39 protein-coding genes, 2 tRNA genes and 1 other RNA gene are annotated in these 41299 nt (G+C 73.3%); 20 read left to right on the top strand and 22 right to left on the bottom strand.

Annotation, left to right across the window (positions count from 1 at the left end; all coding sequences use genetic code 11):
- The first annotated feature begins 190 nt into the window (after positions 1 to 190).
- Positions 191 to 2164, top strand: a complete 1974-nt coding sequence (locus AC07AL_RS10220) for a S9 family peptidase (protein WP_478317303.1) — start codon at positions 191 to 193, stop codon at positions 2162 to 2164.
- On the top strand, positions 2161 to 2712 hold the full coding sequence (locus AC07AL_RS10215) for a hypothetical protein (RefSeq protein ID WP_478317302.1): 552 nt from the start codon (positions 2161 to 2163) through the stop codon (positions 2710 to 2712). Before AC07AL_RS10220 ends, AC07AL_RS10215 begins: the two co-directional genes overlap by 4 nt.
- Before the next feature lie 86 nt (positions 2713 to 2798).
- Here AC07AL_RS10215 and AC07AL_RS10210 read toward each other — a convergent pair whose 3' ends face one another.
- The 10 genes from AC07AL_RS10210 to ffs form a co-directional block, all read right to left on the bottom strand.
- Entirely contained in the window at positions 2799 to 3590 is a 792-nt protein-coding gene (locus AC07AL_RS10210) for an SURF1 family protein (RefSeq protein ID WP_363579720.1), read from the bottom strand.
- A gap of 178 nt (positions 3591 to 3768) precedes the next feature.
- Positions 3769 to 4956: a hypothetical protein gene (locus AC07AL_RS10205; protein WP_478317301.1), complete on the bottom strand. Its 1188-nt coding sequence runs from the start codon at positions 4954 to 4956 to the stop codon at positions 3769 to 3771.
- Positions 4949 to 5494: a SigE family RNA polymerase sigma factor gene (locus tag AC07AL_RS10200; protein WP_363579722.1), complete on the bottom strand. Its 546-nt coding sequence runs from the start codon at positions 5492 to 5494 to the stop codon at positions 4949 to 4951. Before AC07AL_RS10200 ends, AC07AL_RS10205 begins: the two co-directional genes overlap by 8 nt.
- A 392-nt stretch (positions 5495 to 5886) precedes the next feature.
- Positions 5887 to 6966: an aspartate-semialdehyde dehydrogenase gene (locus AC07AL_RS10195; protein WP_363579723.1), complete on the bottom strand. Its 1080-nt coding sequence runs from the start codon at positions 6964 to 6966 to the stop codon at positions 5887 to 5889.
- The gene (locus AC07AL_RS10190) at positions 6963 to 8243 is read right to left on the bottom strand and encodes an aspartate kinase (protein WP_063348651.1); all 1281 of its coding nucleotides are present in this window, start codon (positions 8241 to 8243) and stop codon (positions 6963 to 6965) included. Before AC07AL_RS10190 ends, AC07AL_RS10195 begins: the two co-directional genes overlap by 4 nt.
- 425 nt (positions 8244 to 8668) lie before the next feature.
- Positions 8669 to 9418, bottom strand: coding sequence for a DUF5063 domain-containing protein (locus AC07AL_RS10185; protein ID WP_363579724.1), 750 nt, complete (start codon positions 9416 to 9418; stop codon positions 8669 to 8671).
- Positions 9411 to 10010 carry a recombination mediator RecR gene (gene recR / locus AC07AL_RS10180; protein WP_363579725.1) on the bottom strand — a complete coding sequence of 200 codons (600 nt, stop codon included), beginning with the start codon at positions 10008 to 10010 and terminating at the stop codon, positions 9411 to 9413. The genes AC07AL_RS10185 and recR overlap by 8 nt, the downstream gene beginning before the upstream one ends.
- Before the next feature lie 181 nt (positions 10011 to 10191).
- Entirely contained in the window at positions 10192 to 10530 is a 339-nt protein-coding gene (locus AC07AL_RS10175; protein WP_063348649.1) for a YbaB/EbfC family nucleoid-associated protein, read from the bottom strand.
- A gap of 121 nt (positions 10531 to 10651) precedes the next feature.
- Positions 10652 to 12832, bottom strand: coding sequence for a DNA polymerase III subunit gamma and tau (locus AC07AL_RS10170; protein ID WP_400986146.1), 2181 nt, complete (start codon positions 12830 to 12832; stop codon positions 10652 to 10654).
- Between the two features lie 88 nt (positions 12833 to 12920).
- Positions 12921 to 13017, bottom strand: an RNA gene (ffs, locus tag AC07AL_RS10165) — signal recognition particle sRNA small type.
- Positions 13018 to 13124: 107 nt separating this feature from the next.
- On the opposite strand from ffs, the gene AC07AL_RS10160 reads away from it, so the two are divergent.
- Positions 13125 to 13209 (top strand) — tRNA-Ser (locus AC07AL_RS10160).
- A 92-nt stretch (positions 13210 to 13301) separates the two neighbouring features.
- Here AC07AL_RS10160 and AC07AL_RS10155 read toward each other — a convergent pair.
- Positions 13302 to 14381, bottom strand: a complete 1080-nt coding sequence (locus tag AC07AL_RS10155) for a TerD family protein (protein ID WP_478317300.1) — start codon at positions 14379 to 14381, stop codon at positions 13302 to 13304.
- Positions 14382 to 15344: 963 nt separating this feature from the next.
- Between AC07AL_RS10155 and AC07AL_RS10150 the strand changes: the two genes are divergently transcribed.
- On the top strand, positions 15345 to 15836 hold the full coding sequence (locus tag AC07AL_RS10150) for a hypothetical protein (protein ID WP_363579742.1): 492 nt from the start codon (positions 15345 to 15347) through the stop codon (positions 15834 to 15836).
- 49 nt (positions 15837 to 15885) lie between these two features.
- On the opposite strand, the gene AC07AL_RS10145 is transcribed toward AC07AL_RS10150, so the two are convergent.
- A complete protein-coding gene (locus AC07AL_RS10145; RefSeq protein ID WP_478317299.1) occupies positions 15886 to 16845 on the bottom strand; it encodes an aldo/keto reductase in 960 nt (319 codons plus the stop codon).
- Between the two features lie 165 nt (positions 16846 to 17010).
- Here AC07AL_RS10145 and AC07AL_RS10140 point away from each other — a divergent pair, with 165 nt between their 5' ends.
- The gene (locus AC07AL_RS10140; protein WP_363579744.1) at positions 17011 to 17427 is read left to right on the top strand and encodes a VOC family protein; all 417 of its coding nucleotides are present in this window, start codon (positions 17011 to 17013) and stop codon (positions 17425 to 17427) included.
- A 1-nt stretch (position 17428) separates the two neighbouring features.
- Here AC07AL_RS10140 and AC07AL_RS10135 read toward each other — a convergent pair whose 3' ends face one another.
- Both AC07AL_RS10135 and AC07AL_RS10130 read right to left on the bottom strand, forming a co-directional pair.
- On the bottom strand, positions 17429 to 18136 hold the full coding sequence (locus AC07AL_RS10135) for a helix-turn-helix domain-containing protein (protein ID WP_363579745.1): 708 nt from the start codon (positions 18134 to 18136) through the stop codon (positions 17429 to 17431).
- Between the two features lie 109 nt (positions 18137 to 18245).
- On the bottom strand, positions 18246 to 19769 hold the full coding sequence (locus AC07AL_RS10130; protein ID WP_400989045.1) for an MFS transporter: 1524 nt from the start codon (positions 19767 to 19769) through the stop codon (positions 18246 to 18248).
- A 215-nt stretch (positions 19770 to 19984) separates the two neighbouring features.
- Between AC07AL_RS10130 and AC07AL_RS10125 the strand changes: the two genes are divergently transcribed.
- The gene (locus AC07AL_RS10125; RefSeq protein WP_478317298.1) at positions 19985 to 20737 is read left to right on the top strand and encodes a TetR/AcrR family transcriptional regulator; all 753 of its coding nucleotides are present in this window, start codon (positions 19985 to 19987) and stop codon (positions 20735 to 20737) included.
- 7 nt (positions 20738 to 20744) lie between these two features.
- On the opposite strand, the gene AC07AL_RS10120 is transcribed toward AC07AL_RS10125, so the two are convergent.
- Both AC07AL_RS10120 and AC07AL_RS10115 read right to left on the bottom strand, forming a co-directional pair.
- Positions 20745 to 21518 carry an isocitrate lyase/PEP mutase family protein gene (locus AC07AL_RS10120; protein ID WP_478317297.1) on the bottom strand — a complete coding sequence of 258 codons (774 nt, stop codon included), beginning with the start codon at positions 21516 to 21518 and terminating at the stop codon, positions 20745 to 20747.
- Positions 21515 to 21676: a hypothetical protein gene (locus AC07AL_RS10115; protein ID WP_400843079.1), complete on the bottom strand. Its 162-nt coding sequence runs from the start codon at positions 21674 to 21676 to the stop codon at positions 21515 to 21517. Before AC07AL_RS10115 ends, AC07AL_RS10120 begins: the two co-directional genes overlap by 4 nt.
- 177 nt (positions 21677 to 21853) lie before the next feature.
- Between AC07AL_RS10115 and AC07AL_RS10110 the strand changes: the two genes are divergently transcribed.
- Positions 21854 to 22540 carry an ArsR/SmtB family transcription factor gene (locus AC07AL_RS10110; RefSeq protein ID WP_363627836.1) on the top strand — a complete coding sequence of 229 codons (687 nt, stop codon included), beginning with the start codon at positions 21854 to 21856 and terminating at the stop codon, positions 22538 to 22540.
- A 171-nt stretch (positions 22541 to 22711) separates the two neighbouring features.
- Here the strand turns inward: AC07AL_RS10110 and AC07AL_RS10105 are convergent, their stop codons facing one another.
- Together AC07AL_RS10105 and AC07AL_RS10100 are read right to left on the bottom strand one after the other, a co-directional pair.
- Positions 22712 to 23509: a VOC family protein gene (locus AC07AL_RS10105; protein WP_478317296.1), complete on the bottom strand. Its 798-nt coding sequence runs from the start codon at positions 23507 to 23509 to the stop codon at positions 22712 to 22714.
- 140 nt (positions 23510 to 23649) lie between these two features.
- Positions 23650 to 26052 (bottom strand): terpene synthase family protein, encoded by a 2403-nt coding sequence (locus AC07AL_RS10100; protein ID WP_478317295.1) that lies wholly within the window; start codon positions 26050 to 26052, stop codon positions 23650 to 23652.
- 345 nt (positions 26053 to 26397) lie between these two features.
- Between AC07AL_RS10100 and AC07AL_RS10095 the strand changes: the two genes are divergently transcribed.
- A complete protein-coding gene (locus AC07AL_RS10095) occupies positions 26398 to 27033 on the top strand; it encodes an HhH-GPD-type base excision DNA repair protein (protein ID WP_350876398.1) in 636 nt (211 codons plus the stop codon).
- 133 nt (positions 27034 to 27166) lie between these two features.
- Here AC07AL_RS10095 and AC07AL_RS10090 read toward each other — a convergent pair whose 3' ends face one another.
- Entirely contained in the window at positions 27167 to 28687 is a 1521-nt protein-coding gene (locus AC07AL_RS10090; protein ID WP_400989053.1) for an MFS transporter, read from the bottom strand.
- A gap of 132 nt (positions 28688 to 28819) precedes the next feature.
- On the opposite strand from AC07AL_RS10090, the gene AC07AL_RS10085 reads away from it, so the two are divergent.
- Positions 28820 to 29785 (top strand): helix-turn-helix transcriptional regulator, encoded by a 966-nt coding sequence (locus tag AC07AL_RS10085; RefSeq protein ID WP_478317329.1) that lies wholly within the window; start codon positions 28820 to 28822, stop codon positions 29783 to 29785.
- Between the two features lie 542 nt (positions 29786 to 30327).
- Here the strand turns inward: AC07AL_RS10085 and AC07AL_RS10080 are convergent.
- Positions 30328 to 30846: a YbhB/YbcL family Raf kinase inhibitor-like protein gene (locus AC07AL_RS10080; RefSeq protein ID WP_363579754.1), complete on the bottom strand. Its 519-nt coding sequence runs from the start codon at positions 30844 to 30846 to the stop codon at positions 30328 to 30330.
- A gap of 264 nt (positions 30847 to 31110) precedes the next feature.
- Between AC07AL_RS10080 and AC07AL_RS10075 the strand changes: the two genes are divergently transcribed.
- Complete coding sequence (locus tag AC07AL_RS10075; RefSeq protein WP_363579755.1) at positions 31111 to 32277, top strand: hypothetical protein; 1167 nt, start codon at positions 31111 to 31113, stop codon at positions 32275 to 32277.
- Positions 32278 to 32308: 31 nt separating this feature from the next.
- Here the strand turns inward: AC07AL_RS10075 and AC07AL_RS10070 are convergent, their stop codons facing one another.
- Positions 32309 to 33874 carry a helicase HerA-like domain-containing protein gene (locus tag AC07AL_RS10070; protein WP_363619500.1) on the bottom strand — a complete coding sequence of 522 codons (1566 nt, stop codon included), beginning with the start codon at positions 33872 to 33874 and terminating at the stop codon, positions 32309 to 32311.
- A 202-nt stretch (positions 33875 to 34076) separates the two neighbouring features.
- Between AC07AL_RS10070 and AC07AL_RS10065 the strand changes: the two genes are divergently transcribed.
- A complete protein-coding gene (locus AC07AL_RS10065) occupies positions 34077 to 34373 on the top strand; it encodes a type II toxin-antitoxin system VapB family antitoxin (RefSeq protein WP_063348635.1) in 297 nt (98 codons plus the stop codon).
- 253 nt (positions 34374 to 34626) lie between these two features.
- Entirely contained in the window at positions 34627 to 35307 is a 681-nt protein-coding gene (locus AC07AL_RS10060; protein ID WP_363579930.1) for a LytR C-terminal domain-containing protein, read from the top strand.
- A 77-nt stretch (positions 35308 to 35384) separates the two neighbouring features.
- Here AC07AL_RS10060 and upp read toward each other — a convergent pair whose 3' ends face one another.
- Complete coding sequence (upp, locus tag AC07AL_RS10055) at positions 35385 to 36020, bottom strand: uracil phosphoribosyltransferase (protein WP_350876411.1); 636 nt, start codon at positions 36018 to 36020, stop codon at positions 35385 to 35387.
- A gap of 164 nt (positions 36021 to 36184) precedes the next feature.
- On the opposite strand from upp, the gene AC07AL_RS10050 reads away from it, so the two are divergent.
- The 8 genes from AC07AL_RS10050 to AC07AL_RS10015 all read left to right on the top strand — a co-directional run bounded on the left by AC07AL_RS10050 (position 36185) and on the right by AC07AL_RS10015 (position 41182).
- Positions 36185 to 36421 (top strand): hypothetical protein, encoded by a 237-nt coding sequence (locus tag AC07AL_RS10050; RefSeq protein WP_063348632.1) that lies wholly within the window; start codon positions 36185 to 36187, stop codon positions 36419 to 36421.
- Positions 36422 to 36724: 303 nt separating this feature from the next.
- A complete protein-coding gene (locus tag AC07AL_RS10045) occupies positions 36725 to 37261 on the top strand; it encodes a tRNA adenosine deaminase-associated protein (protein WP_363579757.1) in 537 nt (178 codons plus the stop codon).
- Between the two features lie 51 nt (positions 37262 to 37312).
- Entirely contained in the window at positions 37313 to 37840 is a 528-nt protein-coding gene (gene tadA, locus AC07AL_RS10040; protein WP_363579758.1) for a tRNA adenosine(34) deaminase TadA, read from the top strand.
- A 93-nt stretch (positions 37841 to 37933) separates the two neighbouring features.
- A tRNA-Ser gene (locus tag AC07AL_RS10035) sits at positions 37934 to 38020 on the top strand.
- A gap of 452 nt (positions 38021 to 38472) precedes the next feature.
- Positions 38473 to 38637 (top strand): hypothetical protein, encoded by a 165-nt coding sequence (locus AC07AL_RS10030; RefSeq protein WP_167745863.1) that lies wholly within the window; start codon positions 38473 to 38475, stop codon positions 38635 to 38637.
- A gap of 92 nt (positions 38638 to 38729) precedes the next feature.
- Complete coding sequence (locus AC07AL_RS10025; RefSeq protein WP_063348630.1) at positions 38730 to 39023, top strand: Dabb family protein; 294 nt, start codon at positions 38730 to 38732, stop codon at positions 39021 to 39023.
- A gap of 338 nt (positions 39024 to 39361) precedes the next feature.
- Positions 39362 to 40144 (top strand): RNA polymerase sigma factor SigF, encoded by a 783-nt coding sequence (locus tag AC07AL_RS10020; RefSeq protein WP_244293642.1) that lies wholly within the window; start codon positions 39362 to 39364, stop codon positions 40142 to 40144.
- A 144-nt stretch (positions 40145 to 40288) separates the two neighbouring features.
- Positions 40289 to 41182 (top strand): RNA polymerase sigma factor SigF, encoded by an 894-nt coding sequence (locus AC07AL_RS10015; protein WP_363579759.1) that lies wholly within the window; start codon positions 40289 to 40291, stop codon positions 41180 to 41182.
- The last annotated feature ends 117 nt before the right edge of the window (positions 41183 to 41299 follow it).

Raw genomic sequence — 41299 nt, 5'->3', positions numbered from 1 at the left:
AGGTCGGTGTCGGGCAGGGCGGTGAACACGGGTGGGTCTTTCTCGGGCAGGGCCTGGGTGGGGGGGCCCGGGGGGGGGGGGGGGGGGGGGGGGGGGGGGGGGGGGGGGGGGGGGAGCGGCGCCCCCCCCCCCGCCCCGTTCCGTCGCCCGCCCGTTCCGTTCTGTCCCCCCGATCGGGTTGGATGGTCGGATGAGCGAGGAGAAGAGCGCCGTACCGGCGTGGGAGCAGCGGTTCAGGGCAGCACGGGTGTCACTCCCCGACTGGGCCGAGGACGCCCCCGACCGGGCGCTGTACGTGTCCAACGCGACCGGCACCTACGAGGTCTACGCCTGGGACCGGGTCACCGGCACCCACCGGCAGGTCACCGACCGGCCGAACGGCACCACCGACGCCGAGCTGTCCCCCGACGGCGCCTGGGTGTGGTGGTTCGACGACCACGACGGGGACGAGTTCGGCGTCTGGCGCCGCCAGCCCTTCGCCGGCGGGCCCGCGGACCGCAGCGCCGGCACCCCCGACGAGGAGGCCGTGCCCGGCCTCGCCCCCTCCTACTCGGCCGGCCTGGCGCTCGGCCGCGACGGCACGGTGGTCGTCGGACGTTCCACCGACGAGGACGGCACCACTCTGCACCTGCGCCGCCCCGGAGCGGCCGAGGCCGTCGAGATCTACCGGCACGCGGAGTACGGCGGCGTCGGCGACCTCAGCTACGACGGCACGCTGCTCGCCATCGACCACACCGAGCACGGCGACGCGATGCACTCCGCGATCCGGATCGTCCGCCTCTCGGACGGCACGAGTGGCACGAGCGGCACGACGGGCGAGCCCGCCGAACCCGTCGAAACCGTCGAAACCGTCGCCGAACTCGACGAGGTGACCGGCCGGGACGAGCCGCGCGGCGTCGCCTGCCTCGGCTTCGCCCCGGTCGACGGCGACACCCGGCTGCTGGTGGCCCACCAGCGCACCGGCCGCTGGGAGCCGATGATCTGGGACGTCGCCACCGGCGCCGAGACCGCGCTGCCGCTGCGCGACGAGCAGGGGCGCGAGCTGCCCGGCGACGTCTCCGCGCAGTGGTGCCCCGGCGCCGAGGCGCTGCTCGTCGAGCACGAGTACGAGGCGCGCAGCGAACTGTTCTCGTACACGCTCGCCGACGGTCGGCTGACCCGGCTGGACATCCCGCGCGGCACCGTCGGCGGCGCCACCGCCCGCCCGGACGGCACCGTCGAGTACCTGTGGTCCTCCGCCGCCGAGCCCTCCGCCGTCCGCTCCACCGCCGGGACGGTCGTGCTGCGGGCGCCCGGCGCGGTGCCGCCCGGCTCCGTCCCGGTCGAGGACATCTGGGTGGACGGGCCCGGCGGGCGGGTGCACGCCCTGGTGCAGCGTCCGGCCGGGGCGGGCGAGGGGCCCTTCCCGACCGTGTTCGAGATCCACGGCGGCCCCACCCACCACGACAGCGACTCCTTCGCCGCCGGCCCGGCCGCCTGGCTGGACCACGGCTTCGCGGTGGTCCGGGTCAACTACCGCGGCTCCACCGGCTACGGCCAGGCCTGGACCGACGCCCTGCACGAGCGGGTCGGCCTGATCGAGCTGGAGGACATCGCGGCCGTCCGGGAGTGGGCGGTCGCCAGCGGCCTCGCCGACCCGCGCCGGCTGGTGCTCACCGGCGGCAGCTGGGGCGGCTACCTGACCCTGCTGGGCATCGGCGTCCAGCCGGACAGCTGGACGCTGGGCGTCGCCGCCGTGCCCGTCGCGGACTACCACGCCGCGTACGCCGACGAGATGGAAGCGCTCAAGTCGCTGGACCGCACCCTCTTCGGGGGCACCCCGGAGGAGGTCCCGGAGCGCTTCACCGCCTCCTCGCCGCTCAGCTACGTCGAGCAGGTGCGGGTGCCGGTCTACATCAGCGCCGGGGTCAACGACCCGCGCTGCCCGATCCGGCAGATCGAGAACTACGTCGGGCGGCTGGAGCAGCTGGGCAAGCCGCACGAGGTCTACCGGTACGACGCCGGGCACGGGTCGCTGGTGGTGGAGGAGCGGATCAAGCAACTGCGGCTGGAGATCGACTTCGTCCGGCGGCACCTCGCCGCGGCGTCGGAGGCCGAGGCCGTGGCCGGAACCGAGACCGGGACCGAGGCCGGGACCGAGGCCGGCGACGGGGAGACGGTGTGAGGCGTCTGCTGACGCTCGCGGGGGTGGCGGTGGCCGGGGCCCTGGTGCTCACCGGCTGCTCGGGCGGGCACGGCGCCGAGGCCGCCTGCCCGCCCCCGGCCGGCCCCACGCCGACCACGGCCGCGCCAACCGCACCGGCCGCACCGGCCGCCACCGCGACCCGCGCGAGCGCAGCGGGGCCGAACGCGCCGGGGCCGGGGCCCGCCGTCGCCCGGGCGGCGTACGCGCCTGCGGCGGGCGAGGACGCGGTCCAGCTCGCCAGGGGATCCAGCGGGTCGAAGGGCTCGTCCGGCTCGAAGGGCTCCGGGTCGCAGGGCTCCGGCTCCAAGGGGACGAAGACCGGGCGCACCGTGCACCACCACATCGACCGCTACGACTCGAACGACGACGTGAGCGGCGGCCACGGCCGGTGCCACGACGAGCCGGCGTTCACCGAGTCGCCGACGCCGGTGCCGTCCTCCCCGACGGCGCCCGGTAAGCCGACGACCGCACCGGTCGTCCCGGCCCTGCCGTCCGCTCCCTCCGTCCCCGGCAAGCCAACCCGCTGAGGCGGGCCGGCCGAGCAGGGGCTGGCCGAGCAGGGGCCAGCCGAGCGGGGGCGGGCCGGCCGAGCAGGGGCGCCGGACCGCGGAGGTCAGTCCAGGACCGGGTCCAGTCCGAGGGCCCGGTCCTGCTCCGCCTCCCCCTCGCGGCGCACCAGGCGGAACCACATGAAGATGACGAAGCCCCCGAAGACGAACCACTCCAGGGTGTAGCCGAGGTTCTGGAACGCCCGCAGGGTGAGCCCGTCGCCGCCCTGCGGCTGGACCGTCGGCACCGGGGTCAGCCCGGCCGGCACCGCGTCGGCGGCGACCCAGCCGTCGTACCAGCCGTCGTACGCGAGCGCGTTGAGCAGCGCCGCCCGGTTGACCGTGCCGAGCTGACCGGCCGGCAGACCGCCCGCCACGGCGCCGTTGCTGCCACTGGACTCACCGGCCTGCAGCCGCCCGGTGACGGTCACCTGGCCGGGAGGCGGCGGCGCGGCCGCGGACGCGCCCTCGGCGGGCGCACCGGGCGCCCAGCCGCGGACCACGGCGGCGAACCGGCCGTCGGCGGTGCGCAGCGGGGTGAGCACGTAGTAGCCCTGCTTGCCGTCGACCATCCGGTTCGGGACGAGGAGCTGATGCTCCGCGTCGTAGCTGCCGGTCACGGTGACGGGCTTGCCGACGGTCTCGGTGGTCACCTGCGGGGTGGCCTGGTTGAGCAGGTCGTCGATCGGCCGCACATCACTCGAAGCGGTGACGGTCTGCTTGGTCTCCTGGTGCGACGAGAACCGGTCCTCGAACCGGCCGAGCTGCCAGGAGCCCAGCCAGACGCACACCGCCACGGCCGCGACGGCCAGCGCGGTGCCGCCGAGCCAGCGCGGAGTCAGGAGGAACCGGTACACACCCCCACGGTAACCACTCCTCACACCCGTCCCGGCCGCAGGGGTCCGCCATCGGCCGCTCCGGACCGGCTGGTCGCCCGTCCGACCCTGCCCGCCCGGCCCCGACCGCCTCCCCTGACCACCCCCTGACCGCCCGCCGCCGGACCGCCCCCTGACCGCCGCCGGACCGCGAAACCCGTCAGCCCGCCGGGGGCGTGTCCGACGGCTGCGACGCCGGTGCGCCCACCGCCTGGACGCCGCCGCGGTACAGGGTGCCGGCGCAGGCCACGGGGAAGGTCGCGGTGGCAACGGCAGGGCTGCCGGGGGCGGGGGTGTGGGCGATGGTGGCGGTGGCCGGCGCCGTGGTGGGGTTGCCGGTCGGGGTTGCGGTGGGGCTGGGGGCGTTGGTGGGCCCGGCGCTGGGGGACGAGCTGGCCTGGGGGTTGGTGCTGGGGACCGCCGAGGCGTCCGAGGCCGCCGGGGCGGCACCGGTGGCGGCGGCGGGTGCCTGGGAGGCCCCGGCGGCCTGGTTGGCGCCGCCCTGGCTGGTGGGCCCGGTGGTGGCGGTGCTGCCGCCGGAGGTGGGGCAGGTCCGGTCGGGGATCCAGTCGAACGACACCCGGTAGCCGGCCTGCGGGGCGAGGACGGGGGGCTCCGCGTCCATCGCGGGCAGGTCGCCGGCCGGGTCGCCGGCGGCGTGGTCGGCGGTGCGCACGCGGCTGCGGTCGGTCCCGCTCACCGCCGTGACGGCGACGGCACCGGGGCCGCCGAGCCGGCAGCTGCGGCCGGAGACGTTGTACACGGTGAACGAGCCGTGGATCCGGCCGTCGGCGTCGGCCGGGCCGACCTGTGCGCCGCCCTGGCCGAGGTCCGCCCGGGTGCAGAGCGGGGTGATCGGGCTGTCACCGGTACTGGCGGCGGGGGCGGCCGGGGCGGTGGTGCCATCGGCGCGGGTGGTGCTGGCGCCGGGGCTGGGTGAGGCGGTGGGGGTGCCGGAGGGTGACGCGGTGTCGCCGGTGCCGCTGGGGCCGGGCCGCGAGGACGTGCCGGTGCCGGGGGCGCCGCCGGCCCTGGTGCCGGTCGGTGCGGCGGGGGCCGGGCTGCCGGCGTCGGCCGAGCCGGGGCCGCCGGACAGGCCCAGGTGCTCACCGTCGTGCAGGGCGGGCAGGGCGACGGCGACGGCGAGGGCGAGGGCGACGGCGCCGGTCCAGGCTCCGCGCCGGGCGGCCCGGCGGCGGGGTACGGCGTACCGGATCCGCGGCAGGCCGCCGGGTTCGGGCTGGATGCCGGCGACGGCGCCGCGCATCAGGTCGCGGACGCTTCGTTCCTCGGCGGAGAGCCCGTCGCCCTCACCGTCCGAGGGCCACCGCCCGGCGCCGTCAGCCATGCCCGGCCTCCATCTGGATGCGCAGGGCGGCGAGTCCGCGCGAGCCGTAGGCCTTCACCGATCCGAGCGAGATGCCGAGGGTCTCGGCGACCTGCGCCTCCGTCATGTCCACGAAGTAACGCAGCACCAGAACCTCCCGCTGACGGCGTTGCAGACCACGGAGCGCGGCCTTCAACTGGTCGCGCTCCAGCGCATCGTAAGCGCCTTCTTCTGCACTGGCCATGTCAGGCATGGGCTTGGGCAGCAGGCGCAGGCCGAGGATCCGTCGGCGCAGGGTCGAGCGGGACAGGTTGACGACGGTCTGCCGCAGGTAGGCCAGGGTCTTCTCGGGCTCGCGGACCCGGCGCCGGGCGGCGTGCACCCGGATGAACGCCTCCTGGACGACGTCCTCGCAGGTCGAGAGGTCGTCCAGGAGCAGCGCGGCGAGCCGCAGCAGGGAGCCGTAGTGGGCCTGGTAGGTCTCGGTGAGCAGGTCCTCGCTGGTACCCGCGTCGGTACCGGCACCGGAGCCCGCCGCACCGGGTGCGACCGCGGTCATCTGGTCGTCTTCCGGCCTACTCGCCGGCCACGGGGCGCGCGAGGGGAAGGCCACCACGGCTCTCGCCGGGATGCCCGCCCCTGCTCCCACCATCACGTTCGCCACGCCCGTTGGACACTCGATCCCCTGTCATGGTTGCCCAGCCCGGGGGCCATTCTTCCGCATCGGCGGAAGAGGCCTCCAGGGGATTCCATCGGGATTCCGGACAGATTGTGTCGAGGAGCGGACACGTCCTCCCCGGATCGGGGGCCGCGCGGGCCCGGGAGCGGGCGGCTCCAGGCCTTCCCGGGCCATCTCCCAGGCCTCCTACCAGGCCTCTTCCTGCGCCCTCTCCCAGGCCTCTTCCCGCGTCTCTCCCGGGCTTCCTGCCAGGCCTCTTCCCGCGCCTTCTCCTACGCCGCTCCCGGCGCGCCTTCCTGCGTCACCGTCAGCTCACCCGCCACCAGCTCCGCGATCTGCAGCAGGTTGAGCGCCGCACCCTTGCGCAGGTTGTCGCCGCAGAGGAAGAGGTCGAGCGCGGCCGGCTCGTCGAGGGCCCGGCGCACCCGTCCGACCCAGACCGGGTCCGTCCCGACCACGTCGTTCGGCGTGGGGAACTCGCCGGCCGCCGGATCGTCGTACAGCACGACCCCGGGGGCGTCGCGGAGGATCTGCTGCGCGTGCTCCTGGGTGACCTCGCGTTCGAAGAGCGCGTGCACGGCCAGCGCGTGGGTGCGGACGACCGGGATGCGGACGCAGGTCGCGGAGACCTTGAGGGCGGGCAGGCCGAGGATCTTGCGGGCCTCGGCACGGATGCCGACCTCCTCGGAGGACCAGCCGCCGTCCACCAGGGAGCCGGTCCAGGGCACCGCGTTGAGCGCGAGCGGGGCGGCGAACGGCCCGTGGTCGGCGATCACCGCGCGCAGGTCGCCGGCCTGTCGGCCGACCTCGGTGCCGGCCACCAGGGCGGTCTGCTCGCGCAGCGCCGCCTCGCCGATCCGGCCCTCGCCGGAGGCGGCCTGGTAGGAGGCGACGACGAGTTGAACGAGCCCGTACTCGGCGTGCAGGGCGCCGACGGCCGCGATCATCGCGAGGGTGGTGCTGGCGGGGCTGGCGACGATGCCGCGGGCGCGCAGCCGCAGCGCGGCCGCGTTGACCTCGGGGACGACCAGCGGCACGTCCTCGGCGGTGCGGAAGGCGGCGGAGTCGTCGACCACCACGACGCCCTTGGCGGCCGCGATCGGCGCCCACTGGGCGGAGACCTCGTCGGGGACGGCGAACACGGCGACGTCGATCCCCTCGAAGGCCTCCTCGGCCAGCGGGACGACCTCGACCGGCACCCCGCGCACGACCGGCTTGCGGCCGGCCGAACGCGGGGAGGCGACGAGTCGGATCTCGCCCCAGACGTCCTGGCGCAGGGAGAGCAGGCCGAGCAGCACCTCGCCGACCGCGCCGGTGGCGCCGACAACGGCGAGGTTCGGCCGCCGGGTCATCGCCCGGTGCCTCCGTAGACGACGGCCTCGTCCGTCTCGCTGTCCAGTCCGAAGGCGCTGTGCACGGCGCGGACGGCCTCCGGCACGTCCTCGGCGCGGGTGACGACCGAGATGCGGATCTCCGAGGTGGAGATCAGCTCGATGTTGACGCCCGCGGCGGACAGCGCCTCGAAGAAGGCCGCCGTGACACCCGGGTTGGAGCGCATGCCCGCGCCGACCAGGGAGATCTTGCCGATCGCGTCGTCGTAGCGCAGCGACTCGTAGCCGATGCCCTCCTTGACCCGGCCGAGCGCGTCGATGGCCTTCTGGCCCTCCGCCTTGGGCAGGGTGAAGGAGATGTCGGTCAGCCCGGTCGACGCGGCGGAGACGTTCTGCACCACCATGTCGATGTTGACCTCGGCGTCCGCGATGGCGCGGAAGATGCGGGCCGCCTCGCCCGGCTTGTCGGGCACGCCGACGACCGTGACCTTGGCCTCGGACGTGTCGTGGGCGACTCCGGAGATGATGGCCTGCTCCATCTCGCCCCCTTCGGGCTTGTGCGGGTTCTCGTTGCTGACGATCGTCCCGGGAAGACCCGAGAAGGACGAGCGTACGTGAATCGGGATGTTGTAGCGCCGGGCGTACTCCACGCAGCGGTCGAGCAGCACCTTGGAGCCGGACGACGCCAGCTCCAGCATGTCCTCGTACGCGATCCAGTCGATCTTGCGGGCCTTCGCCACCACGCGCGGGTCGGCGGTGAACACGCCGTCCACGTCGGTGTAGATCTCGCAGACCTCGGCCTTGAGCGCGGCGGCGAGGGCGACGGCGGTGGTGTCCGAGCCGCCGCGGCCCAGCGTGGTGATGTCCTTGCTGGTCTGCGACACGCCCTGGAAGCCGGCCACGATCGCGATGTTGCCCTCGTCCAGGGCGGTGCGGATGCGACCAGGCGTCACGTCGATGATGCGCGCCTTGTTGTGGACGGAGTCGGTGATGACGCCGGCCTGGCTGCCCGTGAAGGACTGCGCCTCGTGCCCCAGCGATTTGATCGCCATGGCCAGCAGCGCCATGGAGATGCGCTCTCCAGCGGTCAGCAGCATGTCGAACTCACGGCCGGCAGGAAGCGGTGACACCTGCTCCGCGAGTTCGATGAGCTCGTCCGTCGTGTCGCCCATTGCGGACACCACGACGACGACCTCATGGCCGGCCTTCTTGGCATCAACGATTCGGCGGGCAACGCGCTTGATGCCTTCGGCATCCGCAACGGATGAGCCGCCGTACTTCTGCACGACAAGGCCCACGTGCGCTCCTCGACTTGTGTCGTCTTCCGGGGGCACCAGGCCCCCGCACCCCCGGGGAAAAGGGGCTGTGCGGTCGGCGCCAGTCTACCGAGCAGGGGTGCCACAACCGGCGCTTTCCATATGATGAGACGCCCGTTTCAGCAGGTGGTCGGCGAAACGGGCGGCACCACCGGCAGCTCTGCGGGCAATTCGCCACCGCCCCGAAGAATCGGCGGATCAACGGACGGTGATCCGGCGGGATTTCTTTTCCGCGCGGAATGCTGAGGCATTCGTCACAATCAGCCGACGACCGGCCGATGCCCGGCAGATGCCGGGCCGACGACCGCCGGGGGGCGCACCGAAAACCGGCGCGCGCCGGGGGCGACGTTCGGGCGTGCCGGAATCGCGCGGACGTGCCGGAATGGCACGGGCAGCGGAGGGCGGCGCTACCGCCCGAGGCCCAGCTCCGCCGCCATCAGGTCGCCGGCCTGCTGCTCCAGCTGCTCGTCGGTGAGCCCGTCGTCGTCGGTGTCGGCGCCGTCCGGCACCGCGCCGATCGGACTGTCCAGCCGGACGTGCGCGATCAGCGACTGCAGCGCCCGCAGCACCGCCGTGCAGGTCGTGCCCCAGTTGGAGAGGTACGAGAACTGCCACCACCACAGCGCCTCGCTGACCCGGCCCTCGCGGTAGTGGGTCAGCCCGTGCTGCAGCTCGCCGACCACGCCGGCCAGGTCGTCCGAGATCCGGAAGGCGTTCGGCTTCTCCGGCGGGCCGTACGGGTCGAAGACCTCGTGGTAGACGTCGATCGGCGCGAGCAGCTCGGCCAGTCGCTCGCGCAGCTGCTCGCCGTCCGGCTCCGGCCCCGCGTCGGGCTCGAAGCGGTCCTCCGGGACGACGTCCTCGATGGCGCCCAGCCGGCCACCGGCCAGCAGCACCTGCGAGACCTCCAGGAGCAGCAGCGAGACCGCGCTGCCCGGCTCGTCGCCCTTGGCGACCTCGGTGACGGCGAGCACGAAGCTCTCCACCGAGTCGGCGATCTGCACGGCGAAGTCGTCCGGCTCCGAACCGTGCGCGTGGATGTGCGGGGTGTGGCTCTGCGGCTCCCCGTGCGGCTGTCCGGGGGCCGGCTGGTGGGCCTGCCCGTGGGACGGCTGGTGGGGCGTGTGGGGCTGCTGGTCGAGCGTCCGGTCAGACATCGAGAAGTCGTCTCCCTTCGAAGGCGCGACCGAGGGTGACCTCGTCCGCGTACTCCAGATCCCCGCCGACGGGCAGGCCGCTCGCCAGCCGGGTCACCTTCAGGCCCATCGGCTTGCAGAGCCGGGCCAGATAGGTGGCGGTCGCCTCCCCCTCCAGGTTGGGGTCGGTGGCCAGGATCAGCTCGGTGACCGTGCCGTCCGCGAGGCGCGCCAGCAGCTCGCGGATCCGCAGGTCGTCCGGGCCGACGCCCTCGATGGGGCTGATCGCGCCGCCCAGCACGTGGTAGCGGCCGCGGAACTCGCGGGTGCGCTCGATGGCGACGACGTCCTTGGACTCCTCGACCACGCAGATGACTCCGAGGTCGCGGCGCGGGTCCAGGCAGACCCGGCACCGTTCGGCCTCCGCGACGTTGCCGCAGACCGCGCAGAACCGGACCTTGTCCTTGACCTCCAGCAGCGCGTGCGCGAGGCGGCGCACGTCGGTCGGGTCGGACTGCAGGATGTGGAAGGCGATCCGCTGGGCGCTCTTGGGCCCGACGCCGGGCAGCCTGCCCAGTTCGTCGATCAGGTCCTGAACCACGCCCTCGTACAACGTCGCGCCTTCCCTCGGATGGTCGGTGGTGCTCCGGTGCCATCATCCAACGAATCGGGCGCCGGACACACCGCCCGACGCCCGACTCCCACATAAATCACATGGGTCCGTTGTCTGAACTTCAGAACTTCAGGACCTCAGACCTGCCTGGTCGGAGCCCCCGTCCGGGAGCTCCCCCAGGTCAGAACGGCAGACCGGGGATGCCCCCACCCAGGCCCTGGGTCAGCGGGCCCATGCGCTCGGCCTGCATCTTCTGCGCCGACTGGTTGGCGTCCCGCACGGCCGCCAGGACCAGGTCGGCCAGGGTCTCGGTGTCCTCCGGGTCGACGGCCGCCGGGGCGATGGTCAGCGCCACCAGCTCACCGGCACCGGTCACCGTGGCCTCGACCAGGCCACCGCCCGCCGAACCGCTCACCTTCGTCTCCGCCAGCTCCTGCTGCGCCTGCGCGAGATCCTGCTGCATCTTCTGCGCCTGCTTCAGCAGCTGCTGCATGTTGGGCTGGCCACCACCGGGGAACACGGCTCACTCCTCGCTTCGTGCTTGCTGTCCTGCGTCGCCGTCCTGCCTGCGGTCACGTCCGCTTGCAGTCCCGCTCGCGTCGTCACGGCCGAGCCTACGTGCTGCCGGGGCGGGCCGTCGCTCAGTTGCCGCGGTGGTGGATCTCCTCCAGAACCGTCGCGCCCAGCTCCCGGATGATCAGCTCCTGACCGGAGAACGCCTCCTCGTTGAGGTCCGGGTCGTCCTCCTCCGGGATGTCGTCCTCCGGCGCCACCGCGCGCACCGGACGGGCCGGCGGCGCGGCCACCGGCGGCGGGGCCTGGACCGGCGCGGGCGCCGGGGCGGCCTGCACCTGCGGGGACGGCTGCGACCGGACCGGCGCGGGCACCGGAGCCGGAGCCGGCACCGGCGGCGCGGCGGCCGCCGGACGGGCCGGGGCCCCCCAGCCGCCACCGCTCGGGGCGGCACCGCCCAGGCCACCGCCACCGATGGCCGTACCGCCACCGAGGGAACCGCCCCCGGACGGGTCGACGATGCACTCGATCCGCCAGTCCACACCCAGCGCGTCGGTCAGCGCCTGGCGCAGCACGTCGTCGCTGTTGCTGCCGACGAAGCTGTCCCGGGCGCCCGCGTTGATGAAGGACACCTGGAGCACGCTGCCGTCGAACCCGGCCACCTGGCCGTTCTGGCTGAGCAGGATCCAGGTGAAGCGGCGGCGGTTCTTCACCGCCTCCAGAATCTGCGGCCACAGCTGCCGGACCTGCGCCGCGCCCTGTTGCGCGGCGGCCGACGCCGGCTCGGCGGGCTGCCCGGCCGGGGCGGGCGCGGGCGCCGCGGGGGCGGGGGCGGACACCGGGGCCTCGACGGCCTCGGCGGCCTGGGCCGGCGGCTGCGGCGCAGGGGCCGCGGCCGGGGCCCCGCCCGCCGGCGGGAAGCTGCGCGGGATCGGCCAGGCACCCGGCGCGGGCCCGGCGGGCGCCGCGGGGGCTGCCGGTACTGCCGGTGCGACTGGCGCAATCGGTACAGGAGCCGCCGCAGGGGCCGTCGCGACCGGCGCGGCCTGCACCGGGGCGGCCTCCGCCACCGGCGGAGGCGCCGGAACGGGCACGGCCATGGGCGCGGCCACCGGCACCCCCACCGCCATCGGCGCGGCGAACCCGCCGGCCGCCGCCCGGCGCTCCAGCTTGTCCAGCCGCGCCTGCAACGACAGCTCGTCGCTGTACGCGCCCGGCAGCATCACCCGGGCGCAGATCAGCTCCAGCTGCAACCTCGGCGCCGCGTTGCCGCGCATCTCGGTCAGCCCGGTGTTGACGATGTCCGCCGCCCGGCTCAGCTCCGCCGAGCCGAACGCGTCCGCCTGCGCCTGCATGATCGCGACCCGGTCCGCCGGGGCGTCGATCAGCCCCTTCTCCCCCGCCTCCGGCACGGTGGCCAGGATCACCAGGTCGCGCAGCCGCTCCAGCAGGTCGGCGACGAAGCGACGCGGGTCGTGCCCGCCCTCGACCACCCGGTCGATCACCTGGAACACCGTCGCCCCGTCGTGCGCGGCGAAGGCGTCCACCACCTCGTCCAGCAGCGCCGAGTCGGTGTACCCGAGCAGCGAGGTCGCCATCTGGTACGTCACGCCGCCCTCGGCGGCGCCGGCCAGCAGCTGGTCCATGACCGACATCGAGTCACGCACCGACCCGGCCCCGGCCCGGACCACCAGCGGGAACACCGAGTCCTCGACCTGGATGCCCTCCCGGCCGCAGACCTCCGCCAGGTAGTCGCGCAGCGTGCCCGGCGGGACCAGCCGGAACGGGTAGTGGTGCGTCCGGGACCGGATCGTCCCGATCACCTTCTCCGGCTCCGTGGTCGCGAAGATGAACTTGAGGTGCTCCGGAGGCTCCTCGACCACCTTGAGCAGCGCGTTGAACCCGGCTGAGGTCACCATGTGCGCCTCGTCCAGGATGAAGATCTTGTAGCGGCTGTGGACCGGCGCGAAGAACGCCCGTTCCCGCAGCTCGCGCGCGTCGTCCACACCACCGTGCGAGGCCGCGTCGATCTCGATCACGTCGATCGAGCCGGGCCCGCCGGTCGCGAGGTCGCGACAGGACTGGCACTCCCCGCAGGGCGTCGGCGTCGGCCCCTGTTCACAGTTCAGACAGCGGGCCAGGATGCGCGCACTCGTCGTCTTCCCGCAGCCGCGCGGCCCGCTGAACAGGTACGCGTGGTTGACCCTGTTGTTACGCAGGGCCTGCTGGAGCGGAGCGGTCACGTGCTCCTGCCCGATGACCTCCGCGAAGGTCTCGGGGCGGTAGCGGCGGTACAGGGCTAGGGACACACCCCCGACGATATCGGGACGCGCCGACAAACGCGTCGCCCCTCGCCTCGCCGCCGTCCCCCACCGCCCCCCGGCGACCGCCCGGGAACGCAAAGACCCCCCGTGCACCCGCCAGAGCCCTCTTACCCTTGCTGCCTTCCGGCCCTGGGGGGGTTCAGAGAGATAACGCCACACGAGGGGCTGACCCCCACACTACCGGATCCGAGCCCCGACGATCCACAGGCAACCCCACCCTCACGCCTACGGGATCGCTGGTCGCGACCACCCCCGAACATGTACTAAGCTCTCCCACGGAGGATTCGCCTAGAGGCCTAGGGCGCACGCTTGGAAAGCGTGTTGGGGGCAACCCCTCACGAGTTCGAATCTCGTATCCTCCGCCGGCAGAAGGCCCGGACCGTTTCGACGGCCCGGGCCTTCGTCGTTTTCCGCCTCCGGGCGCCGTGTCAGCTGGAGTGGGCGGGCGCTTCCCTCACTTGGTCTTGAACTCGACCGGGCCGGTGCTCATGCGGAAGTTGCCGTTGGAGTACAGCATCGGGCGGGCTTCCTGGTGGTTGCCGCTGTACTTCTCGACGTGGCGGATCTCGATGCCGCCGGGAGCGGTGAAGTCGATGAGGGCGATAGCGACCCAGTAGGACAGGTTGCGGTTGTTGAACAGCGGGACGGTGACAGTGGACCCGCGGCCGTCCGTGACGACAGCCCTGGCTCCGTAGGACTTGAAGGAGCCGGTGCCGTTCTCGACCGCGCTGTAGGCGCAGATCAGGACGTAGCCCTGGAGGTCGGGTCGGCGGATGGTGACGGTTTCGCGCCCGGGTGTGCGGGCGTCACCGTCGAGGGCGATGTACGGGGGTGCGGAGGGGGAGCCGAGTTGCCGGTAGTACACGACCTCCTCGGACCTGTTCGGCCTGGGGCCCTTGGGGGTGACGAGGCTGCGGGGCACGTGGAGGGCGTAGAGGTCGAGGTCGGCACCGGCCCGGCGGCGGTTCGCGCTGCCGCCGTTCCATTCCAGGCTGGCGGTGACGACGGGGGACGGATCGTCCTTGCGCATGCTGATCGTGGCCTGGCCGCCCTTGACGAGGGTGTCCGCCGCCAAGCCCGCCAGCCCGCTGGCCCAGCCCTGTCCGACCGCCCGGACCTTCCACTCGCCCTGGCGCCGGTACAGCTCGACGAGGACCGCCACGGTCTCCCCGCCGTCCATCGGCGGCGGAACGAACTTGAGCCGCGTGGACCCGCACTCGACGTCGGCGCGCGGGGTGCCCCCGGCGTCGAACCGGGCAGCGGGGTGGCCGACGTCGATGCTCGTCACAACGGCGATGCGCTCCACCGAGGCGGGGACGTGTCGGAGGTCCGCCGTGACGGTGCGCCCGGTCACCGTCACGCCGTCCTGCGACCGGTGGTTGTAGAACACCAGGTCGTGGTCGCCGCGGACCTTGCCGTCGGACCCGAGCAGCACGGCGGAGACGTCGAACGGCACACCCGAAGCCGCGACGGTGACCAGGCAATGGGCGCCGGGCAGGGGGGCGTTCGCGCCTTTGGGCAGCGTGATGGCCATCTGAGCCTCCTGTGGTGATCCGTCCATGGTGGCGGCAGTGGCTCGATCATGCAGGAGAACGACCAACCAGGGATCGGCTCCTTGGTACTCACCGGTCTCCCGCACCGATGGGCGCCGGAGGTCCCCTGGTCCCATTTCTGGTCTCATTCACCCCCGTCCAGCAGGGTTCAGCCGCCGCCCAGCGGTTGGCCCAGCTGCAGTTCAGGACAGGTGTGAACCCCGGCGGACGGCGTTCGGGAGAATTGGAAAGCGTGTTGGGGGCAACCCCTCACGAGTTCGAATCTCGTATCCTCCGCCGGCAGAAGGCCCGGACCGTTTCGACGGTCCGGGCCTTCGTCGTTCTGCGGTGCGGGGACACCACTGGGTGAACTCCGCGCGCCGGGCGGTTCGACTGCTGCATGACTTTGAGTTATGAGGCTTCACTCTTCGCGCACGAGGTTCTGGGGGCGGGTCTGCGCCGCGGCAACGTCCTCATCAGCAACTTCAACAACGCGCAGAACCAGCAGGGCACCGGAACCACCCTGGTCCAGGTCGACCCGGACAGCGCCGTCGGCGTGTTCGCCCGGATCGACCCGGCGAAGCTGCCCGGGCCCCGCCCCGGCGGCACCGAGCGGGCCCCCGCCCGGTGCCGGCGCCCCGTTCGGGCTCGCGGTCGACCTCGACCACGACGCCGTGTACTTCGTCGACGACGCCACCAACTTCCCGGACGTCCTCCACTGACCTGGACCGCCCACGCGGAGGGCCCGGACCGCCTCACACGGTCCGGGCCCTCGCCGGTTCCACGGCTCCGACCGGTCGACCGGTGCCGGAAGCGGCTTCCGCCCTCCCGCGCTACGCCGCGAGGGAGACTAATCGATCCATTAGTCCCGGAATTAGTCCAGGCTAGTACCTGGACACGTGGAGACATGACGTGCAAGTATCTGTCCTGCCGCCAGACAGGCGACACGTCGGAGGGGAAGAAACATGACGCAGGACAACCAGCAGTTCATCTCGGTGCCGGTGCCGGCTCAGTACGTCACGCAGGTGTACGCGTTCCTCGCGGAGCTCTCGGGAGCCGCTGCGGGGCCCGCGGTGGCGGCGCCGGCCGAGGGGGGGCCGCAGGAGGACGGCGAGTGGCCGTTCGTCGAGTGGACCGTGCAGGATCTGCGCCGGCTGACGGCCGACCCGCTGGACTCGGTGCAGGCGGTGACCGGGGTGCTCGACATCCTGGCGAAGCAGCCCGGCGAGCGGGTGAGTTACACGTCCCTGGTCGAGCTGCTCGACGTGGACCGGAAGCGGCTGCGCGGCGTGCTGTCCGCGTTCACCCGGGTCGTGCACAAGCACTACGGCCGGCGGAACTGGCCGATGAGCTGGGTGGAGGCGCTCAGTGACGGCGCCGAGTTCAAGTCGGAGTTCTTCTACACGGTGAGCGAGACCACCGCCAACCGGTGGCGGGCGGTCCGCGCGCAGGGCTGACGGCGCTCAGGACTGACGGCGCGCAGCCGGTTCGAGGCGGACGCCGCGGTCAGGCCGCGGTGTCCAGCCGTCGGCGCTGGTCCTCGTCGAGCACCAGGTCCAGGGCGGCCAGGCTCTCGTCCAGCTGGGCGACGGAGCTGGCGCCCACGACCGGGATCGTCGGCACCGGGTGGCCCAGCAGCCAGGCGAGCACCACCTGGTTGACGGTGGCCCCGGTCTCCTTCGCCACCTCGGCCAGGGCGGCCAACTGGGCCTGCACCACCGGCCACCGGTACTTCTCGGACAGCGGCCGGTCGGGCCGGCAGTACGCGCCGCCGAGCAGTGGGGAGTACGCCAGCAGCAGCAGCTCCGGCCGCCGCGCGACGTACGACAGCAGCTCCTCGTCGGCGTGCTTCTGGATGCCGAAGTCCGCGTCCGGCCGCGGCCGGAGGTAGCTGTGGCGCTGCTGGACGCACCGGTAGCCGGGCCAACTCCACTGCTCGGCGAGCTCGTTGGCGGTGGCCAGGTCCGCGGCGCTGTGGTTGCTGCAGCCGAGCCGGCCGACCTTTCCTTCGGCCACCAGCTCGGCAAAGGCCCCGAGGGTCTCCTCGACCGGGGTGGACGGGTCCGTCACGTGGGCGTAGTAGACGTCCACGCGGTCGGTGCCGAGCCGGCGCAGGCTGCCCTCGGCCGCGTTGCGCAGCGCGGCGGCGGACAGCCCCTCCATGTGCGCGGGGAAGGGGAGTTCGGGCACCGGGCGGGCTCCCGCCTTGGTGGCGAGCACCAGTTCGTCGCGGTTGCGCCGGCGGGCGATCCAGCGGCCGAGCAGTTCCTCGCTCTCGTACCCCGTCCCGCCGGGGGCCCAGAAGGCGTAGTTGTTCGAGGTGTCGACGAAGGTCCCGCCGGCCTCGGTGAACCGGTCGAGGATCGCCGTCGCGGTCTGCTCGTCCACGGTGGTGCCGAAGGTCATGGCGCCGAGGCACAGCGCACTGGCCTTCGGTCCGTCAACTCCGACACTGCGGTACAGCATCAGTCATCCCTCCCAGGGGGTCGTCGGCAACGGTGGTGCGCGCCGGGATCGGGTCACCGGAATCATTACCCCGGTCATGCCCGACTCGGCCAGTGTGCAGACCAGCCGGGAGACCGTCCGATTCGTTCAAGACGGGGCGTCCGGGCGCCGCCTACCGTGACGGGCATGAACAGCACACCAGCACCGCAGTTCGCCGTCGTGGGCCTCGCCGTCTCGGACCTGGCCGCCTCGATCGCCTTCTACCGGCGGCTCGGACTCGCGTTCCCCGACGGGGCCGAGCAGGAGCCGCACGTCGAGGCCGTGCTGCCGGGCGGGCTGCGCCTGGCCCTCGACCCCGACTCCACCATCCGCTCGTTCCACCCGGACTGGCGTCCGCCGGCGGGCGGCGGCCGGACGGCACTGGCGTTCCGGTGCGCCGACCCCGCCCAGGTGGACGCGGTCTACGAGGACCTGGTCGGCGCCGGGTACCACGGCGAGCTGAAGCCGTGGGACGCCTTCTGGGGCCAGCGGTACGCCGTGGTGCACGACCCGGACGGCAACGGCGTCGACCTGTTCGCGCCGCTGCCGGACGCCGCGGACTGAGTCAACGGGGCAGCAGGACGGTCGCCGGCACTCCCGCCAACTCCCGTACGTCACGCGCCAGATGGGCCTGGTCGGCGTAGCCCGTCCGGGCCGCCGTCTCGGCGAGGGGCACGCCGGAGCGGGCCAGCGCGAGGGCGCGCTGCAAGCGGAGGATCCGGGCCAGGGTCTTGGGGCCGTAACCGAAGGCGGTCAGTGAGCGGCGGTGCAGTTGCCGCGCGCCGAGGCCGACCGCCTCGGCGGTCGCCGCGACCGAGCGGCCGGCCGCCAGGGCATCGGCGACCGCCAGGACGAGCGGGTCCACCGGCCGCGCGTCGGCCGCCAGGCGCAGCGCCAACTCCTCCAGGGCCACGACCGGGTCGGGCGCCGCGTCGATGCGTCCGGCACGGCGGCGCACCTCGGCGCCGGGCCGGAGGTCCGCCAGGTCGACCCGCCGGTCGCGCAGTTCGTACGCGGGCACGCCCAGCAGGGCGGGGGCGGCGCCGGGCGGGAGGCGGACGCCCGCCCACGGGCCGCGCAGCCCCGGTCCGAGTTGGAAGGCGCGGGTGTCCGGCCCGGCGACGAGGAGCCGGCCCTCGGTCCAGAGCAGGTCCATGCAGCCGTCGGGCAGGACGAGCCCGGCCGCGCCGCCGCCCGTGCTCCCGACGGCCCGGCGCCTCCACACGACCGCTCCCGGCAGCTTCGACGCCCGCTCCGCGTACTCGGGGGACATGGGGCCCAGGCTACGCACCGCCGCCGGGGGTCGCCGGGGGGCGGCGACACACCGGCGGCACGCCGACGGCCCCGGCCGCACGGGGCGGGCGGGGCCGGGGCGAGCAGGCTCAGCCCACCCGCTGGACGACCTCCGCCTCCGCCGCGTCCTCCACCGGGCCCGCCACCGGAGCGGCCTTCCGGCCGTCCCGCATCAGCACCAGGGTCAGCCCCGCGGCCGCCAGGACGGAGATCCCGCCCGCCGTGAAGGTGACGGAGGCCGCGGTGTTGAACGCGTCGCGGGCGGCGGCGGCCAGTCCGCCGTCCCCGGTGCTCGCGGCGAGGGCGAGCGCGTCGGTGATCGCGTGCTTCCCCGCCGTGGGCGCGTCGGTGGGCATCGCGCCGGTGTAGGTGCTGGACAGGACGGCGCCGAGGATGGCCACGCCCAGCGCGGAACCGGACTGCTGGATGGTGTCGTTGAGCGCGGAGCCGACGCCGGCGTGCTCGCCGGGGATCGCGCCCATCAGCGCGTTGGACGCGGCCGGCATCCCGAGGCCGGAGCCGGCGCCCAGCACCAGCATGGCCAGGGCGACCTTGACGAAGCCGTCGCCGACCGAGAGCGTGGCCAGCAGCCCGAACCCGGCCGCGATGACCAGCATGCCGACCGAGGTCAGCACCCGCGGGGCGACCTTCCTGCCGAGCGCGGCACCGACGGCGTTGAACACCAGCGAGGCGACGGCCAGCGGGATGAACGCCAGGCCGGTGTCGGTGGGCGAGAACTTCAGCACGAACTGCAGGTACTGGGTGAGGACCAGCATCAGGCCGCCGGTGGCGAAGGTCAGCAGGACGAGCGAGAAGCTGGCGCCGGTGAACACCCGGTTGCGGAACAGCCCGAGCGGGACCATCGGCGAGTCGGTCCGGACCTGGCGGACGGCGAACCCGGCCAGCGCGAGCACCCCGACGGCGAGCGTGCCGAGCGTGCCGGGGCTGGTGATGCCGTCCCGGGGCAACACGATGATCGACCAGACCAGCGCGGTCATCCCGGCCATCGAGAGCACCATGCCGGGCAGGTCGGGCCGACGCCACGGCCCCTTGGACTCCGGCATCAGCACGACCGCCGCGATGATGGCGACCGCCGCGACCGGCACGTTGAGCAGGAAGACCGCGCCCCACCAGAAGTGCGCGATCAGCGCACCGCCGAGCACCGGCCCGCCGACCAGGCCGATCATGGCCACCGCGCTCCAGGCGGCGATCGCCTTGGGCCGTTCCTCGTCGTCGAAGACGGTGATCAGGATGGAGAGCGTGCTCGGCATGACCAGGGCTCCGCCCACCCCCATCAGCACGCGTCCGGCGATGAGTTGGCCGGGGCTGTCGGCGACGGCCGCGACCAGGGAGGCGGCGCCGAACAGCACCAGCCCGATGATCATCACCTTCCGCCGGCCGAACCGGTCGGAGAGGCTGCCCGAGGTGAGCAGCAGCCCGGCGAAGACCAGGATGTACGAGTCGATGATCCACTGGATGTCCTGGGCCCCGGCCTTGAGGTCCTCCGCGATCGGCGGGATGGACACCGTGAGCACCATGTTGTCGACCACCAGCACCAGGCTGCTGAGACAGAGCACGACCAGGATGAGCCAGCGACGCGGCTGACGGTCCACCGCGGTCCCCCTTCGAAGTGAGCGCGCCGGCCGCAGCCGGACGGAAGTCGTCGCGGGCACGCCGCACCCCGTCCCCACGGGGGCGGCGCGCTCCGCTCCGCACACTGTACGGAGACCGCACACTGTTCGCAAAGCCGAACAGTGTGCGGTGCGGCTTATGCTGAACGGAACAGCCGAGCCGAGCACAGGCGGGCGAAGACCGAGAGGAGGGCCGGATGACGGCCAGGTCGAAGGGCGTGCCCGGGACACCGTGGAGCCGCCCCGAGCGCCCCCGGCGCGAGCAGCCCGCGCTCAGCCGGACCCAGATCGTCGCGGAGGCCCTCGCCATCCTGGACGGCGACGGCATCGAGGCCCTGAGCATGCGCAAGCTCGGCGCCCGCCTCAACGCCGGCGCCACCTCGATGTACACCCACGTCGCCAACAAGGACGAACTGCTCGCCCTGGTCGTCGACGAGGTGTTCGGCAAGATCTGGATCCCCACGGTCACCGACACGGACCCGGCGGACTGGCGCACCACCCTCGCCGAGTGCGCGGCCAGCACGCGTGAGGTCGTCCTGCGCCACCCGTGGATGGTGTCGGTGATCGGCGACCTGGGGCTGGTCTACTTCGGGCCCAACTGGATGCGCCTCTCCGAGGCCCTGCTCACCTTCCTGGATGCGGCCGGCTTCACCCCGACGGAGGCCAACGACGCGATGGGGGCCCTGCTCGGCTACGTCATCGGGACGGCCAGCGTGGAGGCCTCCTGGCTGAGCGCGCTGGCCCGGCAGGGCCGGGACGAGCAGGGCTGGATGGACGAGCTCGTGCCCGCCGTCATCGAGGCCACCCGGGACTTCCCGCGCCTGCACCACCTCTACACCACCGAGGTCGGCTCAGCGACCGACGGCGGCCGCGACAGCGGCTTCACCAACGGCGTCCGACTGATCCTGGCCGGCATCGAGGCCACCCGGCAGGACCGACCCGACGGATGACGCACCGTCACTTTCCGCTCAGCTCCTGGACCTCGGCGTAGCCCGGCACCGGACCGACCTCATCGCCCGCACCGACGGCCGCCGCCGTGGCCACCGCCGCCGCCAGCGCGGAGCGGTACAGCAGCGAGCCGAGGCTGACCCGGGCCACCCCCAGCGCGGCAAGCTCGGCGAAGCCCGGACCGGTCGGCGTCCAGAGGACGTTGAGCGGGGCGGCCAGCCGTTCGACCAGCGCCACGATGGCGGCCGGATCGGCCAGCCCCGGGACGAACACGCCGTCCGCGCCCGCCTGTTGATAGGCCTCCAGGCGGCGGACCGTCTCCGGCCCGGGGTCGTGGCGCCCGGCCCAGCAGGTGTCGGTACGGGCGTTCACGAAGAGCTCCGGCACGGCCGCCTTCACCGCCGCGATCTTCGCCGCGAGGACGGCGGACGGCGCCAGGGTGCCGTCCGCCCGGCCGTCCTCCAGGTTGATGCCGACCACCCCGGCCTGCGCCAACTCGACGGCCAGGCAGGCGACTTCCTCCGGATCATCACTGAACCCGGACTCGGCGTCCACGCTCAGCAGGAACCCGCTACGGCCCAGCCGGCGGGCCAGCCGCACGGTCTCCGCGCGGGTGACGGCCACGCCGTCGGGCAGGCCGGCGGCGGCGGCCACGCCCAGGCTGGTGGTGCCGATCGCGGCGTAGCCCTCGGCGGCGAGGGCCGCTGCCGAGGCGTGGTCCCAGGCGTTCGGCAGCAGCAGCGGCCGGCCGGGGCGGTGGTGCAGGGCGGCGAAGGGGGTCATCGGGTCACCTCCGGGGAGTGGTCGCCGACGGCGCCCGCGCAGAACGCGGACCCGACGACGTGGTGGACGAGTCGGCGCAAGCCCCAGCCGGTGCCCGGCGAGTCGTCCAGGGCTGCGGTCACCTCGCCGCGGCGGGAGAACACCGTGGGATCGCCCATACCGGCCATCCTGGCTCCGGCTCGTTTCGGCCCGCGCCGAACCGTGCCGCCCCCGACCGCCCCGCCCCGCGGCGCCGACGGTTCGGCCCGCGCCAAACTGCGCCGCCCCCGACCGTCCCACCCCGCGCCGCCGACGGTTCGGCCCGCGCCGAACCGTGCCGGGGCGACCATGGAGGCATGTCGCTCGCCGCCTTCGCCGCCCTGCTCGCCGACCCCACCCGCGCCGCGTTCTGCACCGCACTGCTCGACGGCCGCGCCTGGACGGCCGGCGAACTGGCCCGGCACGCGGGCGTCGCGCCGTCCACGGCCAGCGAGCACCTGTCGCGGCTGATCGCCGGCGGGCTGCTGGCCGAGGAGCGGCAGGGGCGGCACCGGTACGTCCGGCTGGCCACCCCGGAGGTCGCCACCCTGATCGAGGACCTCACCGCCTTCGCCGGCCAGGGTGACCGGCCCACCCCGCACGGCCTGCGCGAGGCCACCCGGCAGAGCGCCGAGGCCCGCGCCCGCACCTGCTACGACCACCTGGCCGGCCGCCTCGGCGTGGCCGTCGCGGACGCGCTGCTCGCCCGCGGCCTGCTCACCGACGACGCCGGGCTCGCCGTCACCGGGCGCGGCCGGGCCTGGCTGGCCGCGCAGGCGATCGAGCTGCCCGAGCGGGCGGGCCGCCGGGGCGGGCGGCCGGTGGTGCGCAGCTGCCTGGACTGGACGGAGCGCCGCAGCCATCTCGGCGGGGCGCTGGGCGCGGCGCTCTGCCGGACGGCGCTGGACCGGTCCTGGGTGGAGCGGATCGGCTCCGGCCGGGCCCTGCGGGTCACCCCGGACGGCGACCGCGCACTGCGCGAGTTGCTCGGCGTCGAGCTCTGAGCGATCGGGCCGCCGGGGCGGGCCTCGGCATCAGCCGGACCTCAGGACCGGACGCTCCTCGGCCCCGGACACCCCTCGGCCCCGGGCGACCTCAGCCGTCGACTTCGCCCCGTCCAGCGCGGCAGATCGCGGTGTCCGTCCAGCGGCTCGACGAGTTCCTCCCGCTCCCCCTCAGGCGTCCGCAACCCCGGGCGGCTCGCCCGAGGTCCGGCCGAGGTCGATGATCCCGAAGGCCGCGCCCTGCTGGTCGCCGACAGCGGCGAACCGGCCGAACGGGCTGTCCATCGGCCCGAAGTGCACCGTGCCGCCGCGCGCCCGCAGCCGTTCGAGCGCGGCGTCGGTGTCGTCGACCGCGAAGTACACGCTCACGTACGAGGGCGCCTCGGGCGGCAGGAAGTCGCCCTCCGCCCCCATCCGGCCCAGCACGGGGCGGCCGTCGACCTGGAACATCCGGTAGTCGAAGTCCTCGGCGTCCATCCGCTTCACGCCGAACGGGAAGACCGCGGGGAAGAACGCGTCCGCCTTCGCGGGCTCGCGGGTCACCACCTCGGCCCAGCTGTACGCGCCGGGCTCGCCCTGCTTCTCGAAGCCCTGGTGGCGGTCGCCCTGCCAGACGCCGAACACGACCCCGCCCGGGTCCCTGGCGATCACCATGGTGCCGAAGTCGCCGATCTGCATCGGCCCCATGACCACCTCGCCGCCGTTGGCGCGGATCCGCCCGGCGGTGGCGGCGGCGTCCGGCGAGGCGAGGTACAGGCACCAGGCGGACTGCGCCTGCGCGCCGGGCATCGACGGCACGATCGCGGCGACCGCCTTGCCGTCCGAGTACGCCTGCGTGTAGTTGCCGTACTCCGACGAGCTCTCGCCGAAGGTCCAGCCCAGGACGTCACCGTAGAACGCCTTCGCGCCCTCCGGATCGGTGAACATCGCGTCGACCCAACAGGGCGTGCCCTCAGGTGGCGCTGCCATCTCTTCCGCCCTCTCGCCTGGCGACGTGCGCCCGCGATCCGGAGCGCACCCGGCCCCCGTCCGGCCACCCTAGCCAGTACCGGGCGCACCCGCGCGGGATCGGCCCGCACGGGTGCGCCGTGGGCTGGTCCGCCCGCCGGTCAGCCCAGGGCCGCCACCCCGGCGGCCGGGGCCGCACCGGCTCGCGGCAGGCGCAGCGAGGCCGTGCCCAGGCCGGTCGGGCCGACCGGGAAGGCGGCGGGCCCGGGCAGTTCCTTCACCGCCGCCCCCGCCTTGAGCTCCCGCTCCGCGCCGAAGTGCCGCAGCAGGTCCTCCTCGCGGTACCGGCGGCAGTCCCGGTGCCAGACCAGGATGCCCGCGAGCCAGTTCTCCAGCTCCTCCACGTACCCGTCCAGCAGCTCCCTCGCCTCCGGCTCCAGCGCGAAGTCGTCGTACAGGACGGGGAGTTCCTTCCCCGCGACGTGCTGGAACTGGTCCAGCCGGGAGTGCATCAGGTCGTCGACGATCCGGACCGCCGACGGGTAGTCGCAGTTGAAGAAGTTCTGCACCACCAGGACGGCGTTGTGCACCTCGCCCTCGTACTCGATCTCCTTCTGGTACGAGAACAGGTCGTTCATCATGCACGCGTAGTCCGCGGCCGAGTTCTCCAGCGAGCGCATCGAGCCGTGCTCGTACACCGCGGGCGGCACGACCTGGCCGTGGGCGAGCCGGCACAGGCTCATGGTGAGGTCGGAGCCGAAGGTGGCGCGGCGCATCTCCAGGTAGTCCACCGGGTCCGGGATCCGGTTCTGCACCTGGTTGTTGAGCTCCCAGATCCAGCTCGCGGTCATGTCCTCGACGGTCTGGCGGAACTTCCGCCGGGCGTCGGCCGTCATCGGGCCGGCGGTGCGCTCCCAGATGTCGGCGAGGCCGCGTTCCAGGGCGTTGGCGGGCTCGGGCGCGGGGCTGCCGTCCACCGGCATGAACAGCGGGAGCCGCTCGGTGGCGAGCTTGGCGCCGGCCAGGTCGCGGGTGCGGCCGAAGACCACCGGGTAGTAGTCGTCGGCCCAGGTGCCCCAGGCCAACCAGGCGGAGGAGACGTCGAGTTGGTCGGCGCTGGCGTCCGGGTGGATGCCGGCCGCGCAGAGCGGGAGGTCGTAGTCCCGCATGGACTCGGCGTCCCAGATGCCGGATCCGGGGATGCCGGGCTGCTCTTCCAGCAGGCCCATCCGCGCGGCCCACTCGATCACCCGGTCCCGCGCGCCGTCCAGGTGCGGGCTCAGCGTGGCCTCGAACGGCAGCTTGAACTCCGGCAGTTGGGACGGCCCGACGGCCTGGTACGGCACGTGGCCGTGCGACCGGGCCCGCCGAACGGCCGGTCCGACGCCGCCCGGGCCGCCCGAACCGGCCGGACCGGCCGCAGGTCCACCGCCGCCCATCGCCCCGCTGCGCAGGATGTCCAGCGCCGAGGTGCCCACCCCGCCGATCGCGAACGGGTCCCACCAGTTGCCGGTGCCGGGCAGCGCGCCGCCCGTCCCCGCCGCGACGCCGCCGCCCGAACCGGCCGCCGCACCACCGCCGTTCATGTACCGGCTGGAGCGCATGTGCCACTCGTGGCCGCCGGACTGCCAGTCCTGGAGGCCCTTGACGTATGCCAGCACCCGGGCGCGGCCCTCGGGAGCGAGCCCGGTCTCGGCGAACAGCACGGGCAGTTCGGTGAACACGGTGTTCTCGAACTGCTGGAGCCGCGAGGTGAGCAGGTCGTTGACCGCCTCGGCGGCTTCCTGGGTGGAGCACTCCAGGAACTTCTCCAGCACCAGGATGCCGTTGCTCAGCTCGCCCTCGTCCTCCACCTCCCGCTGGTAGGAGAAGATGTCGTTGCGCAGGTGCACGCCGTCCGAGAAGGCGTCCATCAGCACCCGCAGCGCGCGCGAGCCGGAGACCTCCTTCGGGACCTCGGCGCCGGCCGCGTACTCGACCAGTTGGGCGGACCAGGGCGCACCGCCCACCTTGCGGCGCATCTCGATGTACTCGACCGGGTTGGAGACCCGGCCGGCGTTGATGTTGGCGAGCTCCCAGAGCGACTCGTTGAGCAGGTTGCGGGTGCTCTCGGCGAAGCGGATCCGCCAGTCCTCGCCCATCACCGGCACGGTGCGCCGCCACAGGTCGGCCAGGCCCGCCTCGACCGGGTTCTCCGGCTCCGGCATCGGGGTGGCCGGGTCGGCCGGCATGAACAGCGGCAGCCGGTCGAGGTGCGCCTTGCCGGCCTCGCGGTCGTTGGTGCGCTTGAACATGTCGAGGAAGTGGTCGTCGAAGAAGAAGACCCACACGTACCAGTCGGTGACCAGCGAGAGCGCCTCGGCGGAGGCGTCGGGGTGGGTGTAGGCGCAGAGCAGACCGTAGTCGTGGGCGTCCAGGTCGGCCTGGTCCCAGATGCCGGAGCCCTCCAGCATGCCCATCTCCCGTGCCCAGACGGAGGAATGGGCCCGGGCCTCGTCCAGGTGGGGGTTGAGGCGTGCCGGGTGCGGCACGTAGAAGGACGGCAGTTCGAACGGCTGGGTCACGGCGGGCGAGCCTTTCTGGACGCGTCGATTGCACCAAGAATGACCCGCCGGCAGGTCGCCGCACCGGCGCAACAGAAACAGTCATACAAGATGACCTACCTCCCTCCAGCCCGCCCGCGCCGCCCGCCTCCTCGCCACCCGAAGCGGGCAAAAAGTATTCCGCCGGCTCTCCCGACCGCCGGAGCTGGTATCCCAGGCGGTCGCTCCGCCAACGAACAAGCCAGCTGCGCCAAGGCCCTGGAACTCCAAGACTTCCCCTGCTACGGGCGTGTTGACCGCCCCCGCCCCCGCCCCGTCCACCAGACTGGGCGCCGACCCGACGTCAACTCCGAGGAGGGCAAGCCCATGAACGTCACCGTCCGGCTCGCACAGCAGCCCGAGGCCGACGAACTGCTCGGACGGAGTGCGCTGGCCGCGCTCGTCGGCATGTTGCTTGACCAACAGGTGCCGATGGAATGGGCGTTCACCGGTCCGCTGACCATCGCCCAGCGGCTCGGACGGAACGACCTGGACGCCCGGGAGATCGCCGTGTACAACCCGGAGGAGTTCGTCGCCCTGCTGTCCGCGAAGCCCGCCGTGCACCGCTACCCGGCCGCGATGGCCAAACGGGTCCAGCAGCTCTGCCAGTTCCTGGTGGCGCAGTACGACGCCGACGCCGCCGCACTCTGGAAGGACACCCGCACCGGCAAGGAGCTGCTCAGCCGCCTCAACGCCCTGCCCGGTTTCGGCAAACAGAAGTCGCAGATCTTCCTGGCCCTGCTCGGCAAGCAGTACGGCGTGCGGCCGGAGGGCTGGCGCGAGGCGGCCGGCGTGTACGGCGAGGAGGGCGCGCACCGCTCGGTCGCCGACATCACCGGGCCCGAATCCCTCGACCTGGTCCGGGAGTTCAAGCAGGAGATGAAGCGCGCCGCGAAGGAGGCCAAGTCCGCGGCGAAGACCACGCCCCGGACGACGGCGGTGAGCACGGCCGGGGCGCGCTGAAAGCCGATCGCCCGGCCGGCCGGGAGCCGTTGCCGAGCCGCCGAGGAGTCCACCGCCGTACGGTCCATGGCCCTCCCAGGATGCGCCGAGGGCCCCGGTCGCACCGCGCGACCGGGGCCCTCACCAGTGCCCGTCAGGCCAGGACGGGCTCCCGCTCGTCCGTCGGATCCGCCGCACCCGCCGTCGCCTGCGCATCCCCCGCACCCACCGCATCCGCGTCGGCCGGCGCGACCGCCTTGCGCCGCGGCAGCGCGAACATCAGCAGGAACACCACCAGCAGCGCCCCCGCGACCCACCACATCGCGTGGACGAACGCCCCGCCGAACGCGGTGCCCATCGCCTCCGGCGCGACCACGTCGTCCATCGCCCCGAAGAAGGCCACCGACACCAGCGCGAGCCCCAGCGCGTTCCCCATCTGCTGGACGGTGTTGATCAGCCCCGACGCCGAACCGGCGTGCGCGCGCGGCACCTCCGCCAGGATCGCGTCGGTGATCGGCGCGACGATCAGGCCCATCCCCAGGCCCATCACCACCAGTGGCAGCGCCATCTGCCAGGGCGCGATCGCCGTCCCGTACCGGTCCGCCTCCCAGATGTACGTCAGCACACCCGCCGCCATCACCAGCGCGCCGGTCTGGAGCACCCGGCGCCCGAACCGGGGCACCAGCTTCTGCACGGACAGCCCGGCCGCGGCCGAGACGGCGAGCGAGAACGGGATGCCGGTGGAACCGGCCTTGAGCGGGCTCCAGCCGAGGCCCAGCTGCATGTACAGCGTCCAGACCAGGAAGAAGATCCCGCAGACCACCCCGAAGGCCAGTTGCACGCCGATACCGGCCGCGAAGCTCTTCACCCGGAACAGCGACAGCTCGACCAGCGGCGAGCCGTCCCGCCGCGTCTTGGCCTTCTCGTACGCCACGAACAGCGCGAACACCACCAGGCTGCCGGCCATCGACAGGTAGCCCCAGAGCGGCCAGCCGGCCTCCCGCCCGTGCGTCAGCGGGTAGATCAGCATCAGCAGGCCGACGCTCGCCAGCGCCACCCCGACCAGGTCCAGCTTGAGCGCCCGCTCGGCCTTCGACTCGTCGATGAAGCGGCGCCCGAGCAGCAGCCCGGCGATGCCGACCGGCAGGTTGATCAGGAAGATCGGGCGCCAGGCCAGGCCGAACAGGTCCCACTCGGTGAGCAGCGCGCCGATCAGCGGCCCGGAGACGGCGCCCAGCCCGACCACCGCTCCGAACATGCCGAACACCTTGCCGCGCTCCTCCGCCGGGAAGGTCGCGTGGATGATCGACAGCACCTGCGGCACCATCATGGCCGCCGTGCCGCCCTGGAGCACCCGCATCCCGACCAGCATCTCGGGGCCGGAGGCCAGGCCGCACAGCGCGGACGCCACGGTGAACCCGCCGATGCCGATCAGGAACAGCCGCTTGCGGCCGTAGATGTCGCCCAGCCGGCCGCCGGTGATCAGCCCGATCGCGAAGGCCAGCGCGTAACCGCCGGTGACCCACTGGATGGCGCTGAAGGAGGCGCCGGTGTCCTCCTGGATGCTGGGGATGGCGATGTTGACGATGGTGACGTCCACCAGGTCCATGAAGGAGGCGACCATCACGATCGCCAGCGCGATCCACCTCCGTCGGTCCGCGTCCGCGGTCTTCATTCGGTACTCCTCATTCGTCCTGCTCGTCCTGCTCGTCCTGCTCGTCCTGCTCGCGCTGCTCGTCGGCACGTCCACGAGGGTACGGGGCATATAGGTCAGATCCTGTCCCAGTTGTCCGGCATCCTGGACGGCATGACGGACACCCCCGCACGGCTGCTGAACCTGCTGTCCCTGCTGCAGACCCCGCGCGAGTGGCCCGGCAGCGAACTCGCCGAACGGCTCGGCGTCAGCCCCCGGACGATCCGGCGCGACATCGACCGGCTGCGCGACCTCGGCTACCCGGTGCAGGCCACCATGGGCGCGGTCGGCGGCTACCGGCTGGTCGCGGGGACGGCGATGCCGCCGCTGCTGCTGGACGACGACGAGGCCGTCGCCATCGCGGTCGGACTGCGGGCGGCCGCCGGGCACGCGGTGGTCGGCATCGAGGAGGCCTCGGTCCGCGCCCTCGGCAAGCTGCTCCAGGTGCTGCCGGGCCGCCTGCGGCACCGGGTGGGCGCGCTCAACACCGCCACCGTGCCGCTGCTCACCGGCGACGGCCCGACCGTCGACCCGGACGACCTCACCGTGCTCGCCGGCGCCGTCACCAACCGGGAACGGCTGCGCTTCGCCTACCGGGCCGGCGACGGCGCCGAGACCAGGCGCAACGTCGAACCCGAGCGGCTGGTCTCGGCCGGCCGCCGCTGGTACCTGGTCGGCTACGACCTGGACCGGGACGACTGGCGGCTCTTCCGCGTCGACCGGCTCAGCGAACCCCGCGCCACCGGCGCCCACTTCACCCCGCGCCCGCTCCCGGCCGAGGACGCCGCCGCGTACGTGGCGGGCAAGCTGCGCCGCCAGTCACCGGCCCGCGCCGTGATCGCCACCGTGCACGCCCCGGCCGCGAACGTCCGACGGCACTTCGACCGGGGGGACTCCGAGATCGAGCCGATCGACGAGCACCGCTGTCGGCTGCGCTCCCGCACGGACTCCTTGGAGTGGACGGCGGTGCGGCTGCTGACGCTGGACTGCGAGTTCGACGTGCACGAGCCCCCGGAGCTGATCACCCACCTGCGCACCCTGGCCGCCCGCGCCGACCGGGCCACCCGCGTAGACGGTTAGGCCTCGATCCGGTACCAGACAGTCCCCCGCGCGGAACCACAGCGCGCCGTCCCGGCCGTGCGCCCGCACCCGGTCGAGCGCGCCGGGCACGCTCAGCTGCCGGCGCCGGGTCTGCTTCCACTCCTCGCCGATCAGCTGGTACCAGGTCAACTCGCCGCTGCTGGACAAGAAGACGCCCTGACCGCCGTGGACCGCGAAGCCGACCGGCAGCCGGACCAGGCACGGCAGGGTGGTCGACCGCCGGTCGACCGCGTCGATCCAGCAGCACCCGGCCGCCCGGCAGCAGCCCGAGGTGGTCGGGCGAGCAGGAGACGCCGGACAGCGGCACCCGCCACTCCCCCTGCGGCGCGGCCACGACCACCTCGCCGTCGAACGGCAGCCGGACCGGCGGCCAGGATCCGGCCGGCGCCAGGTGCTGCTCCGGCACCACCAGGAGGGCCGGTTCCCCGGCCGGCCCGACCGTCCAGGCCACGGCCCTGCGACCGGCCGACCGGGCCTCCTCGGGCAGCCGCCGGACCTCGACCGGATCGTGGCCCCCGTGCTCAGACCCCGTACTCGGCGGTGAGCAGCGCCCGCCCCAGCGTGTGGAAGGTCAGGTGGAAGCCGATCTGGGCCGCCGGGGTGTCGGCGGAGACGTCCAGCTTCTCGACGTCCAGGGCGTGCACCGCGAACACGTACCGGTGCGGGGCGCCGGGCGGCGGGGCGGCGCCGTCGTACTGGTGGCCGGGGAAGTCGTTGCGGCCGTGGAAGGAGGCCGCGCCGGGCAGGTCGTCGTCCGAGGAGCCGGCGCCGCGCGGCAGTTCGACCGTGTCGGCGGGCAGGTTGAGGGCGAGCCAGTGCCACCAGCCGGAGCCGGTGGGCGCGTCCGGGTCGTAGCAGGTGACGGCGATGCTCCGGGTTCCCTCGGGCAGGCCCGACCAGGCCAGCTGCGGCGACCGGTTGCCTCCGGCGTGGCTGAACTCCCCGGCCAGTGTGCCGCCGTCGGTGATGTCCTGGCTGGTCAGCGGGAAGGACGGCACCTGCGGCAGGAAGTCGTACGGCAGCGGCGGACGAACGCTCATGGGGTGGTCACCTCTCAACGGGCCGTGAACGGCCTCGGGCTGAAGGACGCTGAAGGACGCTGAAGGACACGGTCCGACGGGCACGCACTGTCGGACACGGCCTGACGGACACGGCTCACTGTAGTGGGGGCCCGTCCGGTCCGGCCGCCCCGATCCGGCCGCCCCTCGTTCGGGCCCGGTCCGCTCGAATTGCCAGGTATAGACCAATCAGGCGCCTGCGGCTAGCGTGGACAGCGCACCCGCCCCCAGCTCCGGAGCCGCACCGTGGAGTCGTCCGTCCTCGCCTTCGCCACCGACCTGCTCGACGAGGGCGCCGACACCTTCTTCGGCAACCTCACCGACCGCGCCGGGGTCGGCGGCGTCACCCTCGCCTCGGTCTACCACGAGGCCCGGGACGTCTTCCCGCACAACCCCCGCCGGGTGATCCGCTACCTGGAGCCGGGCGCGGCCTACTTCCGCCCCGATCCGGCCCGCTGGCAGGGCCGTCGGCTGGCGCCCGTGCCCTCCACCGCGATCGGCGACCGCGACCCCTTCGCCGAGGCCGCCGCCGAGACCCGCCGCCGGGGGCTGAAGCTGCACGCCTGGACGGTGTTCTGCCACAACGACCGGCTCGGCTTCACCCACCCGGACTGCGCCCCGGCCAACGCCTTCGGCGACCGCCACCTCACCGAGCTCTGCCCGGCCCACCCGGAGGTCCGGGAGTACGCACGGACCCTGGTCACCGAGCTGGCCCGGTACGGCGTGGACGCGATCCGGGCCGAGTCCCTGCACTTCCACGGTCTGCGCCACGGCTACCACCACGAGCGCTACTTCGAGGAGCTGGGCGCGGGCGCCGAGGCGCTGCTCGGCATCTGCTTCTGCCCGCACTGCCGCGCCGCCGCCACCCGCGCGGGCGTCCCGGCGGAGGAGGTCGCGGAGGCCGTCCGCACCGAGCTGCGCCGCCGGCTGGCCGACGAGGCGGCCGCCGCCGAACCCGCGGACCTGAGCGCGCTCGCGGACGGCGCCCTGGCCGCCTACCTGGACGCCGCCACCACCACCGTCACCACGCTGGCCGCCGAACTGACCGAGGAGGCCCGGCGCCACGGCATGCGGCTGAGCTTCATGGACGGCGCCGGCCCGGGCAAGGGCTGGCTGTCCGGCATCGACCTGCCCGCGCTCGCCAAGGCGACCGACCAGATCGAGACGCTCGGCTACGCGAAGACCCCGGAGGCCGTCCGGGAGAAGATCGCCGCGTTCGCCCTGCACGGCGTCCGCCCCCAGGACATGGCGGTGATCCTGCGGCCGATGGCCTCGGACTGCGACGGTCCGGCGAACCTCGCCGCCAAGATCGCCACCCTGCGCGAACTGGGCGTCCCCGAGGTGGAGTTCTACAACTACGGCCTGATGCGGCTGTCCTCGCTCGACCGGATCGGCGCCGCCCTGGCCGGCTAGGCGCCCACCCCCACCGTGCGGGGCCCGGCCGCTACCGCCGCCGCTTGGACGTCCCGAACAGGCTGCGCGAGATCTCCTGCCCGAGCTGCTTCCCGGCCGAACGCGCCAGGGACTTCACCGTCGGGTTGCTGAGCAGCGAATCGAGCAGCCCGCCCGCCCCCTTCGGCTCCTCCCGCCGCGGGGCGGGCTCCCGCTCCTTCGGCGCCCTGGCCGGTGCGGCGGCCTCCGGCCTGGGCGCCCGCGCCGCCCGCGCCGCCAGCTTCTCGTACGCCGACTCCCGGTCGATCGCGTCCCGGTAGCGCGCCGTCAGCGGCGAGGCGTCGACGACGGCCCGCAGCGCGCCCGCCTCGATCGGCCCCATCAGGGACTGCGGCGCCCGCAGCCGGGTGGCCGCGACCGGCGTCGGCGCGCCCTTCTCGGAGAGCACGGTCACCACGGCCTCGCCGGTGCCGAGCGAGGTGAGCACCGCGCCGAGGTCGTAGGAGGAGCGCGGGAAGGTCGAGACGGTGGCCTTGAGCGCCTTGGCGTCGTCCGGGGTGAAGGCGCGCAGCGCGTGCTGCACCCGGTTGCCCAGCTGCGCGAGCACGTCGGAGGGGACGTCGCGCGGGGATTGGGTGACGAAGAAGATGCCCACGGCCTTCGAGCGGATCAGCCGGACGGTCTGGGTGATGGCCTCCAGGAAGGCCTTGGAGGCACCCTTGAACAGCAGGTGCGCCTCGTCGAAGAAGAACACCAGCTTGGGCTTGTCCAGGTCGCCGATCTCGGGCAGTTCCTGGTAGAGGTCGGCGAGCAGCCACATCAGGAAGGTGGAGAACAGCCGCGGCCGGTCCTGGACGGCGGGCAGTTCCAGCACCGAGACGACGCCCCGGCCGTCCGGGGCGGTCCGCAGCAGTTCGGCGGTGTCGAACTCGGGCTCGCCGAAGAACGCCCCGGCGCCCTCGTTCTCCAGCACGGTGAGCGCGCGCAGGATCACCCCGGCGGTGGCCGACGAGAGGCCGCCGATGGTCCTCAGCTCCTCCTTGCCCTCGGGCGAGGCGAGGAAGGCGATGACGGCGGTGAGGTCCTTGAGGTCGTACAGCTCCAGGCCCTTGGTGTCGGCGTAGTGGAACACCAGGCTGAGCGAGGACTCCTGGGTCTCGTTCAGGTCGAGCACCTTGGCGAGCAGCAGCGGCCCGAAGCTGGTGACGGTGGCGCGGATCGGGATCCCGGCGCCCTGGCCGCCGAGCGAGTAGAACTCGACCGGGCAGCCCTGCGGGGTCCACTGCTGCCCGACCTCGGCCGCGCGGGCGGCGGTGCGCTCGCTCGGCGCGCCGGGCGCGGCGACGCCGGAGACGTCCCCCTTGACGTCGGCGAGGAACACCGGCACGCCCTGGGCGGAGAGCTGTTCGGCGATCAGCTGGAGGGTCTTGGTCTTGCCGGTGCCGGTGGCGCCGGCGACCAGCCCGTGCCGGTTGAGCACCCCGAGCGGGATGCGCACCTGGGCGTCCGGGTAGGCGGTGCCGTCCAGCAGCACCGCGCCGAGGTCGAGGGCGGGCCCGGTGAAGGCGTACCCGTCGGCGATCTCCCGGACGGCCGGCGGGGTGGGGGCGGAGGACATCGGGGCACTCTCCTGGGCGGTGCGGGGAGGCGGGGCGGGCCCGGAACCCGGTCCCGGGCGGGCCGTGTCCCGATCGGAACCGGGCGATGTTCGCGACATTTCCCATCAAACAGCCGCAATCGCCCTCCCGCAGCTCACACCCGAGTGCGTGGCGGCGTCGCGGCGGCTGCGCCATCCGCCGCCCAAACGGTAGGCTTTCCGTGTGATCTTCAAGCGCATCGGCAATGGGCGGCCGTACCCGGATCACGGCCGGACGAGCACCCGCCAGTGGGCTGACGTCGCCCCACGCCCGGTGCGGCTCGACCAGCTGGTGACCACCAAGGGGCAACTCGACCTCGAAACCCTGCTCGCCGAGGACTCGACCTTCTACGGGGACCTCTTCGCGCACGTGGTGAAGTGGCGCGGCGACCTGTACCTGGAGGACGGACTGCACCGGGCGGTGCGGGCCGCGCTGCAGCAGCGCCAGGTGCTGCACGCCCGGGTCCTCGAAATGGAATGACGGACCCTCTGCACGGGCTCCTGGACCGCCCCCTCGCCATCCGGCGGAGGGCGGTCCGCGCGTACCCGGGTACCTCCTTTCGGGTACCGGCGTACTCCAGATGATGATCATTTAGTACCTTCGCAGCCTGACGGCACTACGCTGCTGACTACGGCCGCGACCAGGGGATCCGCCCGCACCACGGGATCCACCCGCACCAGCCGATCCGTCATCCCGACCCCGCCCTGGCACGAGGGGGAGACAAACCGTGAGCATGTTGACTCCCCAAGGCCTCAAGGGGAAGCAGTACCGCGTCACCGGCAACGCCTATCCACGACTCGGCCGGCCCCCGAGGAAGAGCCGCAAGGTGATCTCCGGGCTCGCGAGCCTGCTCGCCCTGGCCCTGATCGGCCTCGGCGGCGTCCAGCTCTACGACATCTTCAGCGGGAAGAACAAGAACTCCTCCGCCCAGGCCTGCGTGACCCCGTCGGGCAAGCCGCTGGCCGCCCCCTCCCCGGGCGCCACGCCAGGTGCTCCCACCGCCTCCGGCGCCCCCGCCGCCCCGGGCGACCCGCACGCGATCCCGCAGCCGGCCGGCGTCACGGTGAACGTCTACAACGCCACCACCAAGGGCGGCCTGGCCGGCCGGACCGCCGAGGAGCTCAAGAAGCGCGGCTTCACCATCGGCAAGGTCGGCAACGCCCCGGCCGAACTGGACAAGAAGGTGCCCGGCACCGCCCAGGTGATCGCCGGCCCGGCCGGCGCCGGCGCCGCCACCCTGCTCGGCTCGCAGATCGCCGGGGCCACCACCACCGCCGACGCCCGCACCGACGGCACCGTGGACTTCGTGGTCGGCGACAGCTACAACGCCCTGCTGGACGAGACCCAGGCGGCCGCCGCCCTCGCCCTCGCGACCAAGCCGTCCCCCACCCCGACCGCCACCGGCAGCTGCTGAGGCCGGTCGTGCCGCGCGACAACAGGAGAGCCCCCCGGCACCGCGCCGGGGGGCTCTCGTCCGTTCGGGGGATTCGCTCAGCCGGCGGTGCCGTACAGGCGGTCGCCCGCGTCGCCGAGGCCGGGCACGATGTAGCCGTTCTCGTTGAGCCGCTCGTCCAGGGCGGCGGTGACGACGGTGACCGGCAGGCCGGCCAGCTCGCGCTTCATCACCTCGACGCCCTCGGGGGCGGCCAGCAGCACCACGGCGGTGACGTCGGTGGCGCCGCGCTCGATCAGCATCTTGATCGCCGCGACGAGGGTGCCGCCGGTGGCCAGCATCGGGTCGAGCACGTAGACCTGGCGGCCGGAGAGGTCGTCCGGCATCCGGGTGGCGTAGGTGGAGGCCTCCAGGGTCTCCTCGTTGCGCACCATGCCGAGGAAGCCGACCTCGGCGGTCGGCAGCAGTCGGGTCATCCCGTCCAGCATGCCGAGACCGGCGCGCAGGATCGGCACGACCAGGGGGCGGGGGTAGCTGAGGCGGGTGCCGAGCGTGACCGCCACGGGGGTGGTGATCTCCACCTCGTCGGTGCGGACGTCCCGGGTGGCCTCGTAGGCGAGGAGGGTCACCAGCTCGTCGGTCAGGCGACGGAAGGTCGGCGAGTCGGTGCGCTCGTCGCGCAGGGTGGAGAGCTTGTGGGCCACCAGGGGGTGGTCGACGACGTGGAGACGCATGTATCGAGGTTAGCCCGGGTCTGCACGCCTGTACGACTCGCCGCGTGCCGACCGCCCCGTCGCCGGGGTGCACCCGGCCGTGCCGCGCCGTGGCGCCCCGCGAATGTCCGGACGGAAGCGCCTCCTGTGGTATCAACCGGGCTGATCTGGGAATGTCACGTCTTATGACGAGCAACCCGAACGCCGGGGACGGCTCGGCGGACGAGCCCGCAGGCCGGTCGGGCAATCGCCCCGGCCCGCCACAGGACCCCCCGGAGACCGAGGCGGACCGCCGCAGGCGGCGGGCCGTCTTCCTGCGCGAGCTCACCGAGGCCCGCGAACTCCGGGAGCGGGTCCAGCCCCGGCGGACCAAGGAACGGCGGATGCGCGAAGCCATGCGGATGCGAACCTTCCGGATCTGACGAGGATCCGAAGCGGTTCCGGCGCGGCGCCCTCCGCAGCTCCCCCCGCGGCTCCGCCGACCGGCCGGTCCGGATCCGACGGGCCCCGGGCGGTGGCGCCGGCGCCACACCGGCCGCCGGCCGGACCTTCCGACACGACCTGCAAAGACGCGCTGCCGAACACCCCCCGCAAGGGCGGGCTTTCTGTCACGATTCCGATGGGACGGTCCGAACGAGCGGACCGCCTCTGGCGCGGGGGCGGCCAGATTTTCGCGTTGCCCGAGCGCGCCGACAGCCGAGACCGAGATCTTGGGAGTGTCCCTGGTGGCGTACTTCGCTGCAGTGCTTGCTCGCACCGAGGACGGGTGGGATGTGAGCGAGACGGAGCTCGACGACGTCGAAACCCTCGCCGACCTGACCGAACTGGCCCGCGACTCCACGCAGGACGACGACAGCGTCCTGATCTTCATCGAACAGGAGGACGCCTGGTTCGCCATCGTCCGGGTGGACGGCGAGGAGGACCCGCGGATCTTCGTGTCCGACGGCGCCGCCGCCGCCCGCAGCTCCTACGGCTCCGTCCTCACCGACGAGCTGGTCGACCAGGCCGGTGAGAGCGAGTTCGGCGACCTGGACCACCTGGTCGTCGAGCTGGAGGAGGACGAGGAGACGCAGGAGCAGGACGAGGACGCCCGCAGCGGCGTCCCGGTCGGCCCGCTCGGCGACGCCCACCTGCTCACCGAGTTCGGCCTTGCCGCCGAGGAGCTGCTCGCCCTCAGCGGCGAGGGCGCCGTCCCGGGCGACGCCCTGGAGGAGATCGCCGAGGCCCTCGGCTGCGGCGAGGTCCTGGAGGCGGTCCGGTAGCGGGCGGTGACCAGGCCGGTGCCCACCGCCGGATACCCGACACTGGATGCCATGCAGTCCGCATCCGCCCCGCAGGCCGTCCCCCGCATCGCCCCGCTGCCCGCCCCCGACCGCCCCGACCCGGTCCGTGACCGCTGGGCGGCGCCGATGCGCCTCGCCATCGCCGAGGCCGCCCTGGCGCCGGCCACCGGCGACGTCCCGGTCGGGGCGCTCGTCCTGGGCCCGGGCGGCGAGGTGGTCGGGCGCGGCCACAACGAGCGCGAGGCGGTCGGCGACCCGACCGCGCACGCCGAGGTGGTCGCGATCCGGCAGGCGGCCGAACGGATCGGGGAGTGGCGGCTCAGCGGCTGCACCCTGGTCGTCACCCTGGAGCCCTGCACGATGTGCGCCGGCGCCATCGTGCTGTCCCGGATCGACCGGGTGGTCTACGGCGCCCTCGACGAGAAGGCCGGCGCGGCCGGCTCGCTCTTCGACGTGATGCGCGACCGCCGGCTCAACCACCGCCCCGAGGTGGTCTGGGGCGTCCTCGCCGACGAGTGCGGCGAGCAGCTGCGCGAGTTCTTCGAGTCCCACCGCTGACGTCCGGCGCCGACTTCCGCCGCCGGCTCCCCCGTCGGCCGCCCGGCCATACGGATTTCGTGACCGCGCCACCCGTCCGGTAGAGTTCCCCTCGGTAGCGTGTCCGAGCGGCCAAAGGAGCACGCCTCGAAAGCGTGTGTGGGGGCAACTCCACCGTGGGTTCGAATCCCACCGCTACCGCTGTAGAGCCCGAGGGCCCGTCCGATCCGGACGGGCCCTCGGCGTTTCCGCGCACCCTCGAACGCGAAAAGGGCTCCGTACTCCGGGCTGATGACCACCAACGCCCGGAGAGTACGGAGCCTGGAAAGGGGGAGCGGCTCGGGGGGACGACCGCTCCCCCGGCGGAGTCCCACAACCGGCGCCGCGTCGGGGGGAAGCCGCGGCGCCCGGTCCCACAGCGGGGAACTCCGGATCCACGCACCGGGGATTCCTGCCAGATCCTCGGCACGTCTCCCATCCTGCCGCCCGGGACGTTTCCGGGCATCCGGAGAAAGGCCCCACTCACGGGGACCTTCGTCCCGCCGGGCGAACGCGTCGCACACTTGATAGCCCGTCCGATGGATAAGCTGCTTCCGCAGGGCCGCTCGGGGACCTGGATGGCGGCGGCCCACAGCAGGAGAGGACGACACCCGATGGCGCAGGCGAAGAAGATCGGCATGGCCCTCCTGCTCATCTTCGTCCTCTACTCGATCATCAGCTCGCCGGCCCGCTCCGCCCAGCTCGTCCAACTGGGCTTCGAGGGCATCTCGAACGCGGCCAAGGCGGTCGGCACCTTCATGACCGGGCTGATCAAGTGAGCCGTCCGGTCGCGTAGGGCCCGTCGTCCCGCCCCGGCGCACCGGCTACGGTGTGCGGGACCCTCTGTCCCCGTCCGCGAGGAGCGGCAATCGTGATCCGGCATCTGGTCCTGTTCAAGCTCAACGAAGGCGTCCGCAAGGACGACGAGCGCGCGCTCGCCGGCGCCAAGGCGTTCGCCGAGCTGGGTTCGCTGATCCCCGAGCTGCGCGAGTGGGAGTGCGGCTGGAACACCACCGAGCGGGACATCGCCCACGACTACGCGATCAACAGCCTGGTCGAGGACCGCGACGCCCTGCACGCGTACCTGACCCACCCGGCCCATCAGGCCGCGGCCGGTCAGTGGCGCGAATTCGCCACCTGGGTGATCGCCGACATCGAGGTCTGACACCCGAGGCACCCGGGTCCGTCCCTCGGACGGCCCGCCGCGCCCCGTCCGGCCACCGGACGGGGCGCCTTGCTCCACCCCGGAACGATCCGTGCGGCGCCTGGGCGGGAAGCCCGGTGAAGCCCCGACCCCGCACCAACACACCTCCGCCGGGTGCTTGCCCGACCTGCGCCCGCCTTGTGATGCTATGACCGGTTTTGCCGGACATGGCGAGGTGGTGAAGCAGCCGCGACACCCGATCCGCAGGGCCCTTCGTTATCGACTGAGGGAGGGGTGACGTGTCCGACGAGGTACTGGCGTCGATCATCAGCCCGGCCGGCGAGCTCCGCCCGGACGGTCTGCGCGGCCCCGGCGGCCGCCCCGCGGTGGACGTCCGGACGCTGACCCGGGTGCTGTTCGAACGGCTCGCGGAGCTGCCCCCGGGCACCCCAGAGCGGGAGCGGGTCCGGGCCGCCCTGATCGAGGTGAACATCCCCCTGGTCCGCTACGCGGCCACCCGCTTCCGCAGCCGCAGCGAGCCGATGGAGGACGTCGTCCAGGTCGGCACCATCGGCCTGATCAACGCGATCGACCGCTTCGACCCCACCCGCGGCGTCCAGTTCCCCACCTACGCACTGCCGACCATCCTCGGCGAGATCAAGCGCTACTTCCGGGACAACGTCCGCACCATGCACGTCCCGCGCCGGCTCCAGGAGCTGTGGGTCCAGGTCAGCGGCGCGATGGAGGAGCTGACGGTGCTGCACGGCCGGGCCCCCAAGGTGCCGGAGATCGCCGCCAGCCTGCGGATCCCCGAGGAGGACGTCCGGGCCTGCCTGGACGCCGGGCGGGCCTACAACGCGGCCTCGCTGGAAGCGGCGCAGGAGCACGAGGGCGGGCTCGCCCTGCTGGACCGGCTCGGCTACGAGGACTCCGCGCTGGCCGAGGTCGAGCACCGGGACATGGTCCGCCACCTGCTGGTCCAGCTGCCCGAGCGGGAGCGGCGGATCGTGATGCTGCGGTTCTTCGCCAACCTGACCCAGTCGCAGATCAGCACCGAGCTGGGGATGTCCCAGATGCACGTCTCGCGGCTGCTCTCCCGCATCCTGACGAGGCTTCGGACCGGCAACTCCTGGGAAGACTGAGATTGCAGCGCGTTACCCTCGCGTGACATCTTGCGACGTTCGGGTTTGCCGTGGACCGTGTTCCGGTATGGAGGGGGAGGGCCCCCGCCGGGAACCTCCGTGCGACGGCCCCCGTTCAACTGTCAGTCACAAGGGGGTGGGCGCATGTCCGGAGAGCTGGGCACTGCGGAGATCCACGCTGGTCAGGCCAACGGTACGGCTGTCGCCGAGGACCGGATCCCGCTCCAGCGGGTCCCGGCCGCCGCGCCGCCCGGGCCCGAGGCGCCGCCCGGCTCCGGGCTGGACACCCGGACGCTGTCGCGCTCGCTGTTCCTGCGGCTGGCCGCCCTGGAACCGGGCAGCGCGGAGCACACGTACGTCCGCGACACCCTGATCGAGCTCAACCTGCCGCTGGTCCGGTACGCCTCGGCGCGCTTCCGCAGCCGCAACGAGCCGATGGAGGACATCGTCCAGGTCGGCACCATCGGCCTGATCAAGGCGATCGACCGGTTCGACCCCGAGCGCGGGGTGGAGTTCCCCACCTTCGCGATGCCCACCGTGGTGGGCGAGATCAAGCGCTTCTTCCGGGACACCAGCTGGTCGGTCCGGGTGCCCCGGCGGCTCCAGGAGCTGCGACTGGCGCTCACCAAGGTCGGTGACGACCTGTCCCAGCGGCTGGACCGCTCCCCCACCGTCGCCGAGCTGGCCACCTGCCTGGGGGTCAGCGAGGAGGACGTGGTCGAGGGCCTCGCGGTGGGCAACGCGTACACCGCCAGCTCGCTCGACTCCAGCCCCAGCGAGGAGGACGGCGACGGACCGCTGGCCGAGCGGCTCGGCTACGAGGACCTCGCGCTGGAAGGCGTCGAGTACCGGGAGTCGCTGAAGCCGCTGCTGGCCAAGCTGCCGCCGCGCGAGCGCCGGATCATCATGCTGCGGTTCTTCGGCAACCTCACCCAGTCGCAGATCGGCGAGGAGATCGGCATCTCCCAGATGCACGTCTCCCGGCTGCTCACCAGGACGCTGACCCAGCTCCGTGAGGGCCTGATCAGCGAGGGCTGACAAGCCCAGGGAAGCCCTCCGTCGCCGTCCCGGGGGGGGGGGGGGGGGGCCGGCGGGGGGGGGGGGGGGGCTCCCCCGGGAGGGAAACGAGGTGGCGTGGTTTGCGGGTGGACCTAC

Source organism: Kitasatospora sp. NPDC043949, assembly GCF_056435365.1.
Note: the sequence above shows the minus strand (reverse complement) of the source record. Positions and strands in the feature narration are given on the sequence as shown.

Excerpts from the sequence above, each read along its gene's own strand:
- AC07AL_RS10220 (WP_478317303.1), top strand. The coding sequence starts at position 191 with ATGAGCGAGGAGAAGAGCGCCGTACCGGCGTGGGAGCAGCGGTTCAGG.
- AC07AL_RS10205 (WP_478317301.1), bottom strand. The coding sequence starts at position 4,956 with ATGGCTGACGGCGCCGGGCGGTGGCCCTCGGACGGTGAGGGCGACGGG.
- AC07AL_RS10200 (WP_363579722.1), bottom strand. The coding sequence starts at position 5,494 with ATGACCGCGGTCGCACCCGGTGCGGCGGGCTCCGGTGCCGGTACCGAC.
- AC07AL_RS10195 (WP_363579723.1), bottom strand. The coding sequence starts at position 6,966 with ATGACCCGGCGGCCGAACCTCGCCGTTGTCGGCGCCACCGGCGCGGTC.
- AC07AL_RS10185 (WP_363579724.1), bottom strand. The coding sequence starts at position 9,418 with ATGTCTGACCGGACGCTCGACCAGCAGCCCCACACGCCCCACCAGCCG.
- AC07AL_RS10155 (WP_478317300.1), bottom strand. The coding sequence starts at position 14,381 with ATGGCCATCACGCTGCCCAAAGGCGCGAACGCCCCCCTGCCCGGCGCC.
- AC07AL_RS10150 (WP_363579742.1), top strand. The coding sequence starts at position 15,345 with ATGACGCAGGACAACCAGCAGTTCATCTCGGTGCCGGTGCCGGCTCAG.
- AC07AL_RS10145 (WP_478317299.1), bottom strand. The coding sequence starts at position 16,845 with ATGCTGTACCGCAGTGTCGGAGTTGACGGACCGAAGGCCAGTGCGCTG.
- AC07AL_RS10140 (WP_363579744.1), top strand. The coding sequence starts at position 17,011 with ATGAACAGCACACCAGCACCGCAGTTCGCCGTCGTGGGCCTCGCCGTC.
- AC07AL_RS10135 (WP_363579745.1), bottom strand. The coding sequence starts at position 18,136 with ATGTCCCCCGAGTACGCGGAGCGGGCGTCGAAGCTGCCGGGAGCGGTC.
- AC07AL_RS10125 (WP_478317298.1), top strand. The coding sequence starts at position 19,985 with ATGACGGCCAGGTCGAAGGGCGTGCCCGGGACACCGTGGAGCCGCCCC.
- AC07AL_RS10120 (WP_478317297.1), bottom strand. The coding sequence starts at position 21,518 with ATGACCCCCTTCGCCGCCCTGCACCACCGCCCCGGCCGGCCGCTGCTG.
- AC07AL_RS10115 (WP_400843079.1), bottom strand. The coding sequence starts at position 21,676 with ATGGGCGATCCCACGGTGTTCTCCCGCCGCGGCGAGGTGACCGCAGCC.
- AC07AL_RS10110 (WP_363627836.1), top strand. The coding sequence starts at position 21,854 with ATGTCGCTCGCCGCCTTCGCCGCCCTGCTCGCCGACCCCACCCGCGCC.
- AC07AL_RS10105 (WP_478317296.1), bottom strand. The coding sequence starts at position 23,509 with ATGGCAGCGCCACCTGAGGGCACGCCCTGTTGGGTCGACGCGATGTTC.
- AC07AL_RS10095 (WP_350876398.1), top strand. The coding sequence starts at position 26,398 with ATGAACGTCACCGTCCGGCTCGCACAGCAGCCCGAGGCCGACGAACTG.
- AC07AL_RS10090 (WP_400989053.1), bottom strand. The coding sequence starts at position 28,687 with ATGAAGACCGCGGACGCGGACCGACGGAGGTGGATCGCGCTGGCGATC.
- AC07AL_RS10085 (WP_478317329.1), top strand. The coding sequence starts at position 28,820 with ATGACGGACACCCCCGCACGGCTGCTGAACCTGCTGTCCCTGCTGCAG.
- AC07AL_RS10080 (WP_363579754.1), bottom strand. The coding sequence starts at position 30,846 with ATGAGCGTTCGTCCGCCGCTGCCGTACGACTTCCTGCCGCAGGTGCCG.
- AC07AL_RS10070 (WP_363619500.1), bottom strand. The coding sequence starts at position 33,874 with ATGTCCTCCGCCCCCACCCCGCCGGCCGTCCGGGAGATCGCCGACGGG.
- AC07AL_RS10060 (WP_363579930.1), top strand. The coding sequence starts at position 34,627 with ATGTTGACTCCCCAAGGCCTCAAGGGGAAGCAGTACCGCGTCACCGGC.
- upp (WP_350876411.1), bottom strand. The coding sequence starts at position 36,020 with ATGCGTCTCCACGTCGTCGACCACCCCCTGGTGGCCCACAAGCTCTCC.
- AC07AL_RS10050 (WP_063348632.1), top strand. The coding sequence starts at position 36,185 with ATGACGAGCAACCCGAACGCCGGGGACGGCTCGGCGGACGAGCCCGCA.
- tadA (WP_363579758.1), top strand. The coding sequence starts at position 37,313 with ATGCAGTCCGCATCCGCCCCGCAGGCCGTCCCCCGCATCGCCCCGCTG.
- AC07AL_RS10030 (WP_167745863.1), top strand. The coding sequence starts at position 38,473 with ATGGCGCAGGCGAAGAAGATCGGCATGGCCCTCCTGCTCATCTTCGTC.
- AC07AL_RS10015 (WP_363579759.1), top strand. The coding sequence starts at position 40,289 with ATGTCCGGAGAGCTGGGCACTGCGGAGATCCACGCTGGTCAGGCCAAC.